The organism is Butyrivibrio sp. AE3006, from assembly GCF_000424165.1.
Classification (GTDB): Bacteria; Bacillota; Clostridia; order Lachnospirales; family Lachnospiraceae; genus Butyrivibrio.
Genome location: NZ_AUJJ01000002.1, coordinates 115344 through 173014, shown reverse-complemented (window position 1 = coordinate 173014; position 57671 = coordinate 115344). Strand labels below are relative to the sequence as shown.

At 41.8% G+C, this 57671-nt stretch carries 51 protein-coding genes (2 of these 51 cut by a window edge); 4 read left to right on the top strand and 47 right to left on the bottom strand.

Features of this window, described 5'->3' with window-relative positions; all coding sequences use genetic code 11:
- Positions 1-196, bottom strand: partial view of a PhoH family protein gene (locus G603_RS0102540; RefSeq protein ID WP_026524061.1) — the 5' end (the start) only. 1196 nt of this gene lie to the left of the window's left edge; only the first 196 of its 1392 coding nucleotides appear in the window; its start codon is at positions 194-196; its stop codon lies beyond the left edge, outside the window.
- A gap of 207 nt (positions 197-403) precedes the next feature.
- Between G603_RS0102540 and G603_RS0102535 the strand changes: the two genes are divergently transcribed.
- A complete protein-coding gene (locus G603_RS0102535) occupies positions 404-1672 on the top strand; it encodes a hypothetical protein (protein WP_026524062.1) in 1269 nt (422 codons plus the stop codon).
- A 352-nt stretch (positions 1673-2024) separates the two neighbouring features.
- On the opposite strand, the gene G603_RS0102530 is transcribed toward G603_RS0102535, so the two are convergent.
- A complete protein-coding gene (locus G603_RS0102530) occupies positions 2025-2753 on the bottom strand; it encodes an SEL1-like repeat protein (protein ID WP_026524063.1) in 729 nt (242 codons plus the stop codon).
- A gap of 87 nt (positions 2754-2840) precedes the next feature.
- Here G603_RS0102530 and G603_RS21230 point away from each other — a divergent pair, with 87 nt between their 5' ends.
- Positions 2841-3899: a CPBP family intramembrane glutamic endopeptidase gene (locus G603_RS21230; protein ID WP_051197717.1), complete on the top strand. Its 1059-nt coding sequence runs from the start codon at positions 2841-2843 to the stop codon at positions 3897-3899.
- A gap of 88 nt (positions 3900-3987) precedes the next feature.
- On the opposite strand, the gene G603_RS0102520 is transcribed toward G603_RS21230, so the two are convergent.
- The 22 genes from G603_RS0102520 to G603_RS0102415 all read right to left on the bottom strand — a co-directional run bounded on the left by G603_RS0102520 (position 3988) and on the right by G603_RS0102415 (position 31209).
- Positions 3988-4239 carry a hypothetical protein gene (locus G603_RS0102520; protein ID WP_026524064.1) on the bottom strand — a complete coding sequence of 84 codons (252 nt, stop codon included), beginning with the start codon at positions 4237-4239 and terminating at the stop codon, positions 3988-3990.
- A gap of 24 nt (positions 4240-4263) precedes the next feature.
- Positions 4264-5742: a methyl-accepting chemotaxis protein gene (locus G603_RS18960; RefSeq protein ID WP_051197719.1), complete on the bottom strand. Its 1479-nt coding sequence runs from the start codon at positions 5740-5742 to the stop codon at positions 4264-4266.
- A gap of 129 nt (positions 5743-5871) precedes the next feature.
- Positions 5872-7038 carry a hypothetical protein gene (locus G603_RS0102510; protein ID WP_026524065.1) on the bottom strand — a complete coding sequence of 389 codons (1167 nt, stop codon included), beginning with the start codon at positions 7036-7038 and terminating at the stop codon, positions 5872-5874.
- A gap of 54 nt (positions 7039-7092) precedes the next feature.
- Positions 7093-8454 (bottom strand): BspA family leucine-rich repeat surface protein, encoded by a 1362-nt coding sequence (locus G603_RS22555; protein ID WP_026524066.1) that lies wholly within the window; start codon positions 8452-8454, stop codon positions 7093-7095.
- A gap of 148 nt (positions 8455-8602) precedes the next feature.
- On the bottom strand, positions 8603-9175 hold the full coding sequence (locus tag G603_RS21220) for a hypothetical protein (RefSeq protein ID WP_051197724.1): 573 nt from the start codon (positions 9173-9175) through the stop codon (positions 8603-8605).
- A gap of 12 nt (positions 9176-9187) precedes the next feature.
- Positions 9188-10249 (bottom strand): bifunctional glycosyltransferase family 2/GtrA family protein, encoded by a 1062-nt coding sequence (locus tag G603_RS0102495; RefSeq protein WP_026669217.1) that lies wholly within the window; start codon positions 10247-10249, stop codon positions 9188-9190.
- The gene (locus G603_RS0102490; RefSeq protein WP_026524068.1) at positions 10242-12131 is read right to left on the bottom strand and encodes a hypothetical protein; all 1890 of its coding nucleotides are present in this window, start codon (positions 12129-12131) and stop codon (positions 10242-10244) included. The genes G603_RS0102495 and G603_RS0102490 overlap by 8 nt, the downstream gene beginning before the upstream one ends.
- Positions 12132-12150: 19 nt before the next feature.
- Positions 12151-13752, bottom strand: coding sequence for a helicase HerA-like domain-containing protein (locus tag G603_RS0102485; RefSeq protein ID WP_026669216.1), 1602 nt, complete (start codon positions 13750-13752; stop codon positions 12151-12153).
- A gap of 121 nt (positions 13753-13873) precedes the next feature.
- Positions 13874-14152 carry an HU family DNA-binding protein gene (locus G603_RS0102480; RefSeq protein WP_026494293.1) on the bottom strand — a complete coding sequence of 93 codons (279 nt, stop codon included), beginning with the start codon at positions 14150-14152 and terminating at the stop codon, positions 13874-13876.
- A 194-nt stretch (positions 14153-14346) separates the two neighbouring features.
- Positions 14347-15768, bottom strand: a complete 1422-nt coding sequence (locus tag G603_RS0102475; RefSeq protein ID WP_026524070.1) for an amidophosphoribosyltransferase — start codon at positions 15766-15768, stop codon at positions 14347-14349.
- Positions 15769-15793: 25 nt separating this feature from the next.
- Complete coding sequence (locus G603_RS0102470) at positions 15794-17161, bottom strand: GGDEF domain-containing protein (RefSeq protein WP_026669215.1); 1368 nt, start codon at positions 17159-17161, stop codon at positions 15794-15796.
- Between the two features lie 115 nt (positions 17162-17276).
- On the bottom strand, positions 17277-18398 hold the full coding sequence (gene glgD, locus G603_RS0102465) for a glucose-1-phosphate adenylyltransferase subunit GlgD (RefSeq protein WP_035791722.1): 1122 nt from the start codon (positions 18396-18398) through the stop codon (positions 17277-17279).
- Entirely contained in the window at positions 18385-19539 is a 1155-nt protein-coding gene (locus G603_RS0102460) for a glucose-1-phosphate adenylyltransferase (protein ID WP_026669213.1), read from the bottom strand. The genes glgD and G603_RS0102460 overlap by 14 nt, the downstream gene beginning before the upstream one ends.
- Positions 19540-19799: 260 nt before the next feature.
- Complete coding sequence (gene nadE, locus G603_RS0102455; RefSeq protein WP_035791721.1) at positions 19800-20552, bottom strand: NAD(+) synthase; 753 nt, start codon at positions 20550-20552, stop codon at positions 19800-19802.
- 16 nt (positions 20553-20568) lie between these two features.
- The gene (locus G603_RS0102450) at positions 20569-21042 is read right to left on the bottom strand and encodes a GAF domain-containing protein (RefSeq protein ID WP_026669211.1); all 474 of its coding nucleotides are present in this window, start codon (positions 21040-21042) and stop codon (positions 20569-20571) included.
- A gap of 173 nt (positions 21043-21215) precedes the next feature.
- Positions 21216-23018 carry a glycoside hydrolase family 35 protein gene (locus tag G603_RS0102445; RefSeq protein ID WP_026669210.1) on the bottom strand — a complete coding sequence of 601 codons (1803 nt, stop codon included), beginning with the start codon at positions 23016-23018 and terminating at the stop codon, positions 21216-21218.
- A 201-nt stretch (positions 23019-23219) separates the two neighbouring features.
- Entirely contained in the window at positions 23220-24920 is a 1701-nt protein-coding gene (locus G603_RS0102440) for an ABC transporter substrate-binding protein (protein ID WP_026669209.1), read from the bottom strand.
- A gap of 138 nt (positions 24921-25058) precedes the next feature.
- Complete coding sequence (locus tag G603_RS0102435) at positions 25059-25985, bottom strand: carbohydrate ABC transporter permease (RefSeq protein ID WP_081669793.1); 927 nt, start codon at positions 25983-25985, stop codon at positions 25059-25061.
- 14 nt (positions 25986-25999) lie between these two features.
- The gene (locus G603_RS0102430) at positions 26000-26959 is read right to left on the bottom strand and encodes an ABC transporter permease (RefSeq protein WP_026524079.1); all 960 of its coding nucleotides are present in this window, start codon (positions 26957-26959) and stop codon (positions 26000-26002) included.
- A gap of 314 nt (positions 26960-27273) precedes the next feature.
- Positions 27274-28362: a LacI family DNA-binding transcriptional regulator gene (locus G603_RS0102425; protein ID WP_242834826.1), complete on the bottom strand. Its 1089-nt coding sequence runs from the start codon at positions 28360-28362 to the stop codon at positions 27274-27276.
- 308 nt (positions 28363-28670) lie between these two features.
- A complete protein-coding gene (locus tag G603_RS0102420; protein WP_026669206.1) occupies positions 28671-29996 on the bottom strand; it encodes a glycoside hydrolase family 27 protein in 1326 nt (441 codons plus the stop codon).
- Between the two features lie 91 nt (positions 29997-30087).
- Positions 30088-31209 carry a DUF362 domain-containing protein gene (locus tag G603_RS0102415; protein WP_026669205.1) on the bottom strand — a complete coding sequence of 374 codons (1122 nt, stop codon included), beginning with the start codon at positions 31207-31209 and terminating at the stop codon, positions 30088-30090.
- A 253-nt stretch (positions 31210-31462) separates the two neighbouring features.
- On the opposite strand from G603_RS0102415, the gene G603_RS0102410 reads away from it, so the two are divergent.
- A complete protein-coding gene (locus G603_RS0102410) occupies positions 31463-31723 on the top strand; it encodes a hypothetical protein (RefSeq protein WP_026669204.1) in 261 nt (86 codons plus the stop codon).
- Positions 31724-31817: 94 nt separating this feature from the next.
- Here G603_RS0102410 and G603_RS0102405 read toward each other — a convergent pair whose 3' ends face one another.
- The 23 genes from G603_RS0102405 to G603_RS0102295 all read right to left on the bottom strand — a co-directional run bounded on the left by G603_RS0102405 (position 31818) and on the right by G603_RS0102295 (position 56785).
- Positions 31818-32288, bottom strand: coding sequence for a hypothetical protein (locus G603_RS0102405; protein WP_026669203.1), 471 nt, complete (start codon positions 32286-32288; stop codon positions 31818-31820).
- A gap of 79 nt (positions 32289-32367) precedes the next feature.
- Positions 32368-33348: a phage tail tip lysozyme gene (locus G603_RS0102400; protein WP_026669202.1), complete on the bottom strand. Its 981-nt coding sequence runs from the start codon at positions 33346-33348 to the stop codon at positions 32368-32370.
- A 13-nt stretch (positions 33349-33361) separates the two neighbouring features.
- Positions 33362-34144, bottom strand: a complete 783-nt coding sequence (locus G603_RS0102395) for a CheR family methyltransferase (RefSeq protein WP_026524086.1) — start codon at positions 34142-34144, stop codon at positions 33362-33364.
- 343 nt (positions 34145-34487) lie between these two features.
- The gene (locus tag G603_RS0102390; RefSeq protein ID WP_026669201.1) at positions 34488-34940 is read right to left on the bottom strand and encodes a DUF3021 domain-containing protein; all 453 of its coding nucleotides are present in this window, start codon (positions 34938-34940) and stop codon (positions 34488-34490) included.
- On the bottom strand, positions 34933-35424 hold the full coding sequence (locus tag G603_RS0102385; protein ID WP_026669200.1) for a LytTR family DNA-binding domain-containing protein: 492 nt from the start codon (positions 35422-35424) through the stop codon (positions 34933-34935). Before G603_RS0102385 ends, G603_RS0102390 begins: the two co-directional genes overlap by 8 nt.
- Before the next feature lie 206 nt (positions 35425-35630).
- Positions 35631-37403, bottom strand: a complete 1773-nt coding sequence (locus tag G603_RS0102380) for a leucine-rich repeat protein (protein WP_026669199.1) — start codon at positions 37401-37403, stop codon at positions 35631-35633.
- Positions 37404-37450: 47 nt separating this feature from the next.
- Positions 37451-38863: an Ig-like domain-containing protein gene (locus G603_RS0102375; protein ID WP_026669198.1), complete on the bottom strand. Its 1413-nt coding sequence runs from the start codon at positions 38861-38863 to the stop codon at positions 37451-37453.
- 32 nt (positions 38864-38895) lie between these two features.
- On the bottom strand, positions 38896-39951 hold the full coding sequence (locus G603_RS0102370) for a hypothetical protein (protein ID WP_155832603.1): 1056 nt from the start codon (positions 39949-39951) through the stop codon (positions 38896-38898).
- A 303-nt stretch (positions 39952-40254) separates the two neighbouring features.
- Positions 40255-41391, bottom strand: coding sequence for a 30S ribosomal protein S1 (gene rpsA / locus G603_RS0102365; RefSeq protein WP_026524092.1), 1137 nt, complete (start codon positions 41389-41391; stop codon positions 40255-40257).
- Positions 41372-42226 (bottom strand): 4-hydroxy-3-methylbut-2-enyl diphosphate reductase, encoded by an 855-nt coding sequence (ispH, locus tag G603_RS0102360; protein ID WP_026669196.1) that lies wholly within the window; start codon positions 42224-42226, stop codon positions 41372-41374. Before ispH ends, rpsA begins: the two co-directional genes overlap by 20 nt.
- A 16-nt stretch (positions 42227-42242) precedes the next feature.
- A complete protein-coding gene (cmk, locus tag G603_RS0102355) occupies positions 42243-42905 on the bottom strand; it encodes a (d)CMP kinase (RefSeq protein ID WP_026524094.1) in 663 nt (220 codons plus the stop codon).
- A 62-nt stretch (positions 42906-42967) separates the two neighbouring features.
- Positions 42968-44272 (bottom strand): NAD(P)/FAD-dependent oxidoreductase, encoded by a 1305-nt coding sequence (locus G603_RS0102350; protein ID WP_026669195.1) that lies wholly within the window; start codon positions 44270-44272, stop codon positions 42968-42970.
- A 23-nt stretch (positions 44273-44295) separates the two neighbouring features.
- Positions 44296-44850: a TetR/AcrR family transcriptional regulator gene (locus tag G603_RS0102345; RefSeq protein WP_026524096.1), complete on the bottom strand. Its 555-nt coding sequence runs from the start codon at positions 44848-44850 to the stop codon at positions 44296-44298.
- Between the two features lie 163 nt (positions 44851-45013).
- Positions 45014-45913, bottom strand: coding sequence for a hypothetical protein (locus G603_RS0102340; RefSeq protein ID WP_026669194.1), 900 nt, complete (start codon positions 45911-45913; stop codon positions 45014-45016).
- Positions 45914-46117: 204 nt separating this feature from the next.
- Positions 46118-47467, bottom strand: a complete 1350-nt coding sequence (locus G603_RS0102335) for an NCS2 family permease (protein ID WP_196808033.1) — start codon at positions 47465-47467, stop codon at positions 46118-46120.
- A gap of 206 nt (positions 47468-47673) precedes the next feature.
- Entirely contained in the window at positions 47674-49689 is a 2016-nt protein-coding gene (locus tag G603_RS0102330) for a methyl-accepting chemotaxis protein (protein ID WP_026669193.1), read from the bottom strand.
- A gap of 149 nt (positions 49690-49838) precedes the next feature.
- Positions 49839-50588 carry a triose-phosphate isomerase gene (gene tpiA, locus G603_RS0102325; RefSeq protein ID WP_026669192.1) on the bottom strand — a complete coding sequence of 250 codons (750 nt, stop codon included), beginning with the start codon at positions 50586-50588 and terminating at the stop codon, positions 49839-49841.
- A gap of 20 nt (positions 50589-50608) precedes the next feature.
- Positions 50609-51109, bottom strand: a complete 501-nt coding sequence (locus tag G603_RS0102320; protein WP_026669191.1) for a shikimate kinase — start codon at positions 51107-51109, stop codon at positions 50609-50611.
- 92 nt (positions 51110-51201) lie between these two features.
- Positions 51202-51948 carry a triose-phosphate isomerase gene (gene tpiA / locus G603_RS0102315; protein WP_026492432.1) on the bottom strand — a complete coding sequence of 249 codons (747 nt, stop codon included), beginning with the start codon at positions 51946-51948 and terminating at the stop codon, positions 51202-51204.
- Positions 51949-52214: 266 nt separating this feature from the next.
- Positions 52215-53450, bottom strand: a complete 1236-nt coding sequence (locus G603_RS0102310) for a phosphoglycerate kinase (protein WP_026669190.1) — start codon at positions 53448-53450, stop codon at positions 52215-52217.
- A 98-nt stretch (positions 53451-53548) separates the two neighbouring features.
- Positions 53549-54574, bottom strand: a complete 1026-nt coding sequence (gene gap / locus G603_RS0102305; RefSeq protein WP_026494260.1) for a type I glyceraldehyde-3-phosphate dehydrogenase — start codon at positions 54572-54574, stop codon at positions 53549-53551.
- A gap of 144 nt (positions 54575-54718) precedes the next feature.
- The gene (locus G603_RS18945; protein ID WP_051207382.1) at positions 54719-55738 is read right to left on the bottom strand and encodes an HD-GYP domain-containing protein; all 1020 of its coding nucleotides are present in this window, start codon (positions 55736-55738) and stop codon (positions 54719-54721) included.
- Complete coding sequence (locus tag G603_RS0102295) at positions 55739-56785, bottom strand: hypothetical protein (RefSeq protein WP_026669189.1); 1047 nt, start codon at positions 56783-56785, stop codon at positions 55739-55741.
- A gap of 169 nt (positions 56786-56954) precedes the next feature.
- On the opposite strand from G603_RS0102295, the gene G603_RS0102290 reads away from it, so the two are divergent.
- Positions 56955-57671, top strand: the 5' portion of a protein-coding gene (locus G603_RS0102290) for a histidinol-phosphatase HisJ family protein (protein ID WP_026669188.1). Its footprint extends 114 nt past the window's final position; 717 of the gene's 831 nt are visible here — the first part of the coding sequence; it begins with the start codon at positions 56955-56957; the stop codon falls past the right edge of the window.

Genomic DNA, 57671 nt, shown 5'->3' with positions numbered 1-57671 from the left:
CTCCTTTCTCCCGCAGTGCTTCAAGCAGGCGGATAACTTCACGGACATTGGCACCGCGCTCACCCTCGTCGCGTTTGTGCGTATCCAGTTCTTCAAGTACCACAAGAGGCAGTACGACATCATTATCGTCGAAGCACCTCAACGCATGTGGAGCCTGAATGAGGACGTTAGTATCGAGTACATAGATCTTTTTCATGCACCTTCTCCCCTCTGCTTATGATAGATAACATTTCCTGCTCTCACAGGGTATTATCCCTTTAACCAATTATACCATATTTTGTATTTGGGGAATGTTTTTATTACAATAAATTGTGTTTTTGGAGAAAATTTTATGATTTTCAAATGTCAAAATATAAGCTATACTAAAGATATCTATGAAATTAAATCTTTGGGGAGATAAGCTTTGGCACTTTTTGGGCGAAATACATTCGATGAACTGGATAATGACTACATTCCGCTTGAAGAATTCGCTCCTACCTTAAGCAAGCAGGAGGTTGTTAAGCGTCGCAAGCTTTCTGACCTTATTACTCCCATCAGGGATATTCCCCTGGCTCTCCGTGGCAGGCGCAATCAAATAGAAAAGGACCTTAATGCATTTTGCATAGATCAGGATGAGGATTTTGAGCAGCTCACCGATGATTTTCTTGATATGATAGAGAAGCAAAAGGGACACATAGAGGATGTAGGCACTCTCCTTAAGACCATGGAACAGGTGAGAGGCGCCGCAGAAGCAGTGAGCGCTGCCATTGAAGAAGAGCCTGAATCTCCCGAGCAGCGAAGCTTCATGGCTGAAATCGATATTCCCACTATTAATTTGAAGAATCTGGCTGAAGAATACATGCCCGATCAGGATATAGTAGAGCAGATAAGAAGCTATTCCTCTTTTTCACACATTCTGAAAAAATCCACAGAATATGCCGTTTCTGCCATAAATCAGTACCATGAGCAGGTTAAAAATCTCTCAGATAAGCAAAAGGAGCTCAGCGATCTGGCGGCAGCTGCAGATCTTCTTGCGCTTCATGCCACTATAGATGCTACTCACATGTCTGAAGAGAGCCGCGAATTCTCCACCAAAATCGCCGGAGAAATAAGTGATCTCTCCAGGAAAATTCACGAGCTGTCCGCGTCTCTTGATGCAGAGCTTGGTGTATTGGAGAACGGCTTTAAATCTGTTCATTCCTCCATGCACACAATCGAGTCTGCCCACAGGGACTGCACCAAATATATGGATATGTATTCATCAAATTGCAATGAATACTACAGACAGAGCACCAATTACACCAATATCCTTATCAGCAGCCTATCTACCCTTAACCAGGAGTTTCGCGAGGCCCTGAAAAAGAAGGATTCTGCCACAAAGGATTACCTTAAGGCTTTCAACTCCTTCTGCAAGAAAATATCCAAAAACTACAAGCAGATAAACAGTAAAAATGAAGGCTTAAAGAGTGTGATGGATGGCTGTATCAGAGGTGCCTCCTCTCTTTCCGAGGAAATGGAGACCACTATGGAGCTCATAAGCGAGGTTCGCGAATCACTTATTGCCATCAGGAAAACTGACAGCATAAGAAAAGACAAGTATTCCAAGGCTCTGCTTAAGGCCTTTGATCAGGACCTTGTATGGCTTAGTAATAAGATAGAATCTACCTTCGATAAGGCAGAAGAATCTGATTGATTTATAGAAAAGAATATTACGCGCTGCAAGGCGCATGTATCACAAAAGGACCGGTGCCACGTGGGCACCGGTCCTTTTCCCTCATACTATTAAAACCGCAGAACGATTTAAAATTCAATTGTTATAAAAAGATTTTATCATATCACTGTGATAAATCAATAAGCTTTTCAAAATTTGCAGTCTTTTTATCAAAAATTGCTTTCTTTTATAAGCCAGAAACTAATTATTAGTTTATCAGATAATCCGCAAATTACAAGCTTTTTGCGGGAAACTTTAGAAAAATTATCGTTTCCTTTAACTTTTAATGTTTATCACTGCTGAATTTCCTTATCACTCTGCTCTAAAACAGCTCTCAGAATCTCATGTATCTTGGTCTTCCGGAGCTTACCACATAATCTTCTGCACAGATAAACGCAACCAGCTTACCTTTGTAGTAAAACTCAGTTCTGTTACCTCCATGTCCGTTCATCACGAGATTAATGGAATCTATTCTGATACACTCAGAGGATTCAACATACCAGATATCCGAAACATTCTGTGCATAGGTTATTACAAAATCCTTCAGTTCACAGTAATGGAATCTGTCATAGGTGATCAGCATCCTGCCATGAGGTGACTCCCGGCGTCCTGCTTTGGGTATTCTGGCTGCAACGACTTTAATCCTGCCGCTTTTCATACGTCTGAAGGAGATCATCAGCTCATGTCCCTCAGAAAGTGCCTGATATAACACAAAAGGATGGGTACTGCAGTAAAGCCTCTCACTGCCATATCCAAGCTTTCTTCGAAGCTGTGTAAGAGCCAGCCTTACCTTTGCAAGAAAAGCTTCATCCTCCGAGGCTCTTCTGACCTGTAGCCTAAGCGTGACTGCATACTCAGCCTGAAGATAATAGGAATAAGCCTGCGCGATATCTACAGAGCCTCCTTCTCCCTTCCTGTACATATCACCCATTTCATAGGCAGCTTCGGCAAATCTGCATCTGTAATGTCCGATTCCCTCGCTTATGAACTTTTTTAATTCGGTGCGGTACTCATGTCGCTTTTTCGTGCGAATGCCTACCCTGCTCTCGTCTCTTTCTTTCATAGTCCATATGATATCATACTTTCCCTCGCTTTACACAAGGGTTTTTATCTATTATAATCGGCATGACGACTGTTTTAGGAGGGGATTATGAACACAGTTAAACAGAAATTTTCACATCTTGGTTTTGCATTGATTGCATATCTCGCAATCGCAAATGTTCTTGGCTCAATATCTTCCGGGATTTATACATTTATAAAAATACTCGCTGAAATGATAAGCACAGCATCGGCAGGCGGTGACTTGTCCAAATACACGGATCTTGGCTATATAACATCTATGTCCGCCGGTCTTGCTTCTGACCCGTTGATGCTTGTAATTATTTCAATGTTACCCGGCTACTTTATAGGAGTACCGCTTACCCTATTGATAATCAACGCCAAAAAGTACAGGGATGTTCCCCTTAAGGGCCTTAATCTCTACACTCCCTACGAAAAAACCATGAAGAGAGATCTGTCTGTTAAAGAATTCCTCATGTTTTTCTTGTTTACATTCCCTATGGGAATAATCGGATCTTCCATTGGTGCAGGTCTTGCAGCGATATTTACCCGTTTGACAGGCTTTGATATGTCAAACATCCTTGATTCCGTTCTCGTTGGTATGAACCCTGTGGCGGTACTTATTTCAACAGTAATCCTTGCGCCGATATTTGAAGAAATACTCTTCCGCTATGGTGTTATCGGCTATGCAAGACGCTACGGCGAATGGAACGCCATCATAGTATCAGCCGTGATATTTGGTCTTATACACACCAATGTTTTCCAGTTTTTCTATGCATTTTTACTTGGAGTATTGTTTGGCTACATCTATGTATATACAAGGCAGTTAAAGTACACCATCGGTCTCCACATACTGTTCAACTTCTTTGGAGCCTTTGTTCCGCTTTTGATTTCACCGGATACCAGCCTGACACCGGCACTTGCCATTTACTCCGGATTGCAATATTTCGTTGCTGCTGTAGGCCTTGTATTCCTGATTCTGTTTATTAAAAAAGGAAATCTTTTAAAGACAACTGAAGGGTCCCCGGTACCCGGAATCTGCAGCAAGGATTCATTCCTTAACTTCGGAATGATCAGCTTTATCATCGTGTGTCTGGCTCTTACAGTATTCATCAGCTTTTCTAATTCGGTTCTGGAATCGCTGATGTAGAAATTCTTTACTGTATTATCTTTAGAAGAATAATAAGACATAAAGATGCCCCGGTAGGTCTTTACCGGGGCTGAGTTTTTCTATGAAATTAGAGCATCTCTACTCTCTGCTGTGAGAAATCGGCATAGCCGTTCTTATACAGCTCCTGAACGAATTCAATGGCATCCTGACCGGATTCTTCAATTGGAACATCCTGGCTGTAGATGAACTCAATCTTGTTTCCGTTCGCCATAATGAAATTTATCTGGGTTCCGATGATCTGTCCATCACCCACATCCATTCCAACTACTTCGACATCAGTTACTTCTCTTACTCTTCCGGCTGCAAATAATACTCTCATTTGATGTCCTCCTTGGTCTAAGTATTACTCCGCATCATCTACGGGGTCACTTAGTTCGTTAAGCTTGTTTGCCTGTTTATAAATACCATCCAGAGCCTTTCTGAATGCTTCAAACTTATTAACAGCTTCCTGAGCATTTGTAAGTCCATCGTTGGAAAGTGCAGCAACCTCTTCACTGGTAGCTGACAGATTGGAGATACTGTCATTTATCTCATTGGTGGATTCATTGATCAGCTCCATGCTGCCACCGATATCGTTAATATTTGAAAGAAGTTCTGCAACATTGCGATCAATTGTCTCGAATGCCTCTGCTGTATCTCGAATAACTTCATTCTGAAGTTCAACGGATTCAACAGTGTTATCAATACTCTCCATGGCCTTATTGGCATCTTCTGTAAGTTCACCGATGATCTTGGTGATCTCACTGGATGCGTTATTAGTCTGCTCTGAAAGCTGTCTGATATCTTCTGCAACTACAGCAAAGCCTTTTCCTGCTTCGCCTGCTCTTGCTGCCTCGATGGAAGCATTCAGCGCAAGTAGGTTGGTCTGCTTGGAAATAGCCATGATGGATCCGAGAATCTTCTGAACCTCTTCTACCTTATCAATAACTGCCTTTGTGGAATCAGCAGTAACATTACTTGCATCTCTAACGCCTCTTGCCTTATCTCTGAGAACTTCGATTGTCTCAGCCACCTGAGAAACGATTTCCTGAGTATTCTTGGAGGATTCTATCATTCTGTCACGCTGAGTATCAGCAACCGCTGTCTGTTCCTTGATCTCGGATACTTTCTGAGCCTCATCGGTAACAGCCTGAGCTGTACTCTCTGTAGATGTAGCTATATCACGCATTCCGGAGCTTGTATTCTCAATGATCTGCTCAAGCTCTTCTACATTACCCTGAGCCTGATCAAACAGCTTTGAGATTCTGCTTGCAATCTTGCTCATCTCCTTGGATGTAGCTTCCTGAGTTTCTGTATGCTCCTGAATTGTAGCGTTATTTTCTTCATTAAATGCGAGAATAAGTGAAATTGAGAAATAAGCTGCCATTACGCAAAGGAGAGTTGCAATTCCGAAGATTGCAACCTCGGCGCTGACTGCACCCTTTGCAATAATTACACGAAAAGCCGTAATGACGGACATAATTCCAATGGCTGTACTTCCGCCAATTACGATTCTCTTATTCATATAGATCATAGATGAAAACAGTATGGCAAGACCAAATACTCCACAACCGATCTGCACTTCAACTACCATAACGATTATGTAGGAAACGGTCGCACCGAGCATGATCATTGCTGCTCCTATCCTGTTATCCCTGAATTTTATAGCTGCCACATTCATGATAACAATGCTGACTGCAAAAGCTATAAGCTCCAGAATTCTTCCTACTGTAAAACCAGTTCTTGTTCCTTCATAGATGAAGGCTATGGCACAAACAACGACTATGATCATACATACTGTAAGTGCTCTTTGATTAGCTCTTTGGAATTGTTCCTTATTCATCTTTTTTCCTCCTGATCAGGATACTCGATATGCAAAAATACACCTACAGATATTTTAACAAAATTAACGATATTAAGTTCTAAATTTTTACTAAATAAAGCCCCTTTCTATTTATACTTAATTAATAAATTAACTTTTAACCCTGACGCTTTTTGGCTTACTCCAATCAGTGTAAAGCTTACCGCTTCCGCTGTTTTTATAGCCTCTTATGCGAACATAATACTTACCCTTCTTTAGCTTTTTGACTACCTTTGAAGTAGTCGATGTTTTCTTTATTGTGATAGTTTTTACTTTTTTGCCAAAGCTCTTATCTGTGCTGTACTGAACCTCATATCCGTTCAAGCCTTTGGCAACCTTTTTCCAGGTAATCTTCATCTGCTTTTTGCCTGCTGAGACTTTCTTAATTGCAGGCACTTTAAGCTTACTGTCGACATTTTCTGCTTTTTGCGTTGTAGCTGGAGATGAGTCCGCGCCCGTGCTTGTAGCGCTTGGATTCTGCGGCTTATCAGGTTCCTTTTTCTCATCATCCTTCGGAGCAGGCTTTGGAGCAGGCTTTGGTACCGGATCTTTGGGTTCTTCCTTGGGCGGAAGATCAACCGCAGGTCCCACCACTATAACAAGATCCGAATTTATTTTAGTAGTTAGATCGTCTGTTAAACGGCGTAAAACTATTTCTGTTTCTTTGCTTCTGGCATCAACATGCGTGCAATTCATCTGACCTATTGTGACCATGGTTGTGTTCGGAGAACCAACAAACATCGCCATACTCTTTTCATCTTTGTTATCCCATGATATTTCATATTTTATGCCATAGTAATCTACTACTTTTACTTTCAGATTAGAAGGCGCTTTCATCTTATCGCTGCCACTCAAAGTGTATGTTTTTGAAGCAACTACTGCATCGGTTCTTTTCTGATAATCCTCCAATGTATCGCAATAATTTTGAGATTCATAGTTTTTACTTGCAAAAACATATAGCTTTATTGTTCCTGAATAATTGTATCTTTTCAAAAGTCTGTAATCGACTTCCTCATAGACTTCATTAGCCTTCAATTCCTTGTTGTAGACTCCGGAAAGCAGACACTCTTTTCCGCCCGATTTCTTGTAGGTGACAAGAGACGTATAATATCCATCAAAGGAAGCTTTGTAATGTATTTTATTTTTTACAAACTTAACCTCTGTGGGAGCTTTTAACTTAGCCTCAGCCCTTACAGCCACAGAAACACCGCCAAGCATGATAAACACACAAAAAAATGTTGCTATTATATTTAAAATCTTTACCCTGTTCTTTCTCATAACTATTTCCCCTAAAATCATTAAGACCTTTCCTGTTATCCCAGGCCTGCTCTCTTACTTTACAGATGCATTAGTCTGCTTTTTGATTCTTGAAATAACCTTTTTCTTTGCGCTTCCTTTCACGCCATTAACCTTAATTGTTGCTCCCTTTTTAAGCTTCTTGAAAGCCCCTTTACCGACATTAAGCTTTTTGTTGCAGCTAATAGTAATCTTCGAGAGCTTCTTGCAGCCCTTGAATGCATTCTTTCCTACAGATTCCAATTTTGAAGTGATGGTAAGCTTTTTAATTCGTGTATTACCCTTGCAGGCATTGTCAGCTATAGCGCAGACACTGTACTCTGCGCCGTTATGTGTAACCTTTCCAAGCTTAACGCTTCCCTTTGCGGTTATAGAAGTAACCATTACCTTCTTATCGCCAATAATCTGATAAGTGATTCCTGAATCTGAAAATGTATTTCCGGAAGATGCTGTTTTATCTGCAGTTTTATCTGCATTTTTAGTATTGGTTTTTGTATCTTCTTTGGGACTGTCCGGTTCTGCAGGCTTCTTTTTCAGTAACCTTGCATTACGGTATATGTTGCTTTTATCAGAAGGAGGTATTGCTGTATATATCTGGTCAGAATCAGCATATTCATCATCGTTATTGTCTATTGCCATTTCTGTATACATATCTATGAACTTGGCAGTCTTTTTGGGCGAAATAACACACGCGAAGTCACTGCCTGTATTAAGCATGGAAGTGACATCGGTGTCCTCACGGATCGTTAAACCGCTGAGATTTACACCACTTAAGGATGTACAATTCAAGAACATACGATTCATGTCTTTTACCTTTGATGTATCAAATGCCGATAAATCCAAGTGATTTAAACGATAACATCCACTAAACATTGAACGCATATCTTCTACATTTGATGTATCGAAATCATCCAAATACAGCCACCCGATCTGACCTGCCCTGTAAAACATACATTCCATGGTTGTTACCTGAGAAGTATCTACTACCTCATCATCAAAACTTATATTATCCAAAGTCCTGAATGAGGCAAACATAAAGTCACAATCAGGATTAAACTTAATCTTATCGGGGCTGTATACATATATTACGTTCCTGTCTTCGGTAAAATATGCATAGACATCGTTTCCTACAGCCACCTTGGTAGGCAATTTTTCTATTCTTTTCTTATTATTTGTAAATATAATTGAATCAATTATCGTATCTTCTGATGTCCCGATAACTACCTGATTGGCATGCTCTTTAATTATGGTATTAAATCTTCTGCCACTATAAAGCATTCCTTTTTCCGGATTAACAATGACTTTTGCCTGGGAACTGATGGACGAACGTCCAAACACTAAAAAAAGACACAGTAAAACTGCGCCTGAAATTACAAACTTCCCCCAAAATCTCTTCATTACAATTTCCCCTTTAACTTCCCTTACTGAGAAATCACTTTTTTCTTCCCCTCAACAAACCAAATTATACCAAACAGTTTCCTTTCGCTCAACAAATTAATCCGCGATGAAACTTTGTTTTCAGTAAAAGTTCCGGCGCAGATTTTCATCACTGACGATCGTAGTAGTCTTTGCCACTACAGATAAAATATGTACGGATATAGCCGTCTGTGGAGACAAAGGCTATCTCGTCGGTTGCTTCAAGATAGTAGACATCATCACCATCCTCTGCCTCATACTTATGAAGGGCTTCAGGATTATTGATAAGAGCATTGGCAGCATCAAGGTATGCCTCCGGACTGTCAAAGCCCATCTCGATACCGTGCTTATCATAGTGACTGTCACGCTGCTTCTTAGTCCTGAAGTAGCGATATTCATTCTTCTGTTCAATAGCCTCAATTGCCGCTGCTGTGGCATCATCCTCGGTAGCTGCTAAGGATGAGGTCTCTCCTGAATCGCTATTATCCCTTGTCTCTTCGAAGGACGATGTCACTCCTGAATTGCTATCATCCTCTACAACCGCAAAGGATGATACCACTCCTGAATTCGCGTCATCCTCCACTTCCTGCCAGGTGGCGAACTGTGGGTAGATAATTATATACATAGCGCAGAAAAACAAAAGCACTATCATTCCGGTTGAATAGGTCTTAGACATCTTGGGACGTCTCTTGTTATTCTTCATTACACATATCCTTTACTTATAAACGATTTCCCTTTGTACCACAAAGCTCATAAGAAACAAAATGCAGTCAACCGGGATCTTTACATATAATTCCGGTGAATTCGGTACCATACTGTGGAAAAAGCTTACCAGTGTTCCACTAAGAAGCATGATGATAACCGCCAGTATCACATAGCGAACAGCGGCTCTTGTTTTACTTCCCTTCCCCTTAAATACAACCTTGTAATTTATCAAAAAGTTGTAGATCGCCGAAATAACGCGGGCACATACTGTGGAAACCATGATATATCCAAAAGGAATCCCCGCTATTCCTCTGAAAATCCCGCAGAATATGGCAAACATCACCATATCTACTACGCTTGATGACAAGGATGAAAAAAGGAACTTAAGAAATACCGCATAGATCATAGCCGAATCCTGTATGGGTCTGAAATGACTGGTTTTATTTTCCTCAATATAAATTGTCTTAATCGGTACTTCGACTATCTTAATCTCCTCATCCTTGGTCATAAGGAGCATGTTGGTCTCGAATTCAAACCTCTCGCCATTGCAGCTAAGCAGCTTTTCCATAAAGCTCTTGGAAATTGCCCTCAGCCCTGTCTGGGTGTCGCATACACTGACCCCTGCCAGTATGGACATAACCTTACTTGTAACCTTGTTGCCAAAGACAGACCTTGCGGGAATTCCGGATTTATCAAAATCTCTTACGCCCATAACAAGTGCCTTCGGATTCTCCTTTAAAGCCTTCATGCACTTCTTTATATCCTCTATGCTGTGCTGTCCGTCGGAATCAGCAGTCACCACTCCGATAAGATCCCTATACTCATTAAGGCAGTAATTAAAGGCATCCTTCAGAGCACGACCCTTTCCAAGATTCACGGCATGCCTTAGAATCACAGCACCGTATTCTATCTCAGCCTTCTTAAAATAGCCTCCATATAACGATTCATCAGAGCCATCGTCATACACTATAACCGGCGAAACTTCTGCTGCCTTTAATTCAGACAAAAGCTTTATAAGCTTCTCGTCCGGTTCGTATGAGGGTATTATTACCGGTATTACTTCATTAGTCATTTAATAAAACTCCACCATTTATTCTCTCTATCTTATACACATGACCTGTGCTAAACTGCTGTCCATCCTTCATAAAAGAATCAAAAACCTTAAGAGATTCTCTCTCCTGGGGCTCCACATACAGATATTCCGCATGAGAATTCACAATCTTATCTGTCATGGACTGCAACGTATCATCATCCATAAGTGTCTCATAAATAACAGGCACAGGAGATGCTTCTTTACTCAGATATGTGTCATGTACCCAGTGATTAAAGCTGCTGCTTCTGATATTCAGAACGCGGTGCCCCCACAGCTCCTCTCTTCCATCTATGGTCTCAAGGAAATGCGCTGCGCCTTCATCTATCATGTCAGAGTTGTACTTTGCCTTATCGGCAACTGTAGCTCTATAGCCATGCAGCCCGTAAGCTGTTCCGGTATAATCGGCAGTCAGCAATATAAAAATCACTATAACAGAGTATACAACTCCAAAATAAGATGAACCTAAAAGTCCATTCCCTGCTTTTATTTTTCCTGTGCTGCCTTCTCCTGCCACAGCCCACTTAAGAGCAGCCATGATAAGAAGATACATACATCCCAAAATAAAAGGTGCGCCGTACCTTGCGATGGAATTGGTCATGGCAAAGGCATCAAGATACTGATCCTCTGACTGGAACAGCGATACATGGGCGACAAAAATAAGTCCGTAGGTAACCACAAAGGTAAGTCCAAAGAATACCGAAACCGCCTTTGCTTCACCCTTCTTAAATGCACCTTTTTTAATCAGCAAAACAAGAGCTGCCAGAATCACAATAAACATTCCGCCAATCGGAAGATCAAACGTGATGTTGTGATCTGCATGCATAGGCATGGTCCAAAGGCCAAGGAAAAAGTATCTTGCCTTGTCCATAGCATTTGCAGGCACAGCATAAGAGCCTGTTGCCATCTTTATTCCAAGTCCCGTTACCTTGGCAACACGCCTGTTTATCAGGCAAAACAAAAGCCAGCTTCCGTAAAAAAGTGCTGCAGGAACAGCTGCCTTGAAGATACCAAAATCCTTTTTATACAAAAGAAACCAGAAAATCAGTGCAAATACAGCCCACTCTATACCCACAGATTTTGTCAAAAACAGCACTGAAGTATAGACGGCAATCCTTCCGAAATAGAAGATGTTCGTATGACCTTCCCTGTCCCAAATAGCGCAGAGAAGTGCTCCATACACAAGTCCCATGGTGATATCCGCAGGTGTTCCATAAAATACGATTCCATTAACGATTCCGGGAATCATAAATACTGCCAAAGTAAAAAGAACTGTAAGGAGCTTTTTGCCTGCCTTCTCTACAAACTTAACAAGAGGAAGAAGCATCAAAAAGCTCAGCACATAATATCCTGAAAACTGAAGACCCTCTTTATATACATCCCCTGACAACTGCAAAAATATCCATTTGAATAAGGATGTAACCGGGGGATAATCACCAAATTCAGGAGAAACATTCCCATATTTTCCCGGGAATCCATTCAGATAAAAAATCTGCTTCGCATCCGAGGACCAGAAATTGATATCATCCCACCAGGAAAAGATCTGATCCTTTGTAAGAAATGTAACAACTGCCGACACCACAATAAAAGTAAGTGTCGCCGGAGATACGAGTCTTTTCCCTATTTCTGAAAGAAGAAGCTTACGCCTTTTTGATTCAGATCTGATGATTGCAAAAATAAATACAAGAATAAAAATGCATGCCGCGGGAAATATAACCGGTAATGCATCAAATAATCCAAGTATGTATAAAGACAGGATCAGTCCTGCCCCTGTAACGGGCAGGACATCACACATGCTTTCATTAAAATGAATGGATACACAAGCGGCAAAAATGAAAAAAGCCGCTATTAAAAGAAACCACATAAAATCGCTCTCAATCTGTTTATAGTTTGAAGAGTGTACCTATAATACCTCTTCCAAGGCTGGCGCCAAGATTACCGCCAAGAGTTTTACCAAACTTACCAAAGCCGGCACCCACTGATTTGCCCACCTCTCTTCCCACAGTTCCGGAAACTGAGGATGCTACTGATTTTGCCGCACGCTTCTTGGCATTTGCAGCCTGTTGTTTTTCTCTTTCTTCTTTTCTTGCTTCAGCTGCAGCTTCTCTCTCAGCAGCCTTTGCAGCAGCGGCCTCTTCCTTTGCCTTAGCCTTGGCAGCTTCTGCTTCAGCCTTTGCTTTTGCTGCTTCCTCAGCGTCTAATACGCCCTTCCTAAGAAGCATCTCGTAAGCAGAATCGCTGTCTACCGCTTTTGCATATTTACTGTAAAGAAGACTTCCCTTAATGGTATTGTCTCTTGAAGAATCATCTATTGTTCCGATCTTACTCTGAGGAGGCAGGATAAATGCTCTTCTGGCAATCGTAGGAATGCCGCCCTCATCAAGGAAGGAAACCACAGCTTCTCCTGTTCCAAGCTCCATGATTACATCAAAGGTCTTGAAATCAGGATTCTCGCGGAAGGACTCAGCTGCCGCCTTAACTGCCTTCTGATCTGCAGGTGTATATGCATGCAGGGCATGCTGAATCTTATTACCAAGCTGCGCAAGAACGCCGTCCGGAATATCCCTTGGATTCTGAGTGATGAAATACACACCAACACCCTTTGAACGGATAAGCTTGACAACCTGCTCTATCTTATCCAGCAGAGCCTTTGAGGTATCCTTGAAAAGAAGATGTGCTTCATCAAAGAAGAATACCATCTTGGGCTTTTCAAGATCTCCCACCTCAGGAAGTGTCTCAAACAGCTCAGACAGCATCCAAAGAAGGAATGTGGAATAAAGTACTCCGTTGTGAATAAGGCTCTCGGAATCTAAAATATTGATCATTCCACGTCCGTTTGTGTCGGTTGTAAACCAGTCTGTAAGGTTAAGGGCAGGCTCTCCAAAGAAAACATCGCCTCCCTGAGTCTCAAGTGCAACCACGCTTCTAAGGATCGCACTGATTGATACAGGACTCATCTTACCATAATCTGCGGCATAGTCCTTATTGTGCTCTGAAAGCTCATTTAAGAGGGCCTTGAGATCCTTGGTATCAAACAAAAGCCATCCATTGTCATCTGCTATTTTAAACGCAATTGTGAGGATATCGGACTGAAGGTCATTAAGTCCTAAAATTCTTGAAAGAAGAATGGGGCCCATCTCAGTAACTGTGGTACGAAGCTGGATACCCTTTTCTCCAAAAAGATCCCAGAAATTAACCGGGTATTTTTTATATTCATAGCCTGTGCCGGAGAGACCGAATCGCTCTATTCTCTCTTCCATGCCACTGCCTTCGTTTATCATGCCTGCCAGGTCGCCCTTAACATCAGCAAGAAAAACCGGCACTCCCATATCACTGAAGGATTCTGCCAAGACCTTCAGGGTTACTGTCTTACCTGAGCCTGTTGCCCCTGCAATAAGTCCATGTCTGTTAGCCATTTTAGGAAGCAGATAAAGCGCTTCACCATCATCTGCATTTGCTATCCAAACCTTACCATCTCTAACCATTCTCATACCCTCCTAAAAATAAGTAAATATCTTTAGCAAAACTTATCTCTATTTTACCCATATTTACCGCAAAAGAAAAGACCGGCAGTCATCTGACTGCCGGCCTATACATAAGTATAAATTATTTCTTATTAACAAGATCCTTAAGAGCCTTACCAGCCTTAAACTTAGGAGCGATTGAAGCAGGAATCTTGATGCTTTCGCCAGTCTGAGGGTTCTTACCTGTTCTAGCTGCTCTCTTAGATGTCTCGAATGTACCAAAGCCAACAAGCTGAACCTTGTCCTTCTTCTTGAGCTGCTTTGAAACAACATCAACGAAAGCCTTTACAGCCTTCTCAGAATCCTTCTTAGAAAGACCTGTCTCCTTTGCAATTGCTTCTACTAATTCTGTCTTGTTCATATTTTTTTCCTCCAAAAATAAGAAAATTTAACTACATTGACTATGTTAGCATTGAAATTATTGAAAAACAAGCCTTTTTTAGCGTTTGAAGTCGAATTTTTCCCTATTTTATCGCTTTTTGGTGAAACTATTCAAAAAATTCCCAGCATTCTTGTACAATTAAGCTATTGAAACTTTGTAAAAAGTAGTATTTATCACTCTTTTCCGCTCCAACAATATGTACACAGCTTGCAGGGTTCAATGGGAATAGCCTCTACCATATCATCCAGTCTGTGGTAATGAAGAGATGTGAAGTTAAGCTCCTTCCTGATTTCTTCTAGCATTGCCTCATACTGGGGTGAATCGGGATCTGTATACTTTCTTACAGTCTCTTCTCCGGGCTTCGGATAGCCCTCAAGCTTCTCAATTACTCTTCTGGTTATAAGCTCCATCTCAGAATTGGATCTGGAGAAGTTAAGATACTTACAGCCATAGATAAGGGGCGGACATGCAGGTCTTATATGAACCTCGCTGGCACCGCTCTTATACAGGAACTCTGTGGTCTCACGGAGCTGTGTTCCTCTTACAATTGAATCGTCTATAAGAAGAAGGCTCTTATTCTTGATGAGCTGATTGATAGGAATAAGCTTCATCTTGGCGATCAGATCACGTCTTGCCTGAACTGTAGGCATAAAGGATCTTGGCCAAGTGGGTGTGTACTTTACAAAAGGTCTTGAATAAGGAATGCCTGATGCATTGGAATAGCCAATTGCATGAGCTACGCCTGAATCCGGAACACCCGCTACAAGATCAGGGTGAAGTCCTCTTTGCATATCGCGCTGAGCAAGCTTTTTACCACAGCCGTATCTGACGTCCTCTACATTCAGTCCCTCATAGGCAGATGCCGGGAATCCATAGTAAATCCAAAGGAATGTACAGACTCTCATCTCCTCAAAGGCAGGAGCAACGATTTCCACACTCTCGGGTGTGATATAGGCTATCTCGCCGGGACCAAGCTCTCTGTAGGGATCATATCCAAGATTAAGGTATGAAAAGCTCTCAAAGCATACACAGAAGCCTTCATCCTTATGGCCTATCTCCACCGGGGTTCTTCCGTATCTGTCTCTTGCAGCATAGATTCCATCAGGAGTCATAACCAGCATGGTCATGGATCCCTTAATGATCTCCTGAGCGTAACGGATACCCTCAACGATAGTAACCTTCTGGTTAATTATAGAAGCAACAAGCTCTGTGGGATTGATATCGCCTCCACTCATCTCCAGGAAGTGAGATCGGTTATCCGCAAAAAGCTTATTGGTAATCTCGTCGATATTATTGATTTTACCTACGGTTGTAATGGCATAGGTGCCGTGGTGTGAACGTACGATAAGCGGCTGCGGCTCGAAATCAGAAATGCAGCCAATACCAAGATTACCCTCCATTCGAAGCATGTCGTCCTCGAATTTGGGTCTGAAATAAGATCTCTCAATGTTATGAATAGAACGGTCAAAGCCCTTCTTCTTGTCATATACTGCAAGACCTGCGCGGCGTGTGCCGAGATGTGAATGATAGTCGGTTCCATAGAAAAGATCAAAAACCGCACTCTCACGTGATGCTACTCCGAAAAATCCTCCCATAATGCCTCCTGTAAATCATTGCTGTTTATCTGCTTTTCAGTTCGGGATGTTCCTCATAAAAAACTTCCTTATCCAGATACATTGCTGCGTCGGCTATGCTCATGGCTTTTCTGATATCTCCGCCGATAGGGGCATAATAAGAACCCGCCGCACAGGTAATATCATTTGGATAAGACATTTTATCCCTCAACCTCTCTACTTTAGCATAAAATTCCTCTTCATTGCTAAAAGAAATTACAGTAAATTCATCTCCGCCTGCACGATATACTTCGTCGCCTCTGAAAACTTCAGTAATTATCTGCGCTCCGTTAAGAAGCATCTGATCTCCGGCTTCATGGCCATATCTGTCATTCACCCTTTTAAGACCATTAAGATCAATATAAACCACGCCGTAAGGTGTATGTGACAGATTTGCATCTACCACAAACTGATCCACACGGTTATTCATGGCATTTCTGTTGGCAACGCCTGTAAGCATATCAAGGCTGCTCATATCCTCAAGCTTTTTCATGAGGTTATAGGTTATGAGCTCAGATGTTGTGAAAAATGAAGTAAGCTCTATCAGTTCTTTAATCTCAGCAAGTCTCATGGTGTCGAAATTGACAACATAGAGATATCCGATAGGCCTTTGGTTTTGAAACATAGGATAAAAGCAGATGCTGTAAACCTCTTCATGTCTGAGGCTCTTAACCCATTCAGGGTTTCTTTTTTCAAGAGCAACCATATCTGCTTCTGTTGATACGATAACACAATTACTGTCGCCCACGGTATCTATCCATGAGGTTACAACCTCATAGGGGATCGTAGGCAGGATTTCTCTCATGGGCTTATAGCCATCCATGATACTCTCACTGAGAACCGAGACCTTTTTAATCTCTTCCTGAAGGCCGATTACAACGCATCTCTCTGCATCGCTCTTTTTTCTGAGGTTCTCCGTCACACTTGAAAGCGCAACAAGGAAATTATCCGCGGACCTGAAAATAGCACAATTCTTGATAACCTCTGCTGCGGTATCAATATTTACATTGGCAAGCCTGTCAGGATCGGGATCCTTGGTAAACTCAAACATAAACTGACAATAACCGTATTCCTCATCCTGAACAAGGGGAATCAGTATCATATCGGTCCATGACTCCAAAGCCTTGGTCTCAACATAGGTGTGCCTGGGCTTTCCCTCTATTGCCGTATCGTAGACAAACTGGTCAAATTTCCTGTCCTTTGGCACCAGGTCGCTGTAGAGCATATTGTCATGATATCTGTCCTCGCCCATAGACTTTTTATACATGTCATTGGCGCAGACTATCCTTATCTCGCCTATATCGTCCTTGTCCTTTTTTATGGACATGACACAGCATGCCTTATTAACAAGATTTACATATCCCTGAAAGTCCATATTCCGCCCTCATTTTTATGGAAATTCACCGGTTGTCTGTTATTATTAAAAACCCGGCACAGCTTACGCCATGCCGGTAATTTTAGTAAGACTTCTCTATATAGGGAGGGAAGTTTTACAAAATGTCATTCCTCTTTACATACGCAGGTGTAATAGAATCTGATACCAGCTTCTTGACATTCTTTATATCAGCCCACTTATCAATTACAGCATTCTCGATATATACGCCGTCTGCTATATCTGAATAAGCAAGTATGATTGAATTTTTAACTATCGCTCCCTTGCCGATGTGGACATTACGTCCAATAATTGAATTCTCAACAGTTCCCTCGATCAGACATGCATTACATATCATAGAGTTGGTTACTTTAGAACCATGGAAATACTGTGACGGGCATGCATCTGTAGTCCTTGTATAGAAGGGCCAGTCCGCCTTGAAGAAATCTGTCGACGTTGCATAATCAAGCAGTTCCATATTTGAACGATAATAATCATCCAAACTTGTGATAGCTGCGAAGTATCCCTTGTGCTGATATCCTCTTATATCAAGATCATTGCACTCGAGACCGATCATATCTGCCAGAGAATATGCAGAAGACTCTCTCTTAGCCTTCTTAATAAGATATATGAACATCTCCTTGGACATTACATAGGTATCCATGCTGATAAGCTTATCCTTTGCAGTGCCCATGTTGCGCTCAATTTTCTGAACACCCTTCTGCTTGTTAAGAGTGATGCAGTTACAGCCTCTGAAGTACTCTTTTGCCTGATCAACCTTGTGGTACAAGACAGTGACATCCGTTCCGGAATCAACATGCACATCCAGAAGTTCCTGGAAGTTCTGTTTGAAAACCATGTAGCTGGGTGCTATAACAACGTAGTCCTGATGCATACGCTCAATCTGCTCAATGTTCTCAAGATATCCGTTGATATCTGTGTTGTAGATTGAGCTTGCACCGTTGTTCTGTGTGAACATCATCTGTATACCGCCCCTCTTGGAGTTGATGTTGTAATGACGGCCGGAACCGATATGTTCAACGATAGAACGTGGTCTGCTGTTAAGGTAAACATGAATTCTGTCGAATCCACTGTTACTGAAATTGGAAATAGGGAAATCGATCATACGAAAACGTCCAAGGAACGCAAACGCACCTATTGGTCTGTAATCATGAAGTCCCTCTACTCTTATATAATTTGCTGCTGAATTTATAACACCAAAAGCTTTATTCTTTGCCATTTTTATCCTCCCCCTTCACATTCTTTGCTACGAGAAGGATTTCCTCGCTCTTACTGCTTCCAACCCTGGCATCCTTACCGATCTTTACATTGTCGGCTACAAGTGCCCTGGTGACTGTCGCGCCCTCGTAAACCGTTACTCCGGGCATCAGCACAGAATCAACAACCTTTGCACCGGGTGCGATCTTAACATTAGAGAAAATAACAGAGTTTTTAACCTCTCCGCCAATGGCAGCGCCCTGGTTAATATATGCCCTGTCTACCTTTGCTGTCTCAGCAATATAAGCAGGTGTGATTCCTGTATCCTCGGAATAAATCTTCCAGGATGTATCATCCAGATCAAGCTCATTCTCACTGTCCAGAAGATCCATGTTAGCCTCCCAAAGGGAATCGATGGTTCCAACATCCTTCCAGTAGCCTGAGAATTCGTATGCGTAGAGAGCCTTGCCCTCACTCAGCATTACAGGTATGAAGTCCTTACCAAAATCATGGCTGGAATTGGGATTCTTCATATCCTCAATAAGCATCTTCCTCATGGTCTTCCAGTTGAAGATATAGATACCCATTGAAGCCAGATTGCTCTTAGGCTTAGCGGGCTTTTCCTCAAACTCGATGATCATATTATCTTTACCGGTATTCATGATACCGAATCTGCTTGCTTCCTTAATAGGCACGCCACGTACCGCAATAGTCGCATCTGCCTTGTTAGCCTTATGAAATGCCAGCATCTTATCATAGTTCATCTTATAGATGTGGTCTCCGGAAAGAACCAGAAGATATTCCGGATCATAGGCATCGATAAAGTCAATGTTCTGAGAAATCGCATCAGCGGTTCCGCGATATACATCCAGACCTGAGTCTGCTTTTTCTCTTGGTGTAAGAACAAAAACACCACTATCCTTGGTGTCCAGTCCCCATCTGCCTCCCGCAGCAACATAGCTGTTCAGAAGTACAGACTCATACTGAGTAAGTACTCCTACGATGTCGATTCCGCTGTTTGCGCAGTTGCTCAGCGGAAAATCGATGATTCGATACTTTCCACCATACGCTACAGCAGGTTTGGCAACCTTGTTAGTAAGGTCATGCAATCTACTTCCACGACCACCGGCCAGTATCATAGCCAACATATTGGTTTGTGCCATAGTGATTACCCCTCTTTGAATAAATAGAATTTAATGTGCCAGTGTTCAGAACAAACGTTAACACTATCCCCTCACATCATATTTCTATTCTAAGGGCTAAACAGTGATAGCGCAAGGATTAAACAGTTATTTTGCGTGTTTTTGCGCTATTTTTTGAAAATTTGTCTTCCCATATAGAATATACTTGCAATTATATTTTAAAACACAAAGAAAATGCAGCCTCATTTTGAGCGAAGTTGTCAAAATAAGACTGCACAGTATCACTGATGATACATAGGCATAAGTTGTAATTTATGAAGATTGATTTTGTGAAGTCGCTCAATCTTTTCCTTCTTGGCCTGATCCTCACAAACACCTGTAAAAATATAGGTATCAAGCTCATCATAGGTAAAGCCAAGCTTATCTTCATCAGACATCCCTGAAAGGCCATCTGAAGGTGTTTTGTGAATAAGTTCTTTAGGGAGCCCCAAAGCATCACCTATCATGCGCATCTCTGTAACTGTAAAATCAGAGCAGGGACTAAAATCTCCCGCAGCATCGCCATACTTTGTGGAATATCCAACATAGTCCTCTGATTTGTTACAGGTATTTGCAACTCTTCCGCCTCCGGGAAGTGACTGCGCAATTGCATAAAGTGTAGACATTCTGATTCTCGGAGGAGTATTGATTCTGGCGTCCTTTGAAAGCTGTGCACCGCTCTTTTCAAGAGCCTCATAAAAGCCATCAGTTGCAGGCTTAATATTAACAATGAAGTGCTTAATTCCAAGAAGCTCTGCAACTCTTTTTGAGTCATCTATGTCCTTCTGCTCACCGTCAGGCATAAGTACGCCCACAACCCTCTCTTTTCCAAGAGCTTTCACAAGGAGCGAAGCTACAATTGTGGAATCTTTGCCGCCGGATAATCCGATAACAGCGTTTGCTCCGCTTCCGTTCTCATCAAACCACTGTCTTATCCATGCTACGATTTCATCGATTTTTTTATTTGCATCAAAATCCTTAAGAGCTTCTATCATTGTGAATTTCCTCCTATTATTCCCAACTGATATTTTCTTCAATTATCTGCACGAATTTCTGAAGTCCCTCTGCGTCTATCTCATCAAAGCGCTCCTTTATGGGGCTGTCGATATCAAGCACGGCAACGATCTCTCCGTTATGATGGATCGGCACAACAATTTCTGACTCCGATGCGCTGTCGCATGCTATGTGTCCCGGGAACTGATGAACATCGGGAACAAGCTGCAGCTTATCCTCAGCTACCGCAGTTCCGCAAACGCCCTTCCCTACCGCAATATGTATGCAGGCAGGCTTTCCCTGAAATGGACCAACCACAAGCCTTCCATCTCTCATTATATAGAAGCCGGCCCAGTTAAGCTTTTCCATTGTATCCATCAAAAGTGCGGAGAGATTGCTCATGGCAGCTGTGTACCAGGGTTCCTCCTCCAGCATTCCTTTAGCCTGCAGTGCCAGCAAATCATAATCTGTTCTCTGTGTTAATTCTGCCATTATGTAAGTATTCCTTTCGCCATTTAAGTAAAGTGATTAAGTCATTAACAATAATAACACTGATTGTATGGCTAATACTATCTTTAAATAGGATTTCATAGTTTATCCATGAAATGAAAAAAACAGACAAGCTCTGAATTGCTCAAAGCCTGTCCGCTAATTCTTTTCATATATCAGCCTATATCCGGCTCATCCTTAAGAGTGATGGTATCTCTAACCTTACCCTCAGTCTCAAACATGATTATTTCATTTTTTCCTTTTTTGATAAGTGGTGCAGGAATATAAAGTCTCTTCTGAGGACCGATCTCCCAATATCTTCCAAGGTTAAAGCCGTTTAAGAAAGCGCAGCCCTTGCCCCAACCTTCAAAATCAAGGAAGGTGTCGACACATTCATCTGCTTCAAAAGTGAATCTGTAGAATGCAGGTGTGCCCTCGATATAATCCTTAGAGAAATCTACCTTATCTACGTTATCAAGAGGAAGTGTATACATATCCCAGTTATTGTGCATGTGTCCGTTTATCTGAACACACTGGCCTATGCCTTTTCTCTGATGCTCCATGCGGGGGCCAAAATTAACTCTTCCCATGTTTTCAACAAGGATATCAAGGTCCTTGCCACGCTGAGGCAGCTTCATCTGCTCTTCTACAGGAAGTGCCATAGCCTTAGCGATTTCCTCATCAGATAAGATTTCTGCCTCCTTTGCAAGTTCAAGATCGTAAAGTGTTATGAGAGGCTTTTTATCTACAAGAATATTAGCTCTGTCAGCCGTATCCCAAAGACGGATTTTCGCAATGGCATCCTCTGTTTCCAGAGTTGAATGATAGAGAATATATCCATAGCTCTGATCAAGCTTCTCCATGCTGACAGGATATACGCTTGTGTTCTTAATGCTGATGTCATCAAGTACCGAGAAAAGACTTACCTTCTCTTCGCATTTAAGATCGCCGTAGGCACCTCTTTTTATGACTGATTCTTCAAGCTCAGGCACCTCGGGAATCTCGGTATATTTAGAAATAACTTCCTTATACCTTCTATATTTTTCTGTTATCTGTCCATCCTCTGTGAGGATTCCGTCGTAGTCATAGCTGGTAACATCCGGGGTGAGCTCATCATAGTAGTTACTTCCGTTCATGAAGCCGAAGTTGGTGCCACCCTCGAACATGTAAATATTAACATTACCAAGCTCAAGCATCTTATCAAGGTCCTTTACACTCTCTTCAAGATTGCCTGTCATGTGACCGCCATTTCCCCAATGGTCAAACCAGCCAACCCAGAACTCGGCACACATAAGCGGACCGCCCTTGGTATAGTTTTCAAGCACCTTAAAACGCTCTTCTGTTCTTGATCCAAAATTACCTGTAGGATGAGCACCTTCTAAAGAGCCACCATTTAAGCTCTCCGGGTAAGGACCGTCACTGGTGATAAAAGGTACGGTGACACCATGCTTTTTCATGATATCCATCATGCGCTGCATATAGCTCTTATCGTTTGCATAATAGCCATATTCATTCTCGATCTGCATCAGGATCACGTTACCGCCGTTATCTATCTGATACTTTGTGATAATAGGCAAAAGAACATCATAATAGGCTTCAACCTCTTTCATGAAAGGCTCGTAATTTACTCTGAGTCTCATGCCATCTTCTTTAAGGAGCCATGCAGGAAGTCCTCCGAATTCCCACTCTGCACAGATATAAGGCGAAGGGCGAAGTATCAGCTTAAGCCCCACTTCTTCGGTAAGCTTTATAAATCGCTCAAGATCCAGCATCCCTTCAAAGTTAAATTCACCTCTTTTGGGCTCATGCATGTTCCACGGAATATATGTCTCAACGGTGTTTCCACCCATTGCTTTCAATTTTAATAATCTGTCTCTCCAATATTCAGGGACAGTACGAAAATAGTGAAAAGATCCGGAAATTATCTTAAATGGCTCTCCATCAAGATAGAACTTATCTTTTATTTCAAATCTACTCATAATCTAAAGTTTCCTAAATTTATAAGATTGGATTTCGCTTGCGAAATCCTCGCGCGCGAGTGGTATTGCGAAGCAATAAACTTCCTTTCCACGAGCTGCGCATCCTGCGGAGCTTTTCTTTCATAGGTATTCCTATGAAAGAAAAGGGAATACCAGTTAAGGTATACCGGTATTCCCTTTTATTAAAATCTAAGATAGCAATTACTTATATAATGCATCCATCTGTGTCTGAAGCTCAGCAGCTACATCTGCGATACCTGCCTGTGCAAGAGCATCCTGCATCTCAGCTACGATTTCCTCAGCTGTTCCCTGGTACTTACCAAAGGAGATCTGCTTCATGTAGTTTGTGTAAACTTCGTTACAGTTATCGATCTTAGCCTGAATGCTGTCTACATCCGGTACGAACTGACCATAAGGATAGTCAATCTTAACCTTGTCATACTTAGCATAGAGCTCATCGATCTTATCCCAGTTACGGCTAGCATCTCTGATCTCGATATCGTCGTTACGTCCCCACCAGTAGTTAGTCATACCATTGATGTTGTCGGTTGAGGAATCGTATCCTTCAGGAGTTGTTCTGAGACCTTCATCGTTGATCTCGTAAGAAACGCCTTCGATACCATAGTTGAAGAGCTTGTAGCACTCAGGATCGTTTCTGATAAGGTCATAAACCATAAGTGCTCTCTCAGGGTGCTCAGATGCTGCAGAAACTGCCATTGCACCGTGAGTGATTGAAAGTGCTACTACGTTGTCTGTCTCTTCACCGAAGTAGAAGAAGCCTGACTCAGCTTTCTCATCATCAGCATAAATTGTGTTAGCTTCTGTTGCAGAGCAAAGGTCTGTCCATGTCTGTGTGTGGTGCTGCTCAGCTGCAACCTGACCTACACGGTACTCATCTCTGTTCTGTGAAGATGTGTTGTTAAGAACGTCTGTAGGCCATACACCGATCTCATCCCACTCCTTCATCATCTTTGCATACTCAACAAGTGAGTCTGTCTCTGTCATAACAGGTGTGACAACTGTGTAAAGATCATCCTTTGTACCACCCCAAAGAGCGCCTGTTGCAAGACCATCGATAGCTACGAAGTTAGTGTGTGAAGCAATCCAGCCGTTAGCCATCTGTGCATACTGTGTTCCGTCAGAATCCCAAACTGCCTTGAGTTCCGGATGATTCTCTTTTACGAACTTGAAGTATGTTGTAAGATCTTCCCAGCTGTGTACACCGTCTGCAAGGCCTGCATCTCTAGCCCAGTCAAGACGATAGATGAATCCGTGGTTTGTCCACTGTGCGTAGTTATCTTCGGGCATCAGATAGATGTCACCGTCATACTTACACATTTCCCAGTGATCAGCGGGAACGCTTGCCCATGTCTTGGGAGCATATGTCTTAAGCATATCCTCTGAAAGTGCAAGGAAAGCGCCGTTCTTTGCATTCGGCCATGCATCAAGCCAGTCAGATGCTGTACCAACAAGGTCTACAGAACCATCCATCTGTGCAAGTGTAAGGTTGTAGTTTGCAAGATAATCTGTCCACTCAATGTAGTAGATCTGAAGCTCAGCGTTAACCTTCTCGGTGAGGATCTCATTGAGCTTTGCAAGCATCTCATCAAGACGCTCAGCAGACTTTCCATCAGGTCTGTCACCTGTTGTCATGTAGTTGATAACTACGTGCTCAGAAGTATCAATATCAGATGCAGCTGCCTCTGTAGCCTCGCCTGCCTCTTCTGTTGTTTCTTCTGTTGACTCAACTGTCTCTGCTGCAGCGGTATCTTCTGCAGCTGTTTCTGTGGTAGCCTCTGTCTTGTCTGCAGCGCTATCACCACTGTTTGATGAACCACCGCAGGCAGCCAGTGAGAATACCATTGCAGTACTCAGTAAAACTGACAATACCTTTTTTTTCATTTCAAATCCCTCCTATTAAAAATGAATAGTGTATATCTGAACTCGTTTCGAGTAAAGATCCAAATAAGGAAGTTCCGCTCTCGCTACGCTCGCCGGAACACGTTCACACTAGGCTCGAAAATACCTCGCCAAGTGTTCTCAGCCCTTTACCGCACCAACGGTGATACCGCCGATGAAGTATTTCTGTACGAACGGATAAAGAAGTACGATAGGTCCTGTAGCAAGCATTGCGTTTGCCATCTTTACAGTCTCTGTAGGCAGATCGGTAAGTGAAATATACTGGCCTGCTACTGACTGTTTAAGAGCCTGTGTCTTGTTAACAATCTCGTAAAGGCTATACTGAAGCGGCTTTACGTCTACCTTACTTGAAAGGAAAAGTGATGACTGATACCACTCGTTCCAATAGCCAAGTGCAAGGAAAAGTCCGATTGTTGCAAGTGCCGGTTTAAGCATGGGGAGAACCAGTCTTACGAAAATGACCATATCTCCTGCTCCGTCGATTTTTCCTGACTCTGTGATCTCATGAGGAATCTGCTTAACGAAGTTCTTCATGAGAATGATCAGCCAGGGTGACATCATCAAAGGAAGAAGTACTGCGAAGTAGCTGTCCTTTAAGTGATATGTCTGAGTCATCAGCAGGTAGTAAGGTGCAAGGCCTGCTGAGAAAAGGCTTGTAAAGTAAATGTAGAAGGATATTGCATTTCTGAAAGGAAAATCCTTACGCTGAAGCGCATATCCTGTCATTGAGATGATTGAAAGTCCTACTATTGTTCCAACCAGTGTCATTGTGATTGTAAGTGCGTATGACTTCCATATAAGTCCGCTCTTTGTAACCATCTCATAAGCTTTTAATGTAAACTCGTGTGGCACAAGCTGTACTCCGTGAAGTCTTATGTAATTCTCTGAAGTAAAGCTTGATGCCAAAATTATAAGGAAAGGAAAAATACAGGCCAGTGCGTAAAAGGTTGTAAGGAAATAACCTATTCCGCGGACAACCATATCGGTTGCGCCAATTTTTACCTTGGCCCCGCTTTCCATTAAATCTAAATCTTTTTTCTTTGCCATTTTTCTGCTCCCAATTAGAATAATGAATATTCAGGATCGATCTTCTTGATAACCCCGTTAACTACCATAACGATTACAAATCCAACAAGTGACTGATAAAGACCAACTGCCGAAGCCGTTGAGAAGTTAAAGTCTGTCATTGTAGCTCTGTAAACGAAGGTCTCGATGATGTCTGTCGTATCATAGAGGAGTGAATTGGTTCCTACTATGTTGTAGAACAGACCGAAGTTACCTTTTACGATTCCGCCAAGTGCGAACAAGAGCAAAATAATGATTGTAGGCTTAAGGCTTGGAAGAATGATGTATCTGATTCTCTGGAACGCGTTTGCTCCGTCAACCTTGGATGCCTCTATGATTTCTGCATCTATTCCGCAAATTGCTGCAAAGTATACTACTGAGTTATATCCTGTCTGCTGCCAGAGATAAATGATAACCAGAAGAACCGGCCATACATTTGGATCAGCGTAAGGCTGCCATTTTTCCATTCCCAAAACTTCAAGTATTCCGTTTACAAATCCTGTATCGTAGTTCAGAAGGTTGAATACCAGAACTCCTACAAGAACCTGTGAAATGAAGTAAGGAAGGAACATCATTGTCTGTGAAACCTTCTTAAATATCTTTGCCTGCATCTCATTAAGTAGAATCGCCATGATGATCGCAAGCACATTACCCAAGATAATGAAAGCCAGGTTGTAAAGAATGGTGTTCTTTGTAAGGGACCAAAGCTTTCCGGATGATGTAAGGAATTCGAAATTGGCAAGTCCTATGAACTTACTTCCGAATATTCCCTTTCCATAGTTGTATTTTACAAATGCAACCCATATTCCCGGCAGCGGCATGTAGCTGAACATGAAGAAGAAAACAATTGCCGGAATGCACATCAGAATCAAAGTTCTGTATTTTATGATGTTGCCAAAAAAGCCTCTCTTTTTGTGCGGTACTGCTATTGCTTCCGCGCTATTTGATTTACTCATCTAAATTCACTTTCCTTTTACGTTCTATACGTTGTTATTTTAACCAATTTGCAACCGGTTTCATAATTGTATTTAAACATAGTGCTGTCATATCGTCAATGAATTTTTTGAAACCGGATTCAGATTTGTTGATTATATACAAAAAGAGGTGCTTCAAATTAGCACCTCTTAACTATTGACCTTTTGCGTTCATTTTATATTCTTTTGCCGTTAATATTTTGTTCATATACTCTGAAACGCGTTTCAAATCTATTCACATGTTTCAAACTTGTTTCAGTCTTCCAAACCCATTCTACATTACAGCGCCTTTTGCCTTAGGCTCTGCTTGGTCCGCTGCTCTCACGCTTCACCAGGGTAGGCTCAACGTTCTGCCAGCGGGGAACTTCTTCACCCTTTGAAACCGCAATGGCTGTTTCAATAAGGCATTTACCAAAACTTTCGTAGTTATAATCCACGCTGGTAAGCTTAGGGATCATTACCTCTGAGATATAAGTATTATCAAAACTTGCCACAGAAAAGTCCTGTGGAATACGATATCCGCTGTCTCCTATGGCACGGACAACACCTGCAGCAGTGAAATCGTTGATGGCGATAATAGCCGTAGGGAGTTTGGGAAGCTGCATTATCTTCTTCATGGACTCATAGCCATCCTCTATGGAGTAGCTGCCATCCACGATATAGTCAGGATTCACCTCTATTCCGTGTTCCTTGAGAATATTTGCATAAATAACCTTTTTATCATTGGAGGATCTGACATCGGGACGTCCGCCAACTATTGCTATTCTGGTATGTCCAAGCGCCAGCAGATGCTCCATTACAAGGCTTGTGGCACTTCTTGCATCAATCTCTACGCTATAGCTGGGAATACCTTCATCAAGGCGGCCTGTAACTATGAAGGGTACGGTATCTGACAGCTTCTTTACGATTTCGCCATAGTGCCTGTCTGTCTCAAGATCGTCAACTCGTCCGCCTATCTGCACGATAGCGTCAACCTTCTGCTGTCTGAGCATTTCAAGCTGCTCTATCTCATTCTCTGTGACACCGAAGGAATTGTACAGTGAAACCGTGTAACCAGCCTTCTGAGCCGCCGATTCGCAGGCAACAAAAAGCTGGGCGTAGAAAGGGTTTCTTACGTCTGCAACAATAATTCCTATTGATTTGGTCGAGGTCTCGGATAATCCCTTTGCGAGTGCATTGGGCTTAAAGTTATACTTTTCGATTATCTGCAAAACCCGGTTTCTTTTCTCAGCACGCACGTTGGCACTATTAGTCATAACGCGCGACACGGTGGCCGGCGAAACACCAGCCTCACGGGCAATATCATATATTGTGATACTTTTATTCTCTATGGCTCCCATAATTTCACACGCTTTCATGAAATTTGAAACCGGTTGCAATTCCATAATAAAATAAACTCCCTGACTATGTCAAGGAGTTTGTGAATGAGTCTCCTGCCTGCTGTATAAACATATATATTCCTCTCTGCTGACGCTCTCGCTCGGTTAAAAACGTAACGGTACTAAGATGGCAAAAAACGCCATCCAAGTACCGACGTTTTTATACGCAGCTTCGTGGAACATATATGTTTAATAGCTGGCAGGAGATGTATTTCAAAATTTACTTAAATAGTTTGTGAGTTATAACATCATGCGTAGGTCATATATTACTATATATGCTGCCAATGAGCAGACAATATGTTTTTAATCTACGTTTAGAACAACCTGTAGACTACTACTCCGTGTGCAGGAACCTTTGCAGATATTGTGCCCTGCTCAGCGGCATCCCACTCTCCGGATTTTCCATTCCATACATCAGTGATCGCGGATGCAGAATGAACAATGGCTGCGCCGGATTTAATATCATTGATGTCACAAACTATTTCTCTTTCTGTGTCAGTAAGATTAAAGAGACCGATGAATAACTCGGTACCGTCTTCGTCAATGTTGAGCCAGATGGCTTCGTCGTCGCTTCTTCTGAGCTGGAAGCCTTTGTGTTTGCCATCCATTACGCGAAGGAGTTCTTTGTTGGTGAGCTGCGCTTTGTTTACGTCATCAAGCTTAGTGAGTTCTGCACCTATCATAAGAGGTGAACCAAACAGGCACCAAAGGCTCATCATGGTGCGAACTTCGTCAAAGGTAAGGTTGGAAGTTCTCTCCTGTCCAAAGCCGTAGCCAAGCTGTCCAAGAGGAAGCATATCGCAATCAGGATAGTTGCCTTTTGAGGTTCTTCCATTCCAGGTCTCACATCTCCAGAACATCTCCTTGAGAAGACGCCAGTCATCCCAGAAGTCATCTGTAATACGCCACATATTGGCATTTTCTTCATAGAAGAAGTCTCTATCTAGGTGTGCAGGTCCGGGAGAAAGTGAAAGTACTATATCTCTTCCGCACTTCTCTATGGCTCTGTGAATCATCTTTGTCTCTTCATAACCACTGAATTTTATTCTGCCGCTGTCAGGATACAGGAAGCTGTCGCAGATATCATCGCACTTGATAAAATCAACACCCCAGTCAGCATACATTTTAATAAGATCATCGTAGTATGCCTGTCCTGCTTCACCTGCCCTTACACCGTACATATCAGGATTCCATCCGCAGATAGACCATGCATCGGCAGCCATATCTGCAGTGAACTGTGTTCCGTGAATAGGGCACTTATCGTGAGCTGCCTGTCTTGCGATTCCTCTCATGATGTGAATACCGAACTTAAGTCCAAGGTCGTGCACGTACTGCGCAAGATGTGTAAAACCGCTTCCATCAGCTGATGAAGGGAATCTGTTTACGGCAGGCTGGAGCCTTCCATACTGATCCATCTCATCATTTCCAAAAGGAATATACTGGAAATCCGCACGTCTTGCGCCGGCATCCTTTGAATACCACTCAATGTCTACAACCACGTACTCATAACCGAATTCCTTCAGATTTTCAGCCATATATTTGGCATTGGCTTTAACCTGCTCCTCAGTTACGGTAGTATCGTAATAATCATAGCTGTTCCACCCCATAGGAGGTTTCTTTAAAAAGTTCTTTTTTCCCATACCTGTTCTCCTCATAAAATATCAATATCTTCAACAATCAATATTAGCACAAATGAACCGGACTTGATACTATCTCATCCGGTTCTGATTTTCAGATTTTTACAAGTTCGTAATCTCTGCTTCCGAGGCCTATTTTCTCGCCGTGAGCAAGAGTTTCCTTCCATTTTACATTTGGATTATTATCAAGGAAATTATCATCATGACGGTGCCAATCCATTTTAGCGAGATTATCTCCAAGCTGACTGTTTCTTACAGGTTCTGCCGCAAGGCACATATCTGCACAGGCCTGATCTATAGCAACGGGATCGAAGGATGCAAACATTCCGATATTGGGAAGGATCGGCGCATCATTTTCACCATGGCAGTCACAGTTAGGCGAAACATCCATGATAAGGCTTATATGGAAAGAAGGCTTACCATTTACAATGGCAGCAGTATATTCAGCCATTTTACAGCAAAGGGACTCCAGTGCAGAGTCATTGTTGGGATGAATAGCATCAAAAACACATGCTCCTATACATCTTCCGCAGCCCTTGCACAAATCCTGATTAATAACAGCTTTTCCGGTTTCATAGGAAATAGCATCCGATCCGCACTCTTTTGCACACTGCTTGCAGCTCCTACACATAGAAGGCTCAACAGAAGGCTTACCGTCATTATGCTGCATCATTTTTCCTGCACGGCTTCCTCCTCCCATTCCGATATTCTTGATAGCTCCGCCAAAGCCCGTCATCTCATGCCCCTTAAAATGAGACAGTGAAATGATTATGTCCGCATCATAGAGAGCGTGACCGATTATAGCTTCCTTACAATATTCGCCGTTTGGTACAGGAACGCTTATCTCATCGGTTCCCTTAAGGCCGTCAGCGATGATTACATAGCATCCTGTGGTAACACTGTTAAATCCGTTTACCTCTGCATTATAGAGATGATCCACAGCATTTTTACGACTTCCTGGATAAAGGGTATTGCAATCCGTAAGGAAAGGCTTTCCCCCAAGCTCCTTTATCAGGTCAGCAACTGCCTTCACATAGTTAGGTCTAAGATAAGAAAAATTGCCAAGCTCGCCAAAATGCATCTTTATAGCTACGAACTTGCCTTCAAAATCAATCTTATCTATTCCCGCAACTCTAAGCAGCTTCTGAAGCTTAACACCCTGGCTAACACCAATATGAGTTCTGAAATCAGTAAAATATACCTTAGATTTGCCCATAAGAATTCTCCCTCCATTCATAAAATACATAAATATATTTTACGCAATATCTTAACGTTTTTCCAATAAATAATTCATTTATAACCATATTTTCAAGGTTTGCAGCAGACAAATCATAGCCAGTCCCCAAAGAATTTCAAAAATATACTCTTATACATCTTGAGGACTATGTAGTTTTGTGCTATATTGTATGTAGTATTTAAAACTACATGTAGGCAGATTTGTATAACAACCGGCCGGAACGGAGGAGAATATGACAGTTAAAGAATTACAGAGTTTTTTCAAAGAACATCTCGTTCCTTCAAAGCTCTATACTTTTGGGAAAGGGCATGACGGCAGGATCTGTCTCACCAAGGTCGGCGAGATCTGGGAACTGTATTTCATGGATCATAAGGAAAAAATCGGTCTTATGAAATTCCCCGATGAAAACAGTGCATGTCTCAAAATGAAGGATGAGCTCCGCAAGATAATGGAAAGCATCTATGAGATAACCTGGGTTCCAAAGAAAGCATAAATTCCTTAGAATAATTAAAGGCTGGCGCTATGGCCAGCCTTTTTTCATATTATCAGTAAATCTACATTTTCAAAGAACCAAATCCTATCCAACATCATGAAGTAAAATACAATATAGCACAAACAAGAGAAAGTACCCAGAAAACTACGCTGAAATAAATAGTCCATCTATTACTGTCGTATTTTTCAGTCTCTATGTAGTTCTCCTTAATAAGCTCTATTCTCTCCTCTTCATGGCCATCATAAATAGGTTCTTCAGGCTCTTCTTCCTCTTCGCCCTCACCCTCTTCTCCTGATTCATCAGTTTCATCATGTTCAGGCTCATTGTCCAGAGAAATATCCTCAAGGGTGGTTTCTTCCGGCTCGGGAACCGGCATTTCAACCTCATCTCCCGACAGTTCTGACACACCCTGAGGCTCAGGTTCAGTTTCTTCCTCCTTGCCAATCATGTCGGGATCCTTAAGCACAGGCTTTTCAACCCTGTTAAACTCTCCGACTATGAAAAAGCCAAGTCCCACAAGAAACAGAACCAGCGTATAAATAAGATAGATAAGATTATGCTTCATGAACATCCCCCTCTGCAGTCACGAATAATCTCTCACTCAAAAGCACATTCGATAAGAAAACTCTCTGGCGATTAAACAATCAGCTCTTCTTGAACTTTACTCCATCCGGTGTCATTTCCTTCAGAACAGACTTGTAAGTCTTGATCACCTTCTTATTGATCTTAAATACTGCTTTTTTGTTTATCTTTGCAAAACATCCCGGGCCAAACTCTGCAATCTTCTTGGACTTAATGTTTATGGATGTGAGATTCTTGCATTTATAAAATGCATTCTTCCCAATCTTTGTTACATTCTTGCCGATGGTAACGGTAGTGAGTTTTTTATTGCCCTTGCAGGCACCTGATGCAATCTCAGTAACCTTGGCCTTGATATCACCGATAGTTACTGTGTTTGGAATATTCAGTACCGCAGCCTTTTTATCTGCTACCTTCTTAAAACAGACTGTATTCTCAGTAAGAGCTATGAAGGTTCCTTCATCTGTCTTATACTTCTGTCCCGGAGTCAGCTTAAGAACTATATCCTTATATCTGGGATAATAAACTGTCTTTGCCAGGTCGCCTCTCTGCTCTGCCCTGGTTTCCTTATCAGCAGGAATCTCGAAGTAATAGCACCATCTGTAGCCCGCATTGTAAGCACCCTTTTTATCGTTGCTTACACCCTTTAGAGGCTCAAGCACACTGTTTCTGTAATAATAGTCACCCTCAAGCTCAGATTTCAGATACTCAAGCTGTCCCTCAAGCTCCTTGTAATCATAGCCCTCTCTGCGACAATATCTTTTCAGATTCTCGTATCTCGCACCATGCCACTGACAGATTCCGTAGCTTGTTCCGTTATCACTTTCTGCATTTGTTCTAAAGCTGGATTCTTTCTCGATATTAGCAAGAACTCCTGCACTAGCGGCATTGTTAAAATCCATGTTCTCCATGAGGTAATAAAAAATCTTTTCCTCATTGTTTTTACCGCGCAAAGATGCAGCCTGTACGCTGCTCTGTGGCACAAACAGACTGCATCCAATAATAAACGTAATTCCAATAAGCGTTTTTCCCCAAAAAACTTTCATACTCCCTCCGTTGTTACATAGGCTTCTCGTAGTAGAACGAGCTCTTTCTGATAAAGCCTATTTCCTTGTAATTGATAATCTGTTCGGTACTACCGATAAACAGAACTCCGCCCGGTGCGAGAGAATCATAATACTTTCTGAAAATCTCGTCCTTAGCTTCTTCTGTAAAGTAGATAAGCACGTTTCTGCATACGATAAGATGATAATCCTTCGGATAGGGCTCTCTTAACAGATCAGCCTGCTTGAAGTTTACTCTCTTCTTAACGTCATCTGCTACGCGCCATTTACCACCGGCTTCCTGTGTGAGATATTTCTTCTTCATCTCTGCAGGAACAGCTTTAACTTCCTTGTCATCATATACGCCTGCTCTTGCTTTTGCAAGGGCAACAGTATCGATATCCCATGCCGTAACACTTATCTGGTTAAGCGGAATATGGTTAGATAACAGCATAACTATAGTATATGGCTCATCACCTGTAGAGCAGGCAGCACTCCATATCTTAAGATTCTTACCGAATTTATTGATAAGCTCAGGAACCATCTGCTTATCCATAAGATTCCACTGATCAATATTTCTGTAGAACTCAGATACGTTTATGGTCAGATAAGTGATAAATGTCTCTCTGGCAGTCTGATCTTTCTTAATGAGATCCATGTACTGATCATAGCCCTTACACTCAGTCTTACTGATAAGTGTATCGATCCTGCGCTTCATCTGCTTTTCTTTGTATGCATTGAGATCAATCTTTGTAAGCTTATATACTTCGCCTTTGAACCATTCGTAATCAACAGCCATCTTTAAATCCCCCTAATTAAGAATTTATAGGATAATTCCTACCATGATAACTACTGATTTTAGTATAGCCCACTAAATACATGAGTGTAAAATTAAATATATATAAACAAAATTATGATTATATAACGTTTATTATGTCACGACTTCTTAAGCTTCTTTGTAAGATAAAACATAGGACAATCTGCACCAGCGTAGAGCAGGGAGTAGCCAGACCTATATGAAAAAGTGATACAGGCTCTCTTTTGCTCATAAAATAAGAAACTGGAATTCTTACAAGAAAAGCACCGGTATGGCAAAGCTCAAAAACGGTCCCCAAATCGGGCCTTCGGTAAAATTCCTAGTCTTATCCATTTTCATCTGTATTCTTCAAATCCTTGATATCCTCAAGGGCATTATTTATCTCCTTAACTTTTTGGCTGTAAATAAGAAAATTCACAAACCATATTGTAATGTAAGCCCATATAAACAGCATAACACCAAGCCAGAAAAATGGATTATTAATTAATAACCATCCCTGAATCGCGGCCAGCACCCAAAAACCTGAGAAGGATATAATAAAATGAGTAAATGTAACTCGCAAAATGCTCCAACGATCTACATCGTATACCGCAGAGGATCCCATACTGATAGCACCATATAATCCTCCGGCCAATAGTTCCAGAACCGAATGTACTGATAGTGTAAGCTCTCCGGGTTCTCCCTGGCTTGACAGATACCATACTGTAAGTCCTATAAGGATACCTATCCAGAATCCGATGATGCCTAAGATGAGAGCTTTTTTCATTATTCTACTCATGCTTATCACCACCTTTCCTCAGAACGGCCAGCCTCTCCTGGATATGCTTCATAAAACGCCTTGCTACCCAGGTCTGTGTACCATTAACAAAAATAACCTTAATAGTCCCCGCTATACTCATATCAAAGCTGGAAACCTTCTTAAGATTTACTATTTCACCCCGGCTGATTCTGACAAACGCATCTGACCTCAGTACATTCTCTAATTCCTTCAGCGGAATCCTTACTTCATACTCATCTGAATCAGTACACACCTTAAGCTTACGGCTCTCTGTATAAACACGGACAATATCCTTCTTATTAAGCAGAATGTCCATGTCCTCTTTGCGCACCGCAATTTTTTTATCTGAATCATCTGCAGCGCATTGTTTTACGCTCTCAATTATCCTCTCAACTAATTCTGTCCTCTCAGATGCCCTGATCACCACCTGAGGCTTATCATATCCAGAATCAATCTCAAGACGAATGCTAATTTTCTCATCCATTAGCCATCAATTCCTCATGCGAAAAATCCAAGATCACCATCAATTACAACAGACAATACCATTGTAACAAATTGTGAGGATTCTTTGTATGAGGAATGTAGGATAACTTTATTATTTACTTAAGGATGTTTTCAACAAGTACAACTGCGGTAAAAACACTTCATACTTCATTGACAATACGGATAATTATATGTAAATCCTGCCACTCATCCTGTATAACCATATGTAATATTGATATTATATGGATTTCCTTGTATAAGCGGACCCTGTATGGTAGCATCACCGAGCGCTGCAATTCTGATGAACCCATTATCACTGCCTATTGCATTAGTGGAGCATAGATTCCAGTACTGGTCAGCCGTTCCGCGATAATTGATTTGTCGAAGCTTACAATAAGAATCGCATGGGCTCTGGTCAAAAGCATAATTGCCTATCGAAATAACAGACTCAGGCAACACTATTGTAGCTATCGTGTTTGTAAAATCAAATGCACCATTGCCTATTGTAGTAAGATGGCTGCTCCCGCTGAATCTGACCGCTGTAATTCCTGTTGAAAAATCCGTAACCGACTTAGGGCTACAACCAGAAAAAGCATAGTTTCCTATTGTTGTAAGCGAATCAGGAAAAACAATTTCACCGACAAGTTTCCTATTATACCTAAAAGCCTGTGCCCCTATGCTCTGTAGTGCTGACCCTGCTGCAAAACTGATCCCTGAAATATCACTTGTTGAGTTTTCATCCATCAGAAAAGCATTACTGCCTATAGTCGTTACTGAACTGGGAATTATAATTGCTCCTGCTAACTTATTATCTTTATAGAATGCGCTGTTTCCTATTGTTGTAAGACCTGCATTAAGAGTCAGAGTATTCAGCATGGTACATTCTGCAAATGCATACTCTCCCAATTCTCTGACTGTTGAAGGAAGTATAAGTGACTGAAGCGAACTATTTTTCTGAAATGACTCATTACCTATTGTATTTACGCTTCCCAGGTTAAGGGTTGATATGCCAGAGCAAAACATAAAAGCCCTATTCCCAATAGATTTAACAGAATTCGGTATTGTGACTGATGTAAGCGCACTATGTCTGTAAAACGCATAATCACCTATATGCGTTATTCCATCACTAATAACAAGTTCTGTAATAACTCCTCTTTTATTACTCCACGGAGTTGGCTCGTCCAAATTGTACTCATAATCCTCCATGGCTCCTGTTCCTGTGATTTCAAGTCTGTATTTTCCTCCATCCAAAGCAGTAAGCTTGTAGCTTACAATTGCATCGCCATTGTCACCTTCTCCATTATTGTCACCATTACCACCGTCTCCATTATTACCTGAGCCATCATTTGATGCACCGGCGACGGTGACCACCAGGCTTGAACTCTTTCCATCTGCACAAGCCGTTACAGTAGTACTGCCTGCGCCAACAGCCTTTATTTCTCCTGTCCCTGATACAGTGGCAACGGCCTCATTCTGACTAATGAAAATGATATTCTGATCAGTAGCCGTCAGCGGTAAAACCGTCGCAGTAACTGACTTGCTCTCACCTACTTTCAAGTCAACAGATGTATAGTCCAGTTTTACCTCTTTTACAGCAACCTTCTTAACAACCTTCAAAGTGATAACACACTTCTTCTTTTTATCTTTGGTAGTTACGGTTATTTTGGCTTTCCCATTCTTTTTACCGGTTATCACACCATTATTTGTGATAGTGGCAATCTTCTTATTACTTGTGGAATACTTCAGATTTTTACCCGTAAGAACCTTTTTACCACTAATCCCACTTAATTTGATCTTGTAGCCTTTTGTAAGCTGCATGCTCTGCTTGCTGCTCTTCTTTTTCAGATTTATTGAAATACTGTGTGTTTTTGATGCAGCCTGAGCATTTAAGGCAGGGCTTACCCATAAAACCACAAGTAAAATACTCAGGCCCACAAAAATACTAATCAACCATCGGCTTGCTTGTTTTGCTCTATCCATTTTCCACCCTCTTCTTATTAACAAGTCCCCCAAAGTATTTATTTAAATTATTTCTTCACCTTTACTTTTATTGTTACAGTCTTCTTGCCGGCTTTTACAGTAATCTTGCAGCTGCCCTTTTTCTTGGCAGTAATGGTTATCTCGCCGGTTTCCTGATCAATCTTCGCAGTCGCGATCTTTTTATTACTTGATTTGACTGTGATTTTTTCCTTTGTAGATACATAGTCTGGTGAAGCTGTTGCTTTTACAGTTGCAATACTTCCTTTTGAAGCAAGATTCACTGATTTCTTCGAAACCTTAAGCTTTGTGGTTGTAACTTTTCCGGTTTGTACTTTGACATTCAGCTTACATGACAGTCCCGATTTAGTGGTTACCGTAATCTTGGTAGAACCCTTCTTTATGCCTTTTATAGAAAGAGTCGTTCCACTATAAGATACTGTCGCTATCTTGCTATTTGCAGATTCCACTGATTTTATTTCATCATTTGTAAGAGTTGCTTTAACAGTCTTAAGAGTCTTGCCCTTCTGGATGACTACTGACGATGTATTAAGCTTAAATGAAGGAATTGTTGCAGGCTTGGTTGTTTCATTATTTGTAGTTTCGGAATTATCAGCATTATTGTTACCATTGTCATTCTCGCTGCTTCGTTCTATTACTATTTTTGTTGGGTCACTGCCATCCTGCGCAAGTATCATCTTCCCATTACCACTCGTTCCGATATAACCACCTTGAGGCGTTGTAATTGAAAGAGCAGGATTGATTAATAGGCTATTTAAGCCTCTAAGCGCAAAAGCATAACTTCCTATTCCGTTGCCAGTTGTAATTTCTGCTTGAACTTTTGTTACTTCACCTCCAATACTGATTTCTTTTCCGTATATGCCTTCCTTAAATCCGATTGCTTTCACCATCCCATTTTTAATATTTACAGTACCGTTTGAATGAATACCATAGGAGCTGGGACCATTAACATCAACCGCTATATTTCCTGAAAGATTAAGTGTCCCTCCGTCATATTCTGGTAATATTGTTGTTATCCCGTAACTTGTGGCTTGTATGGATATGCCATTACCTGTACCTTCTACAGAAAGACTTCCATTTGGTCTATTCATCACTATGCCTGCAGTAGATCCGTTTGGAAGTATATTCTGCGATATATTAATAGTCCCATCACCGGTGATTAATAACGTATCCATCGTTGTATAAATACCGCAACTAACATAATCATCATATATATATCCAGTGGTGATATTCGCATTATTAAGAATCAACTTATTTGAATCTGCATCGAATGATGCTGTTCCATCACCAAGTATATCTTGTGCATTATCCGAAGTCACATGAGTATTACCTACCCAAAGATTATAAACACTTGCCTTGACAACACTTGCAGGATATAGAACAAACACTGCCATAGCAAACATTGATGTTATTAACCATGATTTAATAGTATTACGCTCCATTCTAAGCTCCTTTCCTATCTGCCCATTTCTGATTACTTAACTGTAAGCTTAAGTGTTACTGTCGCAGTACCTTTCTTGTAATTCTTATCTCCTGCTGCAGAAACCTTAACTGTTACATTGTAGGTTCCTTTAGGAAGCCCAGGCTTGATTACCAGATTACCGGTCTTTCTATTGACTCCAATCTTCACATTAGCTTTTTCCATCGAATATGATACTTTGCCAACTGCCTTAGAAAGCTTGAACAGTTTTGAAGATTTGATCGTTTGTTTAGTTTTCTTCAGCTTTTTATACTTAACCGTAGGATTCTTCCTGAATTTCAGCACTCCGGGATTCTTTGCTTTGTTTATCTTCCATTTAATGGTCTTGGCTTTTGTCGTCCCATCAGACCACTTATATCCTTTTGCCAGCTTTGCTGTGGCTTTGTATGTTCCAGCATTTTTCTGTTTATTACCTGTAACGGTATAACCTGTGCCTTCTGCTACTCCTGTCTGTTTCTTACCATTGTAAACAAGAGTCTGACCTTCCGGTATCTGAGCTATTTTTTCTCCGGTCATAGCACCTGCGCCACCTCCGCCACCGGAGCCACCATTTCCGCCGCCTTCTCCGGTACCTGTTCCACCGGAGCCGCCGCCATTTTCTCCTGAAGAATTGCCTTCACCACCTGAGCCACTTGTCGAACCACCGTCTGGATTATTCTTATCATAGTTACATTTTGTACACACGCCTTTCGAATTAAAGGTATGCTCTTCAGAGATAATAAATGAACCGCAGACTTCACATATGCTATTTATGTTATGTGAAGTTGCATTAGAAGGAGTATAAGTCCTGCTTGTTAAAGTGTGAGATTGCTCTAGCAACGTATCATATGTTCCATTTGTTCCATCTAACAATTTGTTACATACAGGGCAGAACGACCTGATTGTATGCTTATCCAGCGTCCGTTCAATCACTCGTATCTGATAAGAACTAGCATGATCGTTGCCACAAGCAGTTGCCGATGCCGCCACCTCCAGACAAGCGCTGTTAAAAGTAATTATCATTGATACAATAATAGAAAATGCAACTAATAATACACTTCTCTTCTTCATAGAACTTACCTGCCTTTCATCCAGAAATACCAAGATATTACCCCGATATGTCCTGATTCATTTCACATCGTATATTACGCAAATTCACAATCATATTTCATCGCTGATTTGTATTGTACGTCCATATTATATGTTCCATTCCCTTTGCATCAATACTTTATGTCTAAACGGTCGTTTTGGATGCCTAAGCGGTATTATTGCATTTACGATATTATATAGTCGTGATATCGTACATTAAAAGCAATAAAAAGAGTGTGTACCAACCAAATGATACACACCCTTATAATGGCTAAATATTATCAATTATTCTGCATCCTGCTCAGCGATAACCTTGTCGATATCAACGCTTGCAACATCTGCATCATCAGCAGCCTCATCTTCCTTCTCAGGAGCTGTAAGAGCCTTAATGCTAAGGCTGATCTTACGATCTGCTTCGTTGAAGTCTACGATTCTTGCTGTAACTTCCTGGCCGATGCTAAGTACATCTGAAGGCTTCTCGATGTGCTCTCTAGCGATCTGAGATACATGAAGAAGTGCATCAATGCCGGGCTCAAGCTCGATGAATGCACCAAAATCTGTCATTCTGGCAACCTTACCTGTTACTTCGTTACCAACTGCATACTTTGTCTCTGCATCCTTCCAAGGGTTCTCATCATCAAACTTTCTTGAAAGAGCGATCTTGCTGCCATCGATTCCCTTAATCTGAACCTTAACAGTATCGCCAACCTTGAATGTCTTCTTAGGATTCTCAACACGGCCCCATGACATCTCTGAGATGTGAAGAAGTCCGTCTGCTCCACCAAGATCAATGAATGCACCGAAGTCTGTAACATTCTTAACAACACCATCAACGATGTCGCCAACACCGATTGTCTCAAAGAGCTTCTTAGCCTGCTCAGCCTTCTCAGCTGTGATAAGAGTCTTTCTGTTACCGATGTATCTTCTACGCTTCGGATTGTACTCTGTTACTACAAACTGGATCTCCTGTCCTTCGTATTTGGAAAGATCCTTCTCGTATGTGTCTGAAACAAGACTTGCAGGGATGAAGATACGAACCTCATCAACTACAACTGTAAGTCCGCCATCAAGTACCTGAACAACCTTAGCTGTAAGTACTTCCTGATTGTTAAATGCTTCCTCAATACGCTTGTTTCCTCTGTCAAGGGCAAGACGCTTATATGAAAGGATAACCTGACCGTCTGCATCGTTGGTTTTAAGAACCTTGACATCCATTTTGTCGCCTTCTTTAACCACCTGAGTCAGATCGATGCTGTTATCATTACTGTACTCATTCTTTGTGAGAATGCCATCTGATTTGTAGCCAATGTTAAGAATAATCTCTTCAGGCTTAACAGAAATGACAGTGCCTTCAACGACCTCCCCCGTATGAATTGTTTTGAACGACTCATTGAGCATCTGTTCAAATGATTGTTCTGACATGTTTCTGAACCTCCTCGATAATGTTCTTTGGGGTGGACGCCCCGGCGGTAATTCCCACTACTTTGATGTCTTTAGGAATATCCATATTCAAATCATCAATAGTCTGGATGAAATATGTATTTGCACATTTCCTGCTGCATATCTCATACAGCTTACGTGAATTTGAACTGTGCGCTCCGCCAATCACTATCATAGCGTCAACCTGACCGGCTATTTCCTCAGCCTCTGTCTGACGTTCTTCGGTTGCACTACAAATAGTGTTCACAACATTAACATTGTAGCGCGAATTAGAAAATTTATCAACGGTTTCTTGAAATTTATTTGTATTAAATGTAGTTTGGGATACGATACAAATCTCAGTTCCCTCTTGAAGCTTCAAGTTGTCAACGTCCTCAGGCGTCTCTACTACGTAAACAGGGCCCGACGCATAGCTCACAATGCCGTCTACTTCCGGGTGTTTGGCACTTCCGACTACAATAATTGTTTTGCCGGCAGCGCTCTCTTTTTCAACGATATTATGTATACGTTTTACAAAAGGACATGTGGCGTCAATATGTTCAAGTCCCTGCTTTTCGATGATCTCATAAATTTCTTTTCTGATACCGTGGGATCTGATTATCAAAATTCCATCGTTAATATTTTTTAGTTCTTCGCAGGATTCGATAACCTTTACACCCTTTTTCTCAAGATCGGAAACAACGGTCTCATTATGAATAATGGGGCCATAGGTGTAAATCTGTTTACCGCTGTTTTTTTCAATCTGCTCGTAAACCACATCAACAGCTCTTGTTACTCCAAAACAAAAGCCTGCATGTTCGGCAAGTATTACTTCCATCTGTTTACCTCGTTAATTATTTAGCCTCATAGAGACTGATGATCTTATCAGCTACTTCCTCAATGGTCATGTATGAAGAATCTACCTCAACAGCATCATCTGCCTTTTTAAGAGGTGAGTTTTCTCTTGTCATATCTCTGTGATCACGCTCTTTAATCTCTGCTTCGATGGTGTCAAGATCACATTCTACACCCTTCTCCACCATTTCCTTATAACGTCTCTCAGCGCGGACTCTGCTGCTGGCTGTAAGATAAACCTTAAGCTCCGCATCAGGAAGTACCACTGTTCCGATATCTCTTCCGTCCATTACAACATCAGTGGTCTTGGCCTGCTTCTGCTGAAGCTCAACAAGCTTTTCTCTGACTTTAGCATTTGCACTGGTCTTAGATGCCATGGCGCTTACTTCCTCAGTTCTAAGGAAGCTGTTTACATTCTCGCCGTTAAGATAAACTACCTGCTCGCCATTCTCATGACCGATAGAAATATCAGCAGAATCCACATTTTTCTCTATCTCGGCGGCATCATCACCGGAAACGCCGTTTCTTGTCATATGAACTGCCATAGCGCGGTACATCGCACCTGTGTCTATATAAATAAAACCAAGCTTCTTTGAAACAATCTTAGCGATTGTGCTTTTGCCTGCACCTGCAGGTCCATCTATCGCAATACTCTTTCCCATTTTTGTTTCTCCTTAATAAAAATATTTTCTTAAAGTGCAGCCGTAGCCACACTGCACAGGTCTCACTCAGACACCGCACTCTCTCCTGCAAGGTGTCCCGTTGACCAGGCAATCTGCAGATTAAATCCGCCGGTCTGGGCATCAACGTCTATTATCTCACCTGCAAAATACAGTCCACCTATCTTCTTGGATTCCATGGTGGAGGGATTTATATCACTTGTTGATATGCCGCCTCTTGTGATAATAGCCTCGTTAAAATTCCTTGTGCCTGTAACTGTAAGCCGTAAATCCTTTATAAGTGCCACAAAATCCGCACGTTCCTTTTTAGTAATGGAATTAAGCGGCTTCTCGGGATCAATTCCTGAAAGCTTTATCATTACAGGAATGAGCTTTGAAGGAAAAAGACCATTCAGACTGTTCTTAAACTGCCTGTTTCTTGATACCTCAAATTCCCTCTGAACTCTCTTATCAAGCTGTTCAATTGTAAGTGCCGGCTTAAGATCAAGGTGAATCACATATTCTAATGGATTACCCTTTTTATCCTTCTCCTCGTAATAGCAGCTGGATGTAAGGATAAGGGGTCCGCTCACGCCAAAGTGAGTAAACAGCATCTCTCCAAAGCCGTCATAGACTATCTTCTTTTTCTTCTTACCACCGGATGCACCTTCTGATCCTGCAGTATCCTTCGCAGCAGGCGGGAGCTGTTCTAGCTTAACCGCCACGTTCTTAAGCGACAAGCCCTGAAGCTCTTTGTACCAGTCCTCTTTTATCTCAAAAGGAACAAGTGAAGGCTTCAACTCTGTAACCTTATGTCCCAGCTCTCTGGCAATCTTGTGGCCTGTTCCCGTGGAGCCTGTTGAAGGATAGGACAGTCCTCCTGTACACATGATCACAGCGTCAGCTTCTGTTATTCCGGAATCCGATGAAACAACCGCTTTTACTCTGTTCTCGGAATCTGTCTGAATCCATGTGACTTCGTCCTGATATCTGATCTCAACCTTGAGCTTTTTAAGGATTTTCACAAGGGTACTTATGATGTCGGACGAATGGTCTGATACCGGGAAAACTCTGTCTCCACGCTCTGTTTTCAGCTTGCAGCCGTTATTTTGCAAAAGCTCCATAACTCTCGTATTGTCATAGCCATAGAGAGCGCTGTATAAAAACTTTGAGCCATGAGGAATCTTATCAAAATACTCACTGATATCGCAGGCATTTGTCACATTGCATCTGCCCTTACCGGTAATATAAATCTTCTTCCCGGGCTTTTCATTTTTTTCAAAAATAATAACGGATGCGCCAGCTTCCGCAGCAGCTATCGCCGCCATCATTCCTGCAGCCCCGCATCCGATAACAACAACATTCTTCATTCGAAAAACTAACTCCGTATACCTTACGCCTTACTGAAAGCTTCGTAAGCAGACTCAAGCATTGCTACAGAGTCAGCCTCCTCGAGGTCATAGTCTCCTGTAACAGCCATGCAGCCTGCGCCATGAATAAAGATCCACATCTTCATGAAAAGATGTTCTGCGTTCTGAACGCCCTTCTCTCTTGCACGGGAAACTTCACGAACGATATTCTCCTCATCGCCGTTTACGATATCATACATGCTCTTAGCCTCTTTTACATCGCTTGATACAAAGAGAAGCTTAAAGAGATTAGAGTGTTGCTGAGCAAAACTGATATAACTGATTCCAAGATCAACAAAGGGAGTATCGTGCTTCTTCTCTCTTCCTCTGCAAAAATCTTCAAAATACTTAATTGCTTTATCTAAAACATCCTTCTTGAGCTCATCCATATTGTCATAAATACGGAAAATAGGCTGTGTTGAGCATCCTGCAGCACCTGCGAGCTTTCTGGATGTTATCTGGTCAAAACCTTCCTTAACGGTAATTTTAAAAGCAGCATTTACGATTTCTTCCTGTGTAATAGTTGCCTTGCGTGACATACTGATTTTTCCTCCTTAGAATATCATACGTTATAATATTAGTGTTTAGAGTTATTTCTGTCAATGGCTTTAAGCCTGCATATATCAAAAAAGTGTCCGCCTCCCGGTTCTTTAACCAGGTAGCGGACGCTCCATATTTTTATGAAAAATACCATGTACAATCTTAAATACTAAGCTGCATTTCCTTATCCGGCTCTACTTGTTCGCCCCTGGAATCAGCTGCATTAAAAATTGCCATTCTCTGCTCTCCCGTAAGTGTATCTGACGCTTCATCGGAAAAAGCTTCCTCGATGGAATCAGAGCTTCTATCAAGAGCTCCGCGATTTGCCAGATTCCTTACTATTCCTTCTCTGAAAACCTGCTCTCTGTCTGAGAATTCACGATCTTCTTCAGTACGTGATGTCATCTCAGTATCATAGGCATATCTGGATATCGTACCGCTGAGATACATCTGCCGAAGTTGCTGGTCCGAATATCCTTTAAATGATGTGATCTGTGGTTCGTATTTAGTGCCCTCAGTATCAATAGTTGCAGCCAGTGTCTCAAGCCTTGTGGTATCCGGTATAACAGGCTGACTTTGCACCTCTATGGGCTCTGCTATTTCTGTCTCTACTTCTACGCCAATATCATTATTGGCTTCCACTATTTCGCGCTTTAACTCACGCTTTATTTCCTCGATATAGCGATTAGGTTCCTTCTGATGAACCTTGGACACTTCAACAGTAGCATCACCGGTAAGGTCATCTGCCATCTCCTCGCCGGCTATATTCATATAAAGATTATTAACTGTTCTCTCTGCTTTGGCTCTTGCCTGTATCAAAGCAGTATTCTCTTTGCTTTGTTCAACAAGCTTATGCTTTGCCTTATCGTTGGCGTGAGCAGTATCTCCATCTCGTGAAACAGAAATCAAATCCTTGCGGGATTTTGCAGATTCCTTTCGTTTACTTCCGGAATCTGATGCTTTGCTTTTGACATTTCCTATCCTATTAGCCGTGATAGACACTGATTGTCTTGCGGCATTTATCGCACCGCTGTTAGCGGCTTTAATCGTGATATCTGCCATAACGCAACCTCCTTGTCTCCCCATCACATAAATTCCTATATTGATTATATCACTTTTCTTATTATCTGACAATTCATTCTTTTGTCTGATATTTTATTACAATAATAACGCAATAATGTGAAACAGAAATCCAAAACTGATATGCAAAGGCATAAAAAATCCCCGTCACCTAAGAAGTGACGGGGAGTAAATATCAATCCTATATTACTGGAAGTTTGTAACAAGTACTACTACTCTCAGAGCAAACAGTACGAATACAAACCACATAACAGGAGATACGTCCTTTGCCTTGCCGATGAGAACCTTAACGATTACCCATGCAAGAACTGCAAACATGATACCTGTAGCGATTGAGTATGAAAGAGGCATCATTACAAGTGCCATGTAAGCACCAAGTGTATCAGCTACATCACCATCAAATGTGATGTTCTTAGCACTTGCTACCATAAGCATACCAACATAGATAAGAGCCGGAGCTGTTGCAAATCCGGGGATTGCAAGGAAGATAGGGCTAAGTACCAGTGATACAAGGAACATGATACCTGTTACAAGAGCTGTAAGACCTGTACGTCCGCCTGCAGCAACACCTGCACTTGACTCAACGAAACTTGTTACTGTAGAAGTACCAAGGCATGAACCGCAAACTGTACCGATAGCATCTGACATGAATACGCTACCTACTCTGGGAAGGTTGCCATCCTCATCAAGAAGGCCTGCCTTGTCAGCAACACCTACTACTGTTCCAACTGTATCGAACAGATCTACATAAAGGAAGCTGAATACAATAGCAATGAACTGAACAAGATGTGATGCAGCCCAACCGAAGTCAAACTTAAATGCAGTCTCAGAAACAGCACCAAGCTGAAGACCTGCTGAGAAATCAGGGAATACGTTACCAGCTGTATACCAGCCTGTTGCCTGAGCGATCATACCAAGAATCCATGTAGCGATGATTCCAATAAGAACTGAACCTGTTACACGATAATGCTCAAGAACGATGATAATAATAAGACCAACGAGAGCAAGAACCACCTCAGCGTTTGAGAAGCTGCCAAGAGCTACTGTAGTAGACTCATCAGCTACGATGATGTTTGCACCCTTAAGGCCAATAAATGCGATGAAAAGACCGATACCTGCAGAAATACCATACTTAAGGTTCTGAGGTATGCTGTTGATAATCTGCTCACGGAATTTGAAAACTGAAAGGATGATGAAGATAATACCTTCAACAAATACTGCTGTAAGAGCAATCTTGAATGCACCGGGCTCTCCGCCAAGCTCTCCAAGGCAAACTGTAAATGCAAAGTAAGCATTAAGTCCAAGTCCTGCTGAAAGAGCGATAGGATAGTTAGCAAGGAATGCCATACAGAATGTTGCGATTGCAGAAGCAATTGCAGTTGCAACAAATACACCGTTTGCATTCATTACTGCACCAAGAATACTGGGGTTAACGGCCAGAATGTAGGCCATTGAAAGGAACGTGGTGAGGCCGGCAATAATCTCGGTTTTGACCGTAGTATTATGCTCCTCGAGTTTAAAAACTTTTTCCAACATGTTTAGTCTCCTCCATAAAAACAATGTCTCCAAAACAATAAAAATATAGCATAATTTAAGCTTTCAGAAAAGAGGTTTATCACATTATTGGAAAGTATTATTCGAAAGGATTTTACAGAGCATTCTCACATGACGCTTTTACAAAAACTGCCCCCGACCTTGTGATCGGGAGCAGCTATATATGCATCTATTTTTTATTAATCAAATTATTTGAAGAACTTCATATCTTCGTTGAGCTTCTCAGCAATACTCTTAAGTCCGTCAGCAGAGGATGCAAGGGTTGTAACTGTCGCAGAGAGCTCCTGCATGGAAGCACCTGTCTCTTCTGAAGATGCTGCATTTTCTTCAGAGATAGCTGAAAGAGCACTCATAGTATCTACAACAGCATTCTTAGAAGAATCACAGGTATCAGCACCCTGAGAGATAAGGTCTACGCCGCCGACAGTACTGCCAATATCCTCCAGCATTCCGTTAACTGCTTCGAGAGTCTCACCAAGAGCGATCTGCTGATCCATATTGCCCTGCTTAACATCTGCTGCTGCAGAAACAGCTGCATTACTCTGTTCAAGAAGGACATCCATCTCACGTCTGATATCATCAGCCATCTGTTTGGAATCATCAGCCAGCTTACCGATCTCTTCAGCAACAACCGCAAAGCCTTTTCCTGCCTCTCCTGCTCTTGCAGCCTCAATTGAAGCGTTAAGTGAAAGGAGGTTGGTCTGAGTTGCGATAGATGCAATTCCTTCTACCTTATCGTTGATATTTGATACTGCTTCCTGAGTTGCGGAAATAGTATTTGAAATATCATCGATCTTATTTGTCATATGAGATGAAGAATCCTGCAGGGATGCAAGGGATCTGCTTGAAACCTCAGATGCTTCCTTCATCTTCTGAGCAAGGGTTGAAAGGTTTCCTGTAGAATTCTGCACATCGGATACAGCGTCGCCGATTCTTCCAACATTCTCAGAAGCACTCTGAATCTCATCAGCCTGCTGGGTTGCACCGGATGCAATCTCCTGAACCGCATTTGAAACATCCTCTGCAGTCTGGGAAATCTGATTAGCCATATCAGCCAGCTCTTCAGATGATGATCCGACATTTGCAGCAGATTCCTTGATATTGGAAACAATATCATCAAGGGTTTCGATAACTGAGTTCGTATCTCTCGAAATCTCACCAAATTCATCTTTTCTTTCATCAAACTTCTGAACCTTTACAAATCTTCCATCAGCCAGAGCCTTAAGAGAATCTCCTACAGCCTTGATAGGAGCTGCAAAGCTGTTCGCCATTACAAAGGAAATTACTATGGCAACAGCAAGAAGGGCAAGACCTACAAATACTACTATCGTAGCAGAACGTCTTGCTGAGGATAAAACTTTATTTGAGTCTGTTGCTGAGCAAACACGGTACTCTGATTTAGGCTCTACTACATAAGCCACATATGCTTCATATCCTTTTCCTGTATCAACGAAGTAGAAACCGCTGGTCTTGCCGGATGTCATGAATTCTGACTGAGCTCTGCTTTCTTCTTCATGAGCGCCTTCACCAATCTCATACTGAGAGTGAGCAGCTACCATACCTTCTCTGTCAACAAGGAATGCGTCTTCTGCTTCTGCAGCAAGCATTTCATGAAAATTATTCAAATCGAAGTTTCTTTGAACAATACCAATTATTGAATCGCCATTCTTTATAGGAACTGCAAAGGTTATAATACGTTTTCCTGTGGTCTTACTGATCTGAATATTAGAAACATATATTGATCCTGCAATTGCTTTCTGGAAATATTCTCTGTCAGCTACATTGACCAGATCACCTTTTGCTCTGGCAAGCTGCTGGCCGTCTGCACCTGTGATTACCGTGGTATCTCCATCATCAAGAATTGCATCACATTCAGACAGTGTAGCAATTACAGCATCTTCAGGTATACCTGCCTCTCCTGTTACATAATTAATAATTGTAGGGTTACCTGCAATACTCTTAATCATGTTCATATTTGCATCCAAAATATTCACAAATTTACTGGATAAATACCTTGCCTGCCACTCCAGAGAAGCCTGGGCATCTTCCATAGCCTTATCTGTTGATGTCTTGTAGCTTACAATTACCGCAACAAGCAGCGGAACCGCAGCTGCAAGAATCATAACAGTTATCAGCTTGGTCTTAATACTGTCTTTGAAGCTGACACTACTTTTTGCCTTTTTAGGCGCATCATTCTTAGCCATTCTCTTTTGCCTCCATAATAAAAAAAGATTTAAATGCAATAAATCATATTAATAATATACGACTTATCGCATCTAAATCTATTAAATAACCATTAAAAGAATGCTAAAACATTATAACTCAATATGCGAACTAATATGCGAAGTATAGCTTATTTACAGTTCACGATTTTTCCAAATTCAGGCTTAAGGGATGCTCCGCCTACAAGTCCGCCATCAATATCGGGCTGTGCAAAAAGCTGCGACGCATTTCCTGCGTTAACAGATCCGCCATACTGGATGCGCACGCTCTGCGCAGTAGAATCATTATAAATATCTGCAATACAGTCACGGATAGCTTTGCAAACCTCCTGAGCCTGCTCCGTTGTTGCTGTCTTACCTGTACCAATTGCCCAGATCGGTTCATATGCAATAACCATATTAGCCACATCTGATGACGGAACTCCTGCAAGATCAGATTTTATCTGAAGCTTTATCCAGTCTAAAGTGATGCCCATTTCTCTCTGCTGCAGAGTCTCACCGCAGCAAAGGATAGGAGTAAGACCATGCTCAAAGGCTTTTTTTACCTTTTTATTAAGTTCTTCATCTGTCTCATGGAAGTACTCACGTCTTTCTGAGTGACCAAGAATGACATACTTAACACCTGCTCCTTCAAGCATCTCAGGTGAAATCTCACCTGTATATGCACCGCTCTCCTCAAAGTACATATTCTGAGCACCGATTTCAATGTTTGTTCCACGGGTTGCTGTAAGTGCAGGAACTATATCAATTGCCGGCACGCAGAAAACAACATCAACATCGCTTGACTCTACAAGGGGTCTAAGTGTTGCAATAAGCTCAACTGCCTTGGCAGGTGTCATGTTCATTTTCCAGTTTCCGGCTACTATTTTTCTTCTTTCCATTTTATCTCCTCCAGGCCATATCAGAACAGCGCCGCCAAAACATCGGACAGCACCTCTTCCATGGTGTTGTTCTTCTCATCTATGATAATGTCAGCATATTTTTCATAAAGTTCGCAACGCTCGTCGTACAGGGACGATATGGTCTGTCCTTCCTTCATTACAACGCCTCTTTGCTTCACATTTCTCAGGCGCTTTGTAAGAACCTCCATATCTATCTTCAGATATACCACTTTTCCGATATCCTTGTAATGCATCATGGCTTCCTCGCCATAAACTACACTTCCACCGGTTGCAATTACAGTCTTCTCTGCTTCAATGCCGGCATTTATTTTGTTCTCAATATCTATAAAGCCATCAACACCTTCTGTTTCAATAATTTCAGAAAGCTTACGGCCCTCTTTTTCCTGAATTACTATATCCGAGTCAATAAAATTATATCCAAGAATCTTAGCAAGAATAACTCCCACTGTACTTTTTCCTGATGTGGGCATTCCTATTAAGATAATGTTGTCTTTTTTCATAATACTCTCCGGTGATTACTAAAATAAACGGATTCAATTTGAAATTGGCTCCAAATTGAATCCGTTTCATAAATCTTAATCAGCTTATTTTATTAAGCGTTAACGATCTTGCCAAAGTCAGGCTTAAGTGAAGCGCCGCCGATAAGACCACCATCGATGTTGGGCTTTGAAAGAAGCTCAGCAGCATTGCCGGCATTCATTGATCCGCCGTACTGGATACGAACTTCATCAGCTGTAGCCTGATCATAAAGCTTTGCGATAAGCTCACGGATAAGCCCGCAAACTTCCTCAGCCTGATCAGCTGTAGCTGTCTCACCTGTACCGATAGCCCAGATAGGCTCGTAAGCGATAACAAGCTTCTTAACCTGGTCAGCTGTTACGCCATCGAGATCCCATGTGATCTGTCTCTCGATCCACTCCTTGTAGGTGTCAGCCTTACGAAGTGCAAGGGACTCACCGCAGCAAAGGATAGGTGTAAGACCTGAAGCAAATGCCTTCTTAACCTTCTGGTTGATAAGAATATCATTCTCACCAAAGATATCTCTTCTCTCTGAGTGACCGATGATAACATACTCAACACCTGCATCCTTCAGCATGGGAGCTGAAATCTCGCCTGTGAAAGCACCGCTGTCAACGATGTAGAAGTTCTCTGCTCCTACATGTACGTTTGTACCCTTAACAGCCTCAACAACGGGTACGATATCGATAGCCGGAACGCAGTAAACTACGTCAACGTCATCATTTTTAACAAGATCTTTAAGCTCTGCACAAAGAGCTACAGCCTCACTGGGAGTCTTGTTCATCTTCCAGTTACCGGCAATTATTCTTCTACGTGCCATTTTGTTTTCCTCTCTCAACAACGTCTTTCAAGTAATTATATCATTTCAGCGGACGCTTCCGCTCTGTTTCAGACGCAAGGGTACTAAATCTGTAAAATACACAGATTAAGTACCCGCGTCTTCAAAAGCCACTTCAATGATATAAATACTTTCAAGACTCATTTAGACTTCAAATACAAATTTATTATTCACAAGGAAGTTCGACTCTCGCTCACGCTCAATCGAACTAAGTAGTACACCAGGCTCGAAAATACCTCGCCAGGTGATTACTTATCGTCCGCTGCAACAACACCGGGAAGCTCCTTACCCTCAAGGAACTCAAGGGAAGCGCCGCCACCTGTTGAAATGTGGCTCATCTTATCTGCGAAGCCGAGCTGGTTAACTGCTGCTGCACTGTCACCACCACCGATGATGGTTGTAGCATCTGTATCAGCAAGAGCCTTAGCAACAGCCTTTGTACCTTCAGCAAGTACAGGGTTCTCGAATACACCCATAGGTCCGTTCCAAACAACAGTCTTTGCATTCTTTACAGCATCTGCGAAAAGCTCTCTTGTCTTAACGCCGATATCAAGGCCTTCCTTATCAGCGGGAATTGCATTGGACTCAACGATAGCTGTCTCTATGTCAGGATTGTCGATAGGATCCGGGAATCCGCCTGATACTACTGTATCAACGGGAAGAAGAAGCTGCTTGCCGTTCTTCTCAGCCTTCTCCATCATTTCCTTACAGTAATCGATCTTCTCGTTATCAACAAGAGAAAGACCTACTTCATATCCCTTAGCCTTAAGGAATGTGTAAGCCATACCACCACCGATGATAAGTGTATCGCACTTCTCAAGGAGGTTATTGATAACATTGAGCTTATCAGCAACCTTAGCACCACCAAGGATTGCTACGAAAGGACGTACAGGGTTCTCAACAGCGTTGCCGAGGAAGTCGATTTCCTTCTGCATAAGGTAACCAACTGCACAGTTGCCGCCCTTCTCACGAACATACTTTGTAACAACAGCTACAGAAGCGTGTGCTCTGTGAGCAGAACCAAAAGCGTCACATACATAATCATCACAAAGATCTGCAAGCTCTTTTGCGAAAGCTTCGCCTGCATCTGAAGGCTTTGTCTCTTCCTTGCCACGGAAACGTGTATTCTGAAGAAGAACAACATCACCCTCACCCATAGCCTCGACAGCAGCAGTTGCCTCAGCACCTGTTACGTTGTAATCGCCAACGAACTTAACGTCCTTGCCAAGCTTAGCAGAAAGACTCTTTGCTACAGGAGCAAGAGACTCGCCCTCGTTGGGGCCATTCTTAACCTTACCAAGATGTGAGCAAAGGATAACCTTGCCGCCATCTGCGATAAGTTTCTTGATTGTAGGAAGTGCAGCGTTGATACGTGTCTCGTCTGTGATCTCGCCATTCTTAAGAGGTACGTTGAAGTCACAACGAACAAGTACTCTTCTGCCCTTTGCGCTGAAATCATCAACAGATTTCTTATTAAGTGCCATTTGTTTTTTCCTCCTGGAATTTTAATAATGAAACAAACAAGGTCCGGTCCTAGTGGACCGGACCTCACATAAGATCTCTCTAAAAGTTCAGACAAAAATTACTTAACGAACTTCTCGAAGTACTTGATTGTACGAACCATCTGAGATGTGTATGAGTTCTCGTTGTCATACCATGAAACAACCTGAACTTCATAGAGATCGTCACCAATCTTTGTAACCATTGTCTGTGTAGCATCGAAGAGTGAACCATAAGTCATTCCAACGATATCAGAAGATACGATCTCATCCTCGTTGTAACCGAATGTCTCAGGATCTGAAGCCTTCTTCATAGCCTCGTTGATGCTGTCCTTAGTAACTTCTGTGCTGCTCTTAACTACAGCGAAAAGAAGTGTTGTTGAACCTGTCGGAACCGGTACTCTCTGAGCAGCGCCGATGAGCTTGCCGTTGAGTTCAGGAATAACAAGGCCGATAGCCTTTGCAGCACCTGTGCTGTTAGGAACGATGTTAACAGCGCCTGCACGAGCTCTTCTAAGGTCACCCTTTCTCTGAGGTCCGTCAAGGATCATCTGATCACCTGTGTAAGCATGGATTGTTGCCATGATACCAGACTGGATAGGTGCATAGTCGTTAAGAGCCTTTGCCATAGGTGCAAGGCAGTTTGTTGTACAAGAAGCTGCAGAGATGATGTTATCATCAGCTGTAAGTGTCTCGTGGTTAACGTTATATACGATAGTAGGAAGATCATTTCCTGCAGGAGCAGAAATAACAACCTTCTTAGCACCAGCGTTGATATGTGCCTGAGCCTTATCCTTTGATGTGTAGAAACCTGTACACTCAAGAACTACGTCTACACCAATCTTGCCCCAAGGAAGGTTATTAGCATCAGCCTCCTTGTAGATCTCGATCTCTTTACCATTTACTGTGATTGAGTGATCGCTGAATGATACCTTGTCAGCGTACTTATACTTACCCTGAGAAGAATCATACTTGAGAAGGTGTGCAAGCATCTTAGGATCTGTAAGATCGTTGATTGCTACGATCTCTGTTCCCTCGTGCTCAAACATCTGTCTGAATGCAAGACGACCGATACGGCCAAAACCATTAATTGCTACCTTTACTGCCATTTTAAGTCCTCCTAAAATGATATTAAAATTATTTGCTGTTACTAATTCTTTACATGTGATTGTCAAAAATTTGACAGCAAATATATTTTATCTGACTTTATCAGATTTTTCAAGTAATCTTTAGGCAAAAACGCAAATAAATCATCAAGTGTTCAATATTTGCAAAATTGTAATATCAAGTTTATTCATAAGATCTACAACTGTGCCGCTATCAAGCTTAACCTTGGGCCTGGACAGCTGCTTCTGATTATTCTCAGATATAACGCCCTGCTTACCGTTGGACAGAAGGACTCTGCAACCAATGGGATACGGCGCCACATATTTTACAAATACACTGGTAACTTCATCATCAAACATGGTTCCGGTATTTGCCATTATGTACTCGATAGCATTTGCGGGATTCATGGAATCCTTATAAGCGCGCTTGGATGTCAGGGCATCATAAACATCTGCCACATGTATGATCCTTGCAAACTTATGGATTTTTTCACCGCTTAGTTTTCTTGGATATCCTGAGCCATCCCAGTTTTCATGATGAGAATACACGGCATTTTTAACAACCGCAGCCACGTCCTCTCCATCTGTTTTTACCTTTTCTCTAAGCCTGTTAAGTCCGTGCTCCGGATGTTTTTTCATTATTTCAAATTCATCCCAGGTGAGCTTTGAAGGCTTGTTGATTATCTCTATGGGAATATCACATTTGCCTATGTCATGCATAATCGCACCCTGAGAAAGCAACTCAAGCTCTTCATTTCTAAGCCCCATGCCTATTCCTATGATCACAGACAAAACATCCACATTTACGCTGTGAACATAAGTGTAGTTATCATAGTTGCTCAAGGTCATCTGCTCGACAATAAGCGATTCAGCATTCTGAATTTCATTAACAATGCTGTTAGCCAGGAACTGACATGCATTCAGATCCAGTTTCTTTAGCTTATTAATCGCCTTCATTCTGGTCTCGTTTGACACAATCTGCCTGGCTGTTTCTATATCGCCTTCTTCAAAAATGTAAATACCGTCAAAATCCATCTGCTGAATTCTGTTTATATAGGCTTGAGAAAGCTCCGTATTAGCCTTAAGAAGAACCTTGTCGTTATCATCATACAGATTATTGGACAAGACCATCCCCGGCTTAAGTTGCCTGGCGCTTACATACCTCATTCACTGCACCTCCTTAAAAATACCAGTAGTACAGTTGTGTGAAATAACCCCGTTTGCAATAAAACTTCTGGCGGTTGTGGTGATCTCAACGAGTTCATCACATTTAACTTCTTTAATAGAAACAATTTTTAATGACTCTGTATTCAGATTACTGATAGGTACATATTCAAACTGCCTTGTAATAACAGGCGTATAAGTACTGTAGAACCTTAGAAGCTCTGATGCTCCGCCAAACAGCGTAGCCGTCATATCCTGGCTGTTATACTCATATTCAAAGCCATTCATATCAAGGCCTTTTTTCAATACTTCAAGATACTGCTTTTTGGAACTGGCAAGATTCTTAACAAGAGGATTGGCAGTTCCGTCAGAATCATATACTCCTGCAACAAACCCTCTTAAGAACTCATCTTTATCTCTGTGTTTTGCAAATTTCTCGGATAGAACTACCATCTGCTTATATGGAATATTCAGCTTGACAGTAACATAGTATTCATTTGTATCCTTGTTGTGGGCAAAGCAGGGCTCTATTGTGACATGTGCTCCGCAATATAGCAGATAATTATAAAGACGCATTGTAACGGCAGACTCGCAGAAAACAAACTCTGCCATCTCTCCGCCCTTAAGGCCTATAAGCTTTTTCCCATAGACCTGTGCCCCGAGGAAATAGCCTTCCATATAAAACTTAGTCTCGGAATAGTTTTTATTTATGGCCCTGCTAATTCCGGACATTTTAACATCTTCTTTAAGGAAAACCTTGCCCGGCTCAAGTGTCCCATCATCATACGCAAAAAGCCATCCAAGCTTCGTGAGCCATTGATGATTGGGGCTGCTTGTAATGGTTCGGCCATCAGACAGAGTTATCCTGACAGCTTTGCCTTTTCGCTTATTTATGCTTGTGACCTCACCCTTAATATATTGATGAATCTCGCCATCGTATTGAACAGAATATACGAGATCGCCCTTTTTGACATCCTTCAGCTTCCTGATGGTGTTGTTATACATCAGAATGTCCATGTTGCCATCAACATAATCAAATGTTCTATTCATAGCAGGTCTCCTTATGAAAATCACGACAATGAGAATCACAACAGATACATATATTATACCATTTTACAAGTTGTCAGTATTGTAAAACGACAATTTTTCTCTGTATCATACTGCCTGATGCTGTATAATGTGTTTTGGAAAAAAAGATTCACACCCACGGAGAATTATAATGATAAATTCACTTCCAGCAGATTTTCATATGCACACACACAATTCAGGGGACTCAGATGCTCCCATGAAGGACATGATTGAAAGCGCCATTCAGAAAGGACTTTCAGCTATATGCTTTACAGAGCACAACGATTTTGACTACCCTGATATGCCTGACAATCCGCCTGATGGTTTTGAGGTAAATACGGAGGCTTACCGAGAGGAATTTCTTTCCTTAAAGCCTGCCTATGAAGGGAAAATAGAACTTAACTGGGGCATAGAGATTGGTATGCAGCCGCACCTTTCAGATAAAAACAATGACTATATAAATTCCTATCCCTTTGATTTTGTCATTGCGTCAAATCATGTATGCCACAGAAAAGATCCCTACTATCCTTCTTTTTATGAAGGAAGATCTGAAAAAGAGGCATTCCTTGAGTTTTTTGAGTCCACCCTGGAAAACCTTGAAAAGTTCAATAATTATGACGTTCTGGGGCACCTTGATTATATTGTCCGCTACGCGCCATCCTTTGATAAAAACTACAGATACGCAGATTATGCAGATATTCTCGATGCAATCTTAAAGCACCTTATAGAAAACGGAAAAGGACTTGATGTAAACACCAAGTCCCTGTACTCAAAAAATGCACTTGCAAATCCAAATCCTTCAAAGGATATTCTTATTCGCTACCGTGAGCTTGGCGGTGATATCATCACCTTTGGTTCTGATGCCCAT

Bases quoted from the DNA above. Each gene is read 5' to 3' on its own strand.
- G603_RS0102530 (WP_026524063.1), bottom strand. From the start codon at position 2,753: ATGAAAGAAAGAGACGAGAGCAGGGTAGGCATTCGCACGAAAAAGCGA.
- G603_RS21230 (WP_051197717.1), top strand. From the start codon at position 2,841: ATGAACACAGTTAAACAGAAATTTTCACATCTTGGTTTTGCATTGATT.
- G603_RS0102520 (WP_026524064.1), bottom strand. From the start codon at position 4,239: ATGAGAGTATTATTTGCAGCCGGAAGAGTAAGAGAAGTAACTGATGTC.
- G603_RS18960 (WP_051197719.1), bottom strand. From the start codon at position 5,742: ATGAATAAGGAACAATTCCAAAGAGCTAATCAAAGAGCACTTACAGTA.
- G603_RS0102510 (WP_026524065.1), bottom strand. From the start codon at position 7,038: ATGAGAAAGAACAGGGTAAAGATTTTAAATATAATAGCAACATTTTTT.
- G603_RS22555 (WP_026524066.1), bottom strand. From the start codon at position 8,454: ATGAAGAGATTTTGGGGGAAGTTTGTAATTTCAGGCGCAGTTTTACTG.
- G603_RS21220 (WP_051197724.1), bottom strand. From the start codon at position 9,175: ATGAAGAATAACAAGAGACGTCCCAAGATGTCTAAGACCTATTCAACC.
- G603_RS0102495 (WP_026669217.1), bottom strand. From the start codon at position 10,249: ATGACTAATGAAGTAATACCGGTAATAATACCCTCATACGAACCGGAC.
- G603_RS0102490 (WP_026524068.1), bottom strand. From the start codon at position 12,131: ATGTGGTTTCTTTTAATAGCGGCTTTTTTCATTTTTGCCGCTTGTGTA.
- G603_RS0102485 (WP_026669216.1), bottom strand. From the start codon at position 13,752: ATGGTTAGAGATGGTAAGGTTTGGATAGCAAATGCAGATGATGGTGAA.
- G603_RS0102480 (WP_026494293.1), bottom strand. From the start codon at position 14,152: ATGAACAAGACAGAATTAGTAGAAGCAATTGCAAAGGAGACAGGTCTT.
- G603_RS0102475 (WP_026524070.1), bottom strand. From the start codon at position 15,768: ATGGGAGGATTTTTCGGAGTAGCATCACGTGAGAGTGCGGTTTTTGAT.
- G603_RS0102470 (WP_026669215.1), bottom strand. From the start codon at position 17,161: ATGGACTTTCAGGGATATGTAAATCTTGTTAATAAGGCATGCTGTGTC.
- glgD (WP_035791722.1), bottom strand. From the start codon at position 18,398: ATGGCAAAGAATAAAGCTTTTGGTGTTATAAATTCAGCAGCAAATTAT.
- G603_RS0102460 (WP_026669213.1), bottom strand. From the start codon at position 19,539: ATGGCACAAACCAATATGTTGGCTATGATACTGGCCGGTGGTCGTGGA.
- nadE (WP_035791721.1), bottom strand. From the start codon at position 20,552: ATGATAGAAGCTCTTAAGGATTTTGATGCAAATAAAAAAATCGATGAA.
- G603_RS0102450 (WP_026669211.1), bottom strand. From the start codon at position 21,042: ATGGCAGAATTAACACAGAGAACAGATTATGATTTGCTGGCACTGCAG.
- G603_RS0102445 (WP_026669210.1), bottom strand. From the start codon at position 23,018: ATGAGTAGATTTGAAATAAAAGATAAGTTCTATCTTGATGGAGAGCCA.
- G603_RS0102440 (WP_026669209.1), bottom strand. From the start codon at position 24,920: ATGAAAAAAAAGGTATTGTCAGTTTTACTGAGTACTGCAATGGTATTC.
- G603_RS0102435 (WP_081669793.1), bottom strand. From the start codon at position 25,985: ATGGCAAAGAAAAAAGATTTAGATTTAATGGAAAGCGGGGCCAAGGTA.
- G603_RS0102430 (WP_026524079.1), bottom strand. From the start codon at position 26,959: ATGAGTAAATCAAATAGCGCGGAAGCAATAGCAGTACCGCACAAAAAG.
- G603_RS0102425 (WP_242834826.1), bottom strand. From the start codon at position 28,362: ATGGAATTGCAACCGGTTTCAAATTTCATGAAAGCGTGTGAAATTATG.
- G603_RS0102420 (WP_026669206.1), bottom strand. From the start codon at position 29,996: ATGGGAAAAAAGAACTTTTTAAAGAAACCTCCTATGGGGTGGAACAGC.
- G603_RS0102415 (WP_026669205.1), bottom strand. From the start codon at position 31,209: ATGGGCAAATCTAAGGTATATTTTACTGATTTCAGAACTCATATTGGT.
- G603_RS0102410 (WP_026669204.1), top strand. From the start codon at position 31,463: ATGACAGTTAAAGAATTACAGAGTTTTTTCAAAGAACATCTCGTTCCT.
- G603_RS0102405 (WP_026669203.1), bottom strand. From the start codon at position 32,288: ATGAAGCATAATCTTATCTATCTTATTTATACGCTGGTTCTGTTTCTT.
- G603_RS0102400 (WP_026669202.1), bottom strand. From the start codon at position 33,348: ATGAAAGTTTTTTGGGGAAAAACGCTTATTGGAATTACGTTTATTATT.
- G603_RS0102395 (WP_026524086.1), bottom strand. From the start codon at position 34,144: ATGGCTGTTGATTACGAATGGTTCAAAGGCGAAGTATATAAGCTTACA.
- G603_RS0102390 (WP_026669201.1), bottom strand. From the start codon at position 34,940: ATGAGTAGAATAATGAAAAAAGCTCTCATCTTAGGCATCATCGGATTC.
- G603_RS0102385 (WP_026669200.1), bottom strand. From the start codon at position 35,424: ATGGATGAGAAAATTAGCATTCGTCTTGAGATTGATTCTGGATATGAT.
- G603_RS0102380 (WP_026669199.1), bottom strand. From the start codon at position 37,403: ATGGATAGAGCAAAACAAGCAAGCCGATGGTTGATTAGTATTTTTGTG.
- G603_RS0102375 (WP_026669198.1), bottom strand. From the start codon at position 38,863: ATGGAGCGTAATACTATTAAATCATGGTTAATAACATCAATGTTTGCT.
- G603_RS0102370 (WP_155832603.1), bottom strand. From the start codon at position 39,951: ATGAAGAAGAGAAGTGTATTATTAGTTGCATTTTCTATTATTGTATCA.
- rpsA (WP_026524092.1), bottom strand. From the start codon at position 41,391: ATGTCAGAACAATCATTTGAACAGATGCTCAATGAGTCGTTCAAAACA.
- ispH (WP_026669196.1), bottom strand. From the start codon at position 42,226: ATGGAAGTAATACTTGCCGAACATGCAGGCTTTTGTTTTGGAGTAACA.
- cmk (WP_026524094.1), bottom strand. From the start codon at position 42,905: ATGGGAAAGAGTATTGCGATAGATGGACCTGCAGGTGCAGGCAAAAGC.
- G603_RS0102350 (WP_026669195.1), bottom strand. From the start codon at position 44,272: ATGAAGAATGTTGTTGTTATCGGATGCGGGGCTGCAGGAATGATGGCG.
- G603_RS0102345 (WP_026524096.1), bottom strand. From the start codon at position 44,850: ATGTCACGCAAGGCAACTATTACACAGGAAGAAATCGTAAATGCTGCT.
- G603_RS0102340 (WP_026669194.1), bottom strand. From the start codon at position 45,913: ATGGCAGATATCACGATTAAAGCCGCTAACAGCGGTGCGATAAATGCC.
- G603_RS0102335 (WP_196808033.1), bottom strand. From the start codon at position 47,467: ATGTTGGAAAAAGTTTTTAAACTCGAGGAGCATAATACTACGGTCAAA.
- G603_RS0102330 (WP_026669193.1), bottom strand. From the start codon at position 49,689: ATGGCTAAGAATGATGCGCCTAAAAAGGCAAAAAGTAGTGTCAGCTTC.
- tpiA (WP_026669192.1), bottom strand. From the start codon at position 50,588: ATGGAAAGAAGAAAAATAGTAGCCGGAAACTGGAAAATGAACATGACA.
- G603_RS0102320 (WP_026669191.1), bottom strand. From the start codon at position 51,109: ATGAAAAAAGACAACATTATCTTAATAGGAATGCCCACATCAGGAAAA.
- tpiA (WP_026492432.1), bottom strand. From the start codon at position 51,948: ATGGCACGTAGAAGAATAATTGCCGGTAACTGGAAGATGAACAAGACT.
- G603_RS0102310 (WP_026669190.1), bottom strand. From the start codon at position 53,450: ATGGCACTTAATAAGAAATCTGTTGATGATTTCAGCGCAAAGGGCAGA.
- gap (WP_026494260.1), bottom strand. From the start codon at position 54,574: ATGGCAGTAAAGGTAGCAATTAATGGTTTTGGCCGTATCGGTCGTCTT.
- G603_RS18945 (WP_051207382.1), bottom strand. From the start codon at position 55,738: ATGAGGTATGTAAGCGCCAGGCAACTTAAGCCGGGGATGGTCTTGTCC.
- G603_RS0102295 (WP_026669189.1), bottom strand. From the start codon at position 56,785: ATGAATAGAACATTTGATTATGTTGATGGCAACATGGACATTCTGATG.